This window comes from Bartonella sp. LJL80 (genome assembly GCF_054871565.1).
This window is the reverse complement of sequence record NZ_JBTXLM010000004.1, coordinates 288,358-346,028: the sequence shown is the minus strand read 5'-3', so window position 1 is coordinate 346,028 and position 57,671 is coordinate 288,358. Positions and strand designations below refer to the sequence as shown.

Sequence of the window (57,671 nt, the reverse complement as noted above, 5' to 3'; positions counted from 1 at the left end):
GACATGTAGCGCATGAACAGGCACCGCCGCATTCAGCCAAGATGCCCGGCACTTCGTTTTGAACAGCTGTTTCCATTAGCGTCGCCCCTTCAACACCATCCACAGCAAATTGCTTTTTATCTGGTTGCGTTATAAACAATATTCGCACAGGCACCACCTACATATAACCTCATGTTTTTATTCATTTTTATAGCAAAATATATTTATCTGCAACAGCGGCGTTAACTTTAACCTGAAACTTTTCAAACTTTGGACAAGAACATATTCCTTTCTAAATCCTTAAAGGATAGGATAGGTAACCTTTATTGGAAGGCCCCTTATCCTTTCAATGTGTATCGAGTAAAGAGGCAGATATGGCACGCAGGACCAAGGCACAAAAGATCGAAGTCGAAGTCGAAGAAGCGTTAGAGCAAGCGCTGGACTTCAATTTTGATGACGCCGCTATCGATGATATTGCGATAGATGACACCGAAAGCCTTATTGATCTGGACGACCTTGCAGAACAAATCGCGTTGGCAACAGAAGAATTGGCTGCTGAAAACGCTCCATTTGCTGCTGGTAGAGGTGCAGCAGGGCCTGCCGTTGATGAATCGGTAGCCGAACAGCTCTTTGGACAAAAACCCGCGCGTGATACATCTGGTGGCACGGTACGGGATACAATGGTCGTGTCTCAACCTCGGCCTGCAAATGACGACGTAACTATAGCGACTGCCCGCCGTAGTCTTGCTCGCAAGCCGTCTTCACGTATTTACTGGAGCACTACAGCTTTAAGCGCTATGTGGGCCGCTGGCGGCGCTTTTGTTGCTAGCAATTTGGCGCCGGCCGGACTTGGTTCACTTGGCGCGTTTGCCGTCACGCCTGTTGGTATGGCGGTGGCTGCTGGAACGGCTGTACCTATTTTGATGTTCTGGGGTTTTGCTCAGCTGGCAAAACGTTCAAATGAGTTGCAGAATGTCGCAGCTGCGATGACCGATGCAGCATTGCGGTTAAGTCAACCACAGAAAACAACTGAAGATCAGGTTATCTCCTTGGGCCAGACAGTGCGCCAGGAAGTTGCTGCAATGAGCGAGGGAATCGAACGTACCTTATCGCGTGCAGTGGAACTTGAGGCGCTCATTCAAGGTGAAGTACATAACCTTGAACGCGCTTATGCCGAAAATGAAACACGAATCCACACGTTGATAAGTGAATTGAGTAACGAGCGCGAAGCTATTCTCAGTCATGCTGATCGTGTTCAATCAACGATCCGTGGCACACAGAGTCAGCTCAACGATGAATTTGGGTCTATTACATCAAATATCGCGACAAATGTAGAAAGTGTTGCGCTCACGCTTTCACAGACACTGCAGAAACAAGGCGAAGATCTCGTTGCCAGACTTTCACACGCGGGTGAAGGTGTGAGCGGTGAGCTTGCCGCTAAGTTTAGTCAGACGGCTCAACAGATACAAAAGCAAAATGCCGAGCTTTTTGACAATCTCGAAGAACGGTTCAACGTTGCAGCGCAACGATTTGATAGTAATGGAAAAAAGCTTGCAGATACTTTTAGCGATGGTGCTGCAGAAGCCGAGTTGCGCGCTGAAGAAATCGCAAACCGCATGAAGGCAGCGGCTGAGCTTGCTCTATCGAACTTCGATGAAAAATTCAAAGTATTAGACGAAGCTGTGGTAGATCGTAGCAATCGTTCTCTAAATGATTTTGACGAGAAGATCTCCAGCCTAGGAGAGCGTGCAGAAACTCTATCTTCGCGCTTCGACAATACAACTGTCGCAGCAATTGAAGCGTTTGAAAAGCGTTTAGCTGAGGTTGACACCTCGTTGGGCGAACGCAGCAGTTCGATCATCCATTCCTTTATCGCTCGCGCACAGACTTTGGAAGAAAACACGGAAAAACTCGGTAACATCCTTGAAGCACGTGCAAGCCAAATCAATGAAACGTTGAAAGAGCGCACAATCGATATTGCAAATACTTTTACCGAAGGCCGCAACAATATTCTGACTGCCATAAGTGACAGTAAGCAGTCGCTTGCGGACGAAGTTAACAGCGTTAACACGTCTATTGCCGATGTGCTTCGAAGCCGTTCAGATGATTTCAAATCGCAGCTGGCAGAAGGTCGCGAGTTGATATCCTCCATGCTGGAAGGTGAAACGGATAAACTTGCGGATACAGTCAAGGGGCAAATGGACGTATTGTCCAAACATGTCACAGATATTGAAGAAGTCTTGGTGGCAAACGTTCGTACGTTCGATCAACATGCGCGTGATCACGTAAATAGCATAGACGAACGAACTGTAGCGCTTCAATCGGCAATCTCGAAAAGTTTTGAGACCGCAAAAGACGTTTTGGATACCCAAGCGAGGAATATTGATGTTCGCGCCGATGCATTACGTGATTCTTTAACAGTAAACAGTTCAGCATTGAATGAAGTGTTGGCCGATCAGGCACGAGTTCTTGAACAACGTATAGACCATATCCGCGAAGTTATCGCTGAAGGTGATCTACATTTTGGTGATGCGCTTGGTAAGCAGGTTTCTTTGGTGGAAAATGCTGTCAACAGTAATGGTGAAGTCCTGAAAGCGACTTTCGCCGGACACCTTGAAACATTGGAAAGCCACACCGAACTTTTAAAGGCGGCGCTGAGCCAATCGAATGGTTCACTCATTGACTCTATTGACACCCGTATTGGTTCGCTCAACGAGAACTTGACCAATCAGAGCCGTCAGATTTCCGAGCGAGCAACAATGCTCGAGGAAAACCTATCGCGTACACTTAGCGATGTAAGCCAATCTCTGGAAAAACAGACGACGGTGTTGGCGCAAAGATCCAACGAACTCAAAACCGTTGTCACTGAAAACAATGACCAGATAAAACAGTCATTTTCTGAGCAAACCGCGATTTTGGATGAGCGTACACAGACCATGCAGAAAGCCTTGGATGTAGGTGTTCAAAACGTTAGACAAGCGCTCGAAACATCCGCCGTTACGCTGGCCGGTAATCTGCGTGAAAACCTTGTTGCGGCTTCGACATCTTTCAGTGAAGAGGCGCAAAAGGCTGGAAATATCATTGACACAGCACGTAATCAGATGGTCAACAGCCTCTCAATTGAAGCTGAAAAAGCGGCCGTGACTGTTACGGATGCCAGTGAAAAGCTGGTGAGTATCCTGTCCGCAGAAACAACCAAAGCATCTTCAATCCTTGAAAATACGAACAGCAAACTCGTTGACGACTTATCGAAAGCGACAGACAAGGCATCCGATATTGTGGCTACTGCCGGTAACCTTATCGTATCGACCCTTTCCGCCCAAGCAGAAAAGGCCAACAGCGTCTTTTCAGAAACCAATGGCGAGCTATTAACATCGTTGACGGATGTGACCAACAAAGCGTCAGAGATAGTTTCCAATTCGGGTGAAAAAATCGTCTCCAATATCTCAGCTGAGACTGAGCGAGCTGCCCAGCTGCTTTCTCAATCTGGTGAAGGGGTAATCTCGTCGTTTAATGAAGAAGCTACAAAACTTCGCACAACGCTATCAACTATCGGCAATAACGTTGTTTCCTCGCTTAGCGAACACACTGGCAAAGTACAGACGGCAATCGCCACAGTCGGTGAGGAACTTGTGTCTTCCTTTGCTGATGTAGCTGTAAAAGCTGAAAGTGTGCTCTCAGCGTCCGGTAAACGCGTTGCCTCCACTCTTACTGCAGAAACGGCCCAAGCCGGTGAAACGTTAACTGCCGTGGGCGATAAATTGTTATCTTCATTAAACCAACAGGTCGATGAAGCTGCTGGCCGCTTCGCGCAGGCTGGCCTTGGCTTGACCACTTCACTAAATGAAGAGATGATGCGCGCTGAAACAATCATTCAGCAGCACGCAGACCGGTTTAATGAAACCTTGACAACATCCGCTTCGTCAATTGAACAGTCTCTCGCTGATCGTTCCTTGTTCTTGAATGAAACTGTACAACAGTTGCAAAATAGCTTGGGTAATCAGCTTAATACGATTGGCGAGACACTTAACTCGGCTACCAACAACGCAGCCTCTCAGATAACCGGACAAGTTGATCACTTGACGAATATGACAGAGAGTTTGGCACAAGCGGCTCAACAGACAAGTTCGTCGCTTGGCACTCTTGCAAGCCATTTCGGCGAGCAGCTCAACGTTGCAGCACAAGAGTCCGAGCAACGTATTTATGCGCAAAATGAAGCACTCATGAACGCGTTTGCTCAACGGAGTGCTGAAACATTACAGGCAGTATCTTCCGTGAAGGAAGATTTGATTGGCAATGTATCTGCTTTGCTAGGTCAAATGGATCAATCCGTGCAGAGCATTGGCGAAAATGCACACAACCTGATTTCATCCATTCAGAATATTGATGGGCAGTTCAATGAAACAGCCAATCACTTCTATCAGAATAGCACACAGATTGCCGAACATCTTAACAATTCAAGTCATATGCTAAACGGCAATGTTGAAATGTTGCAGGGACTGTCGCAGCATACATTTGAGCAAATTAGCCAAATGACTCAGAACTTCGAACAGCATGCCGGTGTATTAAATCAGGCTGTGCAAATGCTTGATCAGTCGCAAAACACGCTGAATGCGACACTCGCAGACAAGCAAAATGCACTCTCGCAATTAAGCGAAGCTTTGGCGCTTAAATCAGACGAAATCAATCAGGTGATTGCTCATTATGAGAGCGTGATAGGTGCAGCGTTGCAGCGTACTGATAAAGGAGCTCGTGACTCGGCTGCACAGATGCAACACAGCCTTACCGAAATTGTGAATGATGCTGCAGCTCGCTTCTCTGGAGCAACGGAGGATATCCGCCGTTCTGCAGAGGCAATTAAGTCAGAACTGGCAAAAACCAGTAATGATATTCACACGAGCATGCGTATGCTGCCAAGCCAAACCAAAGAATCGACTGATTCAATGCGCCATGCTGTAGCTGACCAGATAAAGGCTCTTCAGGAATTGTCCGGCGCAATGCAGCAAAATGCAAAAAATATTGGAATATCACGACCAAATCGTGGAAATGATGCGCCAGTATTAAACGATGTAAAAATGCGTCCGGATAATGCATACAATAAAGCGAATGTAGCTGCAAAAACGTTTACACAACCTTACGCATCAGCATCAACAACGAGAGATGGTTGGGTATCAAACCTTCTAGCCAGAGCTTCTCGTGGTGACGAGGCAAATGTTGCAACAATGTCTAAGGTGAAACAAACACGTACGCCCGATCATGTTGTTGAATCATTAAATTCGCTTTCAGTCGATATCGTGCGCGCCATTGACCATAACGCGGCTGTGGAGCTTTGGGATCATTATCGTCGCGGTCAGCGTAATATCTATACGCAACGCCTCTACACACTGAATGGTCAACAAACATTCGAAAAAATTAGGCAGAAATATGCGGTTGATAGCGAATTCCGCCGCTCGGTCAATCAGTATATCGCTGATTTTGAGAAATTGTTACGAGACGTATCACGTGACACCGGAAACAATGCGACAGTGCGCAACTATCTGACTTCTGACACCGGAAAGGTTTACACGATGCTTGCTCATGCCAGCGGTCGTATCCAGTAAGTCAGAGGATGATGAACAACAAAAAAGGGAAATCCGATGGATTTCCCTTTTTTGTTTGAAAATCTAGCGAATGAACAAGCAGTTCAATATCTGTCAAATACTGGAGATCGTCCAATTCACAATGTCCATCGTCATCGTTTCAAATGCGGTATTCAATGCTCTAGCATATTGATCGTTGCCTGTACCTGTTACCGATGACTGCGCTGTAAACACTCTCGTTGCCTTGATACTTCCATTTCGATCATCCATGATTTTTACGCCAATCTCCACCGTAGCGATGCGGCGTGCACCAGACACTTTGACATCAAAGGCTCGGATATCAGTCAAAATCTGATAGTTAACGGCTAGTCCATCCCCCGGTCTTCCAACGCCACCAAAACGGTTGCTATTGTCGAAGGCTTGAACCAAACGGGCTTGAATTAGATCAGGAAGTCGATCACTCCATTGCGCCTGTCTGAGGTAAGCGATAGATTCCCCTTCACGGATGACGATGTCCTGCCCATCCAGCGCCTTGACTGCACTAGGTTTTGCAATCAATAATTGTATTTTTTTATGCTTGGCATTGATATCCGTTGCAACTGTATTGACGGAGAGATCGAACGTGTCGCGCGGGGCCGAACCACATGCCGACAACACTGTAGTCGCCAGTAAGGATGCTGCAGCAATCGCAGACGCTCTTCTATATTTCCGCGGCATGAATATCATCGACGTGTTCTCCCGTCATATTGTGGTACGGTTCCAGTACCGCCAAAAATAATTCGTTGTGGGTCGCGTTCCAGATCTGAAATCGCCTGTTCAATACGGTCAACAGAACGACGACTGTCATTCACCAATGCTTCAACATTCCGTAAGCCTTGACCCGAGAATCTCTCCAGATTGTTAGCTATAGGGCCGATGTGATTATTAAGTGTATCAGCCGCGTCCTGAATAGAAAGAAGGGTTTTTTGAGCTTGGACAACCACGCTATTGCGGTTATCCGGAGAAAGCATTGTGTCAAGCTTCGCCATTATCGCATCGGCTTTTTCTGAGGCAGTATTCAACCTCGCCATCATCTGACGTGTATCATCCATAATCTTCTGTACGTTATCGGTGTTGTTGCTGAGTGTATGGGAAAAATCGCGCGTATTTTTCACAGTTTCTGTTAATGGTTCACGAACATCCTTTATAAAGCCTTCCAGTTCACCCAAAGCAGAATTAGCGCGGGCAAAAATATCTTGAGCTGTAGCAAGCAGGTTATTAAACGTTGAAGGATCAGCATCAATACGCGCCACCGTATCTTCCCGCTTAGCTTCCTCAAGGAGATTCGGTTCATTCAAACTGCCACCTTTAAGTTCAATAAAGGCTAGACCGGTTAGCCCCTGAAATCCCAGGGTAGCTACTGTCGAACGGGTTATAGGCGTCGTACCATTGATCTCGGTTTTGGCTATAACCATGTTGGGATTCGTATCGTCAAGGATCAAACGGCGAACGGTCCCTACTCGAATACCATTGAAGAACACCTGACTGCTTTCTCCAAGGCCGGTTACAGAGCCGGGGATACGCACATCAAGAGGCTCTAAATGCCGCGTTTCTCCCATCCGCGAAATGAAAAAAACAATCATAAAGGCGGCAATAAGCGTGATGACGGTAAATATACCAACCGTAACATAGTTTGCCCTAGTTTCCATCTTATCCTGCCGTTTCTTTCGTTATAACTGTTCTACGGCGATGTTCCGTCGGATTAATTTGACGGGCACGCTTACCGCGAAAATAAGATTGCACCCAAGGATCGTCAACCTGCAACATATCCTCAATAGTCCCTTCAACCATAACCTTTTTATGCCCAAGTACGGCTATACGGTCACACACCGCGTACAGGCTGTCTAGATCATGTGTTACCATATAAACGGTAAGCCCCATAGTATCGCGCAAATCCGCAATTAATTCATCAAAATCAGCGGCGCCAATCGGATCCAAACCAGATGTCGGCTCATCCAGGAACACTATATGTGGATCAAGTGCTAAAGCGCGCGCCAAAGCCGCACGTTTAATCATACCGCCTGAGAGTTCGGAAGGGAACTTTTCCGCGGTATCAGCCTCAAGTCCGACGAGAGAAATCTTCAAACGCGCAAGCTCGTCCATCAATTTTGGGGATAGATCAAGATATTCACGCATAGGAACTTGGATATTCTCCAGCACATTCAGCGCTGAAAATAAGGCACCATGCTGAAACAACACGCCCATGCGCATATCAATTTCGACTTTTTGTCGATCACTTATGTGATCTATGTCCTGCCCCAAAATTTCGATCTTCCCAGATACTTTTTGGTTAAGACCTAAAATTGTTCGCATCAACACTGATTTACCTGCCCCCGAAGGACCGATAAAACCAAGTATCTCTCCACGATGGATATCGAGATCAAGACCATCAAGAACCTTTTTATTCCCGAATTGGACTGTGACATCCCGTACCGAAATAATTTTATCGGTATTCAGATCAAGTGTTGACGGAGTTTGTTTGTTTTTTTGCACCGCGTTCCCACTCAAAAATTAATTGCAGCATAAAAGATTGCGAAAAACCCATCTATCACAATCACAACAAAAATAGATTTAACGACAGAAGATGTAACTCGCTGTCCTAAGGATTCTGCACTACCGCCGACTTTCAAACCCTCGACAGACGCAATAATACCGATAATCAACGCCATGAACGGCGCTTTGATTAAACCCGCAAAATAAGTGGTTGTCCAGACGGCGTCATTAAGCCGCGTCATAAATGCTTCGTATGAAATGTTTGAATAGACGTTGGCAACAACACAAGCTCCGAGCAATGCAGACAAATCTGCCACAACCGTCAACAAAGGAAGGATGATAGCCAATGCTACAAGGCGAGGAAATACAAGCACCCCAATCGGATTGAGTCCCATAACCTTGAGTGCATCCGTTTCCTCCCGCATCTTCATAGAGCCAATTTCTGCAGTAATAGCGCTCCCTGAACGACCTGCAATCATTATGGCCGTGAGAAGTACACCCAATTCCCGAAAAACTAGAATACCGACAAGGTCCACGACGAAAATTTCAGCACCAAACAATCGCAACTGAAAGGCACCCTGCTGTGCAATGATAGCGCCAACGATGAATGACATAAGAATGATAATTGGCACCGCACCAACGCCCATTCGATCAATTTGTGTCACGACAGCGGGCAAACTAATGCCCGATCCCCTTCCACGCTTCATCTGCGAACCACGAATAGTCGCCCCGAGTATATGCATAGCGAGAAGAAAGTCGTTCCCGCCATTCACGACCTTTTCGCCGAAAAAAGAAAAAAAACGGATGTATACGGGAGGCTTGGCAACGCTGAGACTATCATCTCTATCTTCAAAACTGTGCCCCACTGTCACCAAAAGGGAGTGCCACGCTTCACGCGCGCCTTGCAGTTCCACATCCACACCTTTTTCTTTGAGCTTGACATACAAGCGCTCTAGTACCCATGCACCAGCCGTATCAAGGCCGGTCATACCGGATGCGTCTAGAACCGCCCGCTTGCAATCTGTAACCTCCAACATGCGCACTCGATCATCAACAAGATGAACCGTATGCGTATTCCAGTTTCCGTGGCAAGAAACTGACAGAACGGAACCTTCAACCGAATATTCGACTGCGGCCGCATTCTGTTGTCGTGCTTGATTAGCCGGATCACTCATAAATTGCGTCCAATACCCTATTCATATAGCGAATCTCTGTTGTGCATCCTCGCTCACAAAGATTAATACGTCATTAACCATCAAAGTCACACCCTCACTAATTCGTGTAGAATGCATTCTCCGCAAGCCTGTACACTGTGCCTTGCTATTGGCATAGATTCGCGAATACAAATAGCTATGTAAATCGCTGGACTAAATATGCGCCAGTTTCTGTACTGGCCCTGTTTGGTTGTCGATATTAAAGCGACAATGGAGGCAAATTTATGGATTTGGGACTTAAAGGACGTACTGCAATTGTATGCGCCTCCAGCAAAGGCCTTGGGAAGGCTTGCGCATTAGCTTTGGCTAAAGAAGGATGTGATGTGGTCATTAACGGCCGCAATAGCAAAACACTCCATGCCACCGCCACTGAAATCGCGACTGCGACAGGCGTGAGGGTAACAACGGTGGCAGCCGATGTGTCAACAGCGGAAGGTCAGGAGGCACTTTTGAATGCTTGTCCTACGCCTGACATACTTGTCAACAATAACGCAGGACCACCGTTTCGAGATTTCAGGCAACTCGATCGCGAAGCCATACTTGCCGGTGTTGCGCAAAACATGGTAACGCCAATTGAATTAATTCAATCGGTTCTTGATGGGATGGTGTCACGTAGGTTCGGGCGTATCGTCAATATAACATCGACATCGGTCTATGCGCCAATTGTCGGGCTTGATCTATCGTCAGGCACCCGTGCAGGTCTCACTTCATTCCTCGCAGGTATCGCCAGAACTGTCGTTTGTCATAATGTGACAATTAACAATATTCTACCGGGTCCTTTTGCGACAGATCGCCTGCTGCAAGGCTTCGCAGCGTCGGCAACTAAAAGTGATGACAAGATAGAAGACCTCGTAAACGAACGGAAAAAACAGAACCCTGCTAACCGCTTTGGCGATCCAGAGGAGTTCGGGCACGCTTGTGCATTTCTCTGTTCAGAAAAGTCTGGTTTCATCACCGGACAGAATCTCATAATTGATGGCGGCGCTTACGCCAGCGCATTCTAAAATCGGATAACTGCTATGACAAATAAAAACATTAATGCGCAACGTGCTGAATTAGAAGAAGCCGCATTATTCTATCATCGTTATCCCAAACCGGGAAAATTAGAAATTCAGCCGACGACACCGCTTGGTAACCAGCGTGATTTGGCCCTCGCCTACTCGCCGGGCGTTGCAGCACCTTGCATGGCTATACACGATGACCCCGAACTCGCTGCACAATACACTTCGCGTGCCAATCTTGTCGCGGTCATCTCAAATGGCACCGCGGTCCTAGGACTTGGAAACATAGGCCCACTTGCTTCAAAGCCGGTAATGGAAGGAAAAGCCGTTCTATTCAAGAAGTTTGCCAATATTGACGTCTTCGATATTGAAATTGACGCCAACGACATCCCGCGCATGGTTGATACAGTCTCAGCATTGGAGCCGACCTTCGGCGGCATCAATCTTGAAGATATAAAGGCGCCAGAATGCTTCGAAGTCGAAGAACAATTGCGCGCAAAAATGAATATCCCAGTTTTTCATGATGACCAGCACGGCACCGCGATCATCGTCGCCGCTGCAGTGATAAATGGGCTAGACCTTGCCAATAAAAAGATCGAAGACGCAAAGATAGTAACTTCAGGGGCGGGAGCTGCGGCATTAGCGTGCATAAACTTGCTCGTCCGCCTCGGAGCAAAGGTGGAAAATATTTGGCTCAGTGACCTTGAAGGCGTCGTTTATGAAGGCCGGCAAGCGCTTATGGACCGCTGGAAAAGCATCTATGCACAAAAAACGGAAGCCAGAAAATTAAACGAAATAATAATAGATGCCGACGTGTTTTTAGGTGTCTCGGCCGGTGGTGTCTTGAAACCCGAAATGCTGGAAAAGATGGCACCTAAACCATTGATTATGGCCTTGGCAAACCCAACGCCTGAAATTATGCCGGAAGAGGCAAGGGCTGTTAGGCCTGATGCACTCATTTGTACTGGACGATCTGATTATCCGAATCAGGTGAACAATGTTCTGTGTTTCCCCTATATTTTTCGCGGTGCCCTTGATGTTGGTGCGACTGCCATCAACGAGGAGATGAAAGCCGCCGCTGTCTATGCGATCGCCGCGTTGGCGCGCGAAGAATCTTCCGACGTTGTTGCACGCGCATATTCTGGAGAAACGACGGGTTTTGGTCCTGATTACCTGATCCCCTCGCCTTTTGATCCACGTCTCATATTACGCATCGCTCCCGCGGTCGCCAAAGCGGCAATGGAGACCGGCGTCGCAATGCGTCCTATTAAAGATATGGCGGCATATCTCGATGAATTAAATCGGTTCGTATTCCGCTCTGGGTTGATAATGAAGCCGGTCTTTGCTGCTGCGAAATCTGCCGAATGCAAACGCGTCATCTATGCTGACGGTGAAGACGAGCGGGTGCTAAGGGCTGCACAAGTTGTACTGGAAGAGCAAACAGCTATGCCGATTTTGATTGGGCGGCCAAATGTCGTAGAGGCACGCTTGAAGCGCTTTGGCTTACGCATCAGGCCAGGTACGGATTTTGAATTAATCAATCCAGAAGACGATCCGCGCTATCGTGACTATGTTGATTTGTTTTTGCATTACACTGGTCGTCGCGGGGTAACTCCTGAAGTTGCAAAAACAATCGTCAGAACATCGACAACGGCCATTGCTGCTCTTGCTGTTATGCGAGACGAAGCTGACGCGATGATTTGTGGCTTGGGCGGTCGTTTTGAACGCAATTTGCAACTTGTCGAGCAGATCATTGGAATTGACGAAAATGTCAGCCACTTTTCTGCCCTCAGCTTGTTAATATCACAGCGAGGAACGCTCTTTCTCACGGACACATATGTTAACGCTGATCCAACGTCAGAGGAACTGGCCGAAATTGCGGCACTCGCAGCTGACGAGGTACGCGGCTTTGGTATAGAGCCAAAAGTGGCATTGCTATCCCATTCAAATTTTGGGTCCAAAGATAGCGCCAGTGCGCGAAAGATGAGACGAGCCAGCGAAATCTTAGCCGCGCGTTATCCGGATCTCGAATCAGATGGAGAAATGCACGGTGACGCAGCACTGTCGCAAACGCTCCGCGACCGTGTTTTTCCAGGATCAAGATTAAAAGGCGAAGCAAATCTCCTTGTTTTCCCAAATCTAGACGCAGCAAACATCACTTTAAACGTCGTGAAAAACCTAACAGATGCACTTCACGTTGGCCCGATATTGTTAGGCCCATCAAGACCTGCGCATATCCTTACCCCATCGGTTACATCGCGTGGAGTGGTCAATATGACCGCTCTGGCGGTTTTAGAAGCAAATAGAAAACGCAGTCAGGTCACACAAAAGGTTGAAAAGCCCGCGAATTACTTCCGCAGCTTTCCCCGTCAAATTCCGACCTGATACGATGCATATGTGATATTGCGTCAAACACTGGACATAAATGAGCCTGATTGATATTGCATTTGGTCATGAAAAACCGATGCAAATTCGGGATTAAGTCTTTTTTTTGCGCAAGAAAGACGCTAGATAGAGTCTGATAAAGGCCGATTGTCATGGCCGTAAACAAAAAAGGAATTGCACATTGTCCTCCACTTTTGACAAAGTTGCCGACATCATCGCTGAAACAAGCGAAATTGATCGCGATACGATAACACCGGAAAGCCACACGATTGATGATCTTGGCATCGATAGTTTGGATTTTCTCGATATCGTCTTTGCGATAGACAAAGCTTTCGGAATAAAAATTCCATTGGAACAGTGGACGCAGGAAGTCAACGAAGGCAAAGTTGCGACAGAAGAATATTTCGTCCTGAAAAACCTTTGCGCAAAAATCGACGAACTTGTCGCCGCAAAACAGGCCGGATAATCGCTTAAGATCATGCAGAAGAAAGATGTAGTAGTCACAGGTATTGGGTTGATCAGTTCTTTAGGCGAAGGCGCCGAGAGACATTGGGAGCTGCTCAATTCACCTTCGGTTACACCTAATCTGGATCAGACAAGTTTCCATCCTTATACTGTACACGCGATAGGCGACGTAGATTGGAATACGCAAATTCCAAAACGCAGTGACCAGCGTCAGATGGAAACTTGGCAGCGACTTGGCACATACGCTGCGGGGCTCGCGCTGGATGATGCAGGCATCAAAGGCGAAGCCTCCCTACTGTCGACGATGGATATGATTGTGGCTGCTGGCGGCGGTGAGCGTGATGTCACGGTGGATGCGCAAATCCTTGCCAAAGGACGTGAGGTATCAGACCGCGGTATAATGCTCAATCAGATGCTTTCCACTGAATTGCGTCCGACACTCTTTCTTGCGCAACTGTCAAACCTATTGGCTGGAAATATATCAATCGTTCACAAGGTAACAGGTTCCTCGCGTACTTTTATGGGTGAGGAAGGCAGTGGGTTGGCTGCGATTGAGATTGCAATCGCGCGGATTTCTTCTGGGCAGAGCACTCACACCCTGGTCGGTGGATCCTATAATGCACAACATTACGATATGTTGCTTGGACAAGAATTGGGTGGTTTACTCAAACGTGATGGGTGGTCGCCTTTATGGCAGCGAGAAAATTGCCAAGGCGGTGGACTAATCACGGGTTCTGGCGGTGTGTTTCTTGTATTGGAGAGCTTAGATCACGCGAGAGCCCGCGGCGCGCATATTTATGCGAAAATCAGTGACATCAAAACCAATCAATCCAATCGGCAAAAGAAACCGTTAACAACGACTTTAGCGTCCATGTTGGAGCTTGTAAAAGCAGATTCCAATTTTGCTGTATCCGGTGCATCAGGTGTTCTTGGGGTAACTCAGACTGAAAAAGATGTGTTAGATAAAGCTGGCTTCGTTTATCGTGGCATCTCAAGTGTTTTTGGACACTTGCGTGAAGCTCAGTTTCCGCTGTCACTCGCGCTTTCAGCTATCGCGGTCAACAAAAGGGCCGGATTTCCGGCGCTCAGTGAGGCCGAAAAACCTTTCGAAGGAGAACTTCGAAGCGTCGTAGTTTCCACCGTTGGCACAAATCGGGCCGAGGGTTTGGCACGACTGACTGTAGCCTAAGGATTTTTCAATGAGCGAATATAAAGATCATCTTGGGCGGCCGATTGTAGCGATCACCGGAGCTGGTGTTGTAACATCGCTTGGACAGGGTAAAGCTGAAAATTGGGCCAAACTGACAAATGGTGTCAGTGGCATCCATACGATTACACGATTTCCGATTGATGGACTGAATACGCAAATTGCTGGTACCGTCGATTTCTTGGAAGAGAGTAAAATCGGTGCATCGGCACTTTCTGAAAAACTTGCAGTTCTTGCAGGTGAAGAAGCGATAAATCAGGCTGGACTTGATTGCGGAAACTTTAACGGCCCGTTGTTTCTCGCTGCTCCTCCTGTGGAACTTGATTGGAGAGCCCGTTTTGCGCTCGACCAAGAAGCAGCTTCAAACCTAGAGCCTTCTTATGCGGAACTACTGGCTGTTTGTAGCGAGAAACTTCATAATGTGTTCTTCGAGACCACGCAGTTTGGACATATCGCGGAACGGTTACAAGATATTTTTGGTACGACAGGATTGCCAGTCACCCTATCAACAGCCTGTGCGTCGGGAGCAACAGCAATTCAGCTTGGTGTCGAAGCAATAAGGCGCGGAGAAACCGACCGCGCTCTGACGATAGGAACAGATGGTTCTGTCTCTGCAGAGGCTCTTATTCGCTTTTCTTTGTTATCAGCTCTTTCTACTCAAAATAAACACCCTGAGAAAGCTTCGAAGCCATTTAGTCGCGATCGCGATGGATTTGTCATGGCAGAAGGTTCTGGCGCTCTGGTCATGGAATCGCTTGAAAGCGCAATTAAACGCGGGGCTACCGTCCTCGGTATTTTGGCGGGTTGCGGTGAAACGGCCGATGATTTTCATAGAACACGTTCCAAGCCAGACGCTTCGCCCGCGATAGGGTCTGTACATGCCGCTCTAAGTGACGCAGGATTGGATGTTGATGGTATCGACTATATCAATGCTCACGGGACGTCGACGCCTGAAAATGAAAAGATGGAGTATTTAGCTCTATCCACGGTATTCGGGGATTTATTAGAACGCATACCCGTGTCGTCGAACAAATCAATGATTGGCCATACTTTAACTGCTGCTGGCGCGATTGAAGCTGTCTTTTCGTTGATGACCATCCAGTCAGGCATTTTGCCACCAACAATCAATTATGATGACCCTGATCCGGCTATTCTGCTTGATGTGGTTCCAAATCACAGTCGGCAAGCAGCAGTTGGGTCGGTACTTTCCAATTCGTTTGGTTTTGGCGGACAGAATAGCAGTCTTGTTATTAAGGCTTTTAGAGGGTAACTCCTAATATTGACATATTAGCCGGCTGGCTTTTACCGAAAAGGGGAATGATGATGCGCGCATTGCAATTGCTTGACGACCGGCGTCTGGAAATTACAGATATAGCCTCTCCTCCTCCTCCCGGATCGGGTGAAGTTACGGTTGGTATTCAAGCTGTGGCTCTCAACCATATTGATGTATGGGGATGGCGCGGAATGGCTTTCGCCAAAAGGAAAATGCCTTTGGTCATTGGCGCTGAAGCATCAGGCGTCGTAAAAGCGGTTGGCAATGGCGTTGGAAACTTAGAAGTCGGCCAGATTGTTTCGATCTATGGCGCACAAACCTGTGGCCTCTGTAAAGCTTGTCGTGAAGGCCGCGACAACCTATGCACGCATGTGAGCGGTGTTCATGGTTTTCATTTAGACGGTTTTGCATGTGAAGCGGTTAATCTTCCGGCACGCTTGCTTGTTCCTGCTCCACCTGAGTGTGATGCAATTGCGGCAGCGGTAGCGCCTGTGACGTTTGGGACCGTAGAACATATGCTGTTTGATAATGCCCAACTTCAGCCCGGGGAGACTATCCTTGTGCAGGCAGGCGGTTCGGGTATTGGTTCGGCGGCTATTCAGCTTGCAAAACGTATGGGGTGCACCGTTATAACAACTGTCGGATCTGATGATAAAATCGAGAAAGCAAAAGCACTTGGCGCAGATCATGTGATTAATTATCGGGAAGACCGTTTTGAAGGTGTTGTCCGTAAACTGACAAAAAAAAGGGGGGTCGATGTTGTTTTTGAACACGTCGGTGCCGACACGTGGGCTGGTTCCATGCTTTGCATGAAAAGAGGTGCGCGCTTGGTAACGTGTGGCTCAACGTCAGGTGTTTCCACCTCCATGAATTTAATGCAGCTTTTTCAGCAGCAATTAAAAATCTTTGGCTCTTTCGGCTGCCGTATGGAAAATATGGCGAATGCAATGCAGAAAATGGCGCAAGGTATTGTTCACCCGGTTATCGATACAATTGTAGGTTTCGATGAGATTGATACTGCGCTCAAGCGTATGGAAAGCCGCGATGTATTCGGCAAAATTATTTTGAAAATAGATTGACGCATGTTTAAACTGCGTTTAAAACTGTTCTTATATCGCATTCGCAATAAGCTTAAGGACTGGTGGGATTGGTCTTGGGCGCATTTCGTTGCGGGGCTGCTTGCTATGATGCGTTATTTGCCAGCGAAGGCCGGCATAGCGTTTTTTTGTTGGTTTGCCCGTACCATTGGCCCTTTCCTGCCCCGACACCAAATAGCATTAGACAATCTGACGAAAGCCTATCCCGAAATGGATGAGCGAGATATCCGAAAGATTGCCTTGGAAATGTGGGAGAATATGGGGCGATTATTCGCAGAATATGTTTTTCTCGATAAGATTTTTGATTTTGATCCTGATGCGAAAGAACCAGGTTTGGTAGAGGTTGATGGAATCGACATATTCTTAAAACTGCGTGATGAAAAGAAGCCGCATATATTCTTCACAGCCCACACCGGTAACTTCGAGCTTCTTCCAATTTGTGCCGCTGCATACGATTTGAATGTAACAGCGCTTTTTCGTCCGCCAAATAATCCTTACATCGCAAAACGAGTGTTGAAGGCGCGGCGAACCAATATGGGCCATTTGGTTCCTTCAAAAGCCGGTGCCGCATGGGCTCTTGCTGGTAAATTGGCAGAAGGCGATAATGTTGGAATGCTGGTCGATCAAAAATTCCGCCGTGGTATTCCAGGAACTTTTTTTGGGCGTCCTGTAAAAACCAACCCATTGTTGGTAAAGCTCGCACGACAATATGATTGTGATGTTTATCCTGCTCGCTGCATACGCCTACCGGGCGGCCGCTATAAACTTGAATTATATGATCGGATGGACTTGCCGAGAGATAGTGAAGGCCACATTGATGTTGCGGCAACAGCTCAAAAGCTAAACGACACAGTTGAGACCTGGATAAGAGAATACCCAGGTCAATGGATGTGGTTCCATAAAAGGTGGGGTGACTAGGAAGGATTAGTCTTCTACTGCAATCATGACATCCGATGATTTGATGACAGCAGCGGCATCCTTACCAACAACCAATTGTAGATCATCGACAGATTCGTTTGTGATAGAGGCGGTAACAATCGAACCTCCGACATCAAGTCGAACATGGGCAGTTGTCGCGCCTTTTTTTATCTCGACAATCTTGCCTTTAAGAACATTACGGGCACTAATTCTCATGTTTTTGTTCCTTTTTTAGTTCAGTTCTTTATTTATACCCGTCTGGGTTTTTCAACTGATAATTCCACATATCAGCACACATGCTACGTAAATCCTTTTTGGCTTGCCAATGCAATTTTTTAAGTGCCGTACTCGGATCAGCGTAAAATTCGGCAATATCGCCGTCTCGTCTTGGTGCGACTTCATAAGTAATCTTACGGTTCGAGATATGTTCAAAAGTTTTGATGACATCCATCACACTGTACCCCTTGCCACAGCCCAGATTGATCGCTTCACAACCGGCCTGATCCAGCGAGTTCAAAGCGCGCAAATGGCCTTCTGCAAGATCCTCAACATGTATGTAGTCCCGAACACCGGTCCCATCCTTTGTATCGTAATCATTACCCCAAATCATTAGTTTTTTGCGTCGTCCAGACGCAACTTGGGCTATAATCGGCATGAGGTTATTTGGCGTGCCTTTGGGATCTTCACCAATTAAACCGCTTTCATGCGCACCTACCGGATTGAAGTAGCGTAAAATCGAAAACGCCCAGCTATTATCCGCAGCATAAAAATCACGGAGAATATTTTCAACTATAAGCTTGGTACGACCATATACGCTTGCTGGCACAAGGGGATGTTTTTCATCATAAGGAAGATATTTGGGGTCGCCGTAAACCGTCGCTGTTGAAGAAAAAACAAGTTTTTTTACGCCTGTTGCTTTCATCGCCTGCAACAAACGCAAGCTCCCGACAACGTTACAATCATAATAGAGATCTGGTTTAATCTGCGACTCACCCACCGCTTTCAAACCGGCAAAATGAATAACGGCGCTACATTTGTGACGCTCAATAACAGTTTCTACAAAGCCTCTATCGCGAATGTCTCCAGATTCATTAAATGGCGCGCGACCGCTAATTCTTTCTATGCGACGCAATACCTCCGGATGACTATTATCAAAATTATCGATAATAACGACGTCATAGCCGGCCTTCATTAGAGCAACGCAGCAATGTGATCCGATATACCCCGCTCCGCCCGTTACCAGAATGCTCATAAATGTAATCCCATACGTCATAAAGAAGTCTGGCATTTATGTAGGAATTCTTTATTTCTGACAAGTCAATGATTATTGAGTGAGGAATTCGTATGAAGCCTGGACGGGATATAACACAACTGATCGAAGTCATGGCAGCGCTCCGTGATCCTGAAACGGGGTGCTCCTGGGATATCGTGCAGACTTTCGAAACGATTGTACCCTATACCATCGAAGAAGTTTATGAAGTTGTGGATGCTATCCAGCGTGGTGATAGAGTGGACCTATGCGAAGAGCTGGGTGACTTACTTCTACAAGTCGTCTACTACGCTCGAATGGCTGAGGAAGAAGGAAGTTTCGATTTCGGTGACGTCGTATTGGCGATTACTGAAAAAATGATCCGTCGTCACCCTCATGTCTTTGGTAGTGAACAGCAGAAAAAAGTCGGATTGGTTCCCGGAGAATGGAACCGCATAAAGCAGCAGGAAAAGCGTGATCGGCTCGTAAGACGAATGCATGCTGGGCTCGCTGATGACACACAATCAGGCCATCTGGCAACGGTTAGGACGGCTCAACCCACCGAAAAAGAGGCTTTTAGCCTTCAATCGCGCGCTGCAGAAGTTGGCTTTGACTGGAAAACCCCAGAGCCTATATTCGAAAAGCTTGAAGAAGAAATCAGTGAGCTAAAAGAAGCTGTTTTAACTGGAAACAAAACGCATGTGGAAGAAGAACTTGGTGACGTGTATTTTACGCTTATCAATCTAGCACGCAGACTTGAAATCGAACCAAAAGATGCATTGGCTAGGACGAATAAGAAATTCCGCAATCGTTTTACCTACATAGAAGAAAAACTCGGATCCCGTGGCGAAAAGATTGAAGAAAGCAGCCCCGAAAAATTGGAAGATCTATGGAATGAAGCTAAATCTGAAACTTGAGAATTATGATCAAAGCTAAGCATTCATTTGGTTGCGTAAATTTTCCGAAGCCGGTTTGATTTCTACAGATTCACCACACCCGCATGCGGACGTTTGGTTAGGATTGTTAAAAACAAAACCAGTTCGAAGCGCCCCCACTTCAAAATCCATTTGCGTGCCAAGAAGGAAAAGAACGGCTTCCCTAGCGACAAATACGCGAGCACCGTTGGCTTCAACAACATCAGCGCCCGCAACTGTTTCTTTGGCTAGTTCAACGGTATATTCCATGCCCGCACAGCCGCCTTTTTTTATCCCGACAACTATTCCGCACGCGTTGTTGTTAGACATAATGTCCCTGATGCGCTGCTGTGCGGCTTCCGTCAACGTAATGACTGAAAAACGAGCCATAAGCTTTTTCTCTCTTTAATTATCCGATTCATCTGTATTTGGTATTGCAAACTACTACGTTCAAGTGATGCCAGTGCAACGAACCTATAGACGATAAAACTTAAGCTAGAGCATACAAGCTGAACATTCCAGCAAAATCCGATACAAAAACAAACCATCATGTTATATTGGTCAGTATGATTATCGATTTTATAGCCATTGAACATAAGCTAAAAGGATACGAGCGAGCGATGCGTTTCTTCTCATTTTTTTTCACTTTGTTTTTGAGTGCATCAACATTGATACCTGACGTGCATGCCCAAGATATCGAAAATGGTTACAGAATTTTTCGTCGCTGTGTCGCTTGCCATTATGCAGACAAGAATGCAAACAAGGTTGGTCCTACCTTATTGGGCGTCATAGGCCGTACCGCGGGTACAGCAGAAGGATATCGCTATTCACCCGCTATGGTCGATGCGGGAAAAAATGGTCTTATCTGGAGCAAAGAAAGCCTTACCGCATATCTTCACGACCCCCGCGGAATGATAAAAGGTACACGCATGGCAGCTGTAAAGATAAAAAATGATCAGGAGATCGATGACCTCTTAGCGTACTTAAAATCAGTAACGGACAAACCATAGCGTTATCTGTAAATGCTAAAGGATCTAATTTTGTGCTTAAAACCGAAAATAGCGATCAAAATTACAATTTTCACTTGAACCTTTGTTCACAAGCCTATAGGGCTTTTGTCGGTTCGGAGCGTAGCGCAGCCCGGTAGCGCACTTGACTGGGGGTCAAGGGGTCGTGGGTTCGAATCCCGCCGCTCCGACCAATTTTTTCCATCCCGTTCAATGCACGATACAGAACGAAGTCTTCAGCGTTTATCGCACGCTTTAACTTATAACGTTCATTTGAGGAAAAATAGAGATGCACGGGAAATATCGAAAGCCCTACCAAAATTTATGCCGAGTTTTCTAGGGATCCTGCGGCAGAAATATCTATTTCGTTATCTTAACGTAACCCGTGCAATTTAAGATACTTATCGACCGAGAGTCGTTTTCGGCCGAACCCTCATAAGAAATCGAGTTCGACCGTTAGGTTATTTAACGCGGCAGAACCGTATTACCCATAAGAAATCTATCAATTGCGTGTGCAGCTTGACGCCCCTCACGGATGGCCCAGACAACCAAAGACTGTCCGCGTCTCACGTCACCAGCTGAAAAAAGTTTTTCAACGCTTGTCTTGTAATCAACATCATTGGCTGCCACAGAACGGGCACCGCGCCTATCTGTTTTTATCTGCAATTTCTCGCCCAATTCGGAACAGATCCCAGTTTCAAACGGCCCGGCAAATCCGATGGCGATAAATGCAAGATCAGCACGTATAAAGAATTCGCTTCCCGGTATAGGCTTACGCTGTGCATCCACCTGACAGCATTTTACATGGGTGAGATGGCCCTCTTCCCCGATAAATTCTAATGTCGCAACTTGGAATTCGCGCTCTGCGCCTTCAGCCTGACTCGTCGATGTTCGCATCTTTGTCGCCCAATAAGGCCAAACGCTTAACTTGTCTTCTTTTTCTGGAGGTTGTGGCCGAATATCAAGCTGTGTAACCTTAACTGCTCCCTGTCGAAACGCAGTTCCAACACAATCGGATGCAGTGTCGCCCCCGCCGACGACAACGATGTGCTTTCCGTCAGCGACAATTGCCGGCGACGCCCAACCGACAGATTCTATGTTCTCACGCCCTACGCGCTTATTCTGCTGAACCAGATAATGCATGGCATCATGTACACCATGAAAACTTGCCCCTGGTATTTCTGCAATACGGGGGGTTTCCGAACCGCCGCAATAAAGAACTGCGTCATATTCACCAAGAAGATCATCGACCGCTTTATCTACTCCAACATTCACACCACAGAAGAATGTAACGCCCTCACCTTCAAGCTGCTCAATCCGACGATCTATTAAATGCTTTTCCATCTTGAAATCGGGAATGCCGTAGCGCAATAGCCCACCTGGTCTGCTTTCACGTTCATAAACATCAACCATATGCCCCACGCGCGCAAGTTGCTGCGAAGCGGCGAGGCCGGCAGGGCCAGATCCAACAACCGCAATCTTCTTACCTGTTTTGGAGGACACTGTTTGTGGTGCAAAATAGCCTAAGGTAAAGGCTTTGTCTGCTAGCGTTTGTTCCACCGTTTTGATTGTAACCGGCATATCCTCGAGGTTAAGCGTACAAGCTTCCTCACACGGAGCGGGACAGACGCGACCCGTGAATTCCGGAAAGTTATTTGTTGAAAGCAGGTTTTGTATGGCCTCTTCCCAGTTCCCGTTATAAACGAGATCGTTCCAATCAGGGATTTGGTTGTTGACGGGACATCCAGTCGAACCATGGCAAAAGGGAATGCCACAATCCATACAACGCGCAGCTTGTTTTTGTACTTCACTGTCCGTCATAGGAATAGCAAATTCACGGAAGTGCCGAATCCTATCTGATGCAGGTTGGTATTTTTGCGATTGACGGTCTATTTCAAGAAATCCGGTTACTTTACCCATTGTCGTTTCCGTATCTAAATGATTGCGTTGAAACTGAACCTGCGGACTTACTCCGCGGCTGTCCCCATCCGCATCTGTTCCATTTCTTCTAAAGCACGACGGTATTCGACCGGCATAACCTTTACGAATTTCGGACGATAGCTTTCCCAATTATCCAAAATTTCTCTGGCGCGCGTCGATCCGGTGTAATGATGATGATTAGCAATCATCTGAGCTAAACGCTCCTCATCGTGATGCGTCATATTTGCAGACACATCCACACGGCCTTTATGCATCAAGTCGCCCCCATGATGGTGCAACTTTTCCAACATATCATCCTCTTCAGGCACGGGCTCCAACTCTACCATTGCCATATTGCAACGTTGCGCAAAATCACCAGCCTCATCTAAGACGTAAGCGACACCGCCAGACATGCCCGCGGCAAAGTTACGACCCGTTTGACCGATCACTACAACGACACCACCAGTCATATATTCACAGCCATGGTCACCTACACCTTCGACAACTGCAGCAACACCCGAATTACGCACTGCGAAACGTTCGCCAGCCACCCCCCGGAAATAGCATTCACCTTCAATTCCACCGTAGAGAACTGTGTTGCCAACAATGATAGAATCTTCTGCGATGATATTCGTGTTTTCAGGCGGCCTGACGATAATACGTCCACCTGAAAGCCCTTTGCCGACATAGTCGTTTCCATCACCGACAAGCTCAAACGTTATACCCTTTGCAAGGAATGCACCAAAAGATTGTCCTGCAGTTCCGATAAAACGGATATTCAAGGTATTTTCCGGCAGTCCGCGGTGACGATAGCGTCGCACCAACTCTCCAGAGAGCATGGCACCGACCGATCTATCAACATTACGTACCAATGTTTCGAATTCCACCACCTGCTTATTTTCAAGCGCGGGCTTGGCCATCTCGATCAGTTTGCGATCAAGAATGTCATGAATAGGATGGTGCTGCTGTTCTGTGTGATAAATCTGCTTCTTATCAGCATCAGGCTTATAAAATATCCGGCTGAAATCCAATCCCTTGGCTTTCCAATGATCTATAGCCGGTTGCTTATCGAGAAGATCAGATTGTCCTACAATATCATCCAACTTGCTAAAGCCCATTTCGGCCAAAATCGCGCGCACTTCTTCTGCAAGGTAGAAGAAGAAATTGATAACGTGTTCTGGTGTACCCTTGAAGCGCTTCCTTAGAACAGGATCCTGTGTTGCAACACCGACCGGGCATGTATTAAGATGGCATTTACGCATCATCACGCAACCAGACGCAATTAACGGCGCTGTTGCAAATCCAAACTCGTCGGCGCCAAGCAAAGCACCGACAATCACATCGCGACCGGTACGCAGTCCGCCGTCAACCTGAAGTGTTATACGCGATCGCAAACCATTAAGAACAAGTGTTTGCTGTGTTTCGGCCAACCCCATTTCCCATGGTGACCCTGCGTTCTTGAGAGATGTGAGCGGTGATGCACCAGTGCCGCCATCGTAACCAGATACAGTGATATGGTCTGCGCGTGCTTTGGCAACGCCGGCTGCAACTGTTCCGACTCCTACTTCCGAAACCAGCTTAACGGAAATATCCGCATATTCATTGACATTTTTCAGATCGTAGATCAGCTGTGCAAGATCTTCAATCGAATAGATGTCATGATGTGGAGGTGGCGAAATAAGGCCTACACCCGGGGTAGAGTGTCTTGTTTTTGCTATGGTTGCATCGACTTTATGCCCGGGAAGCTGCCCACCCTCACCCGGTTTTGCACCCTGTGCCACCTTGATCTGAATAACATCAGAATTTACAAGATACTCCGCGGTCACACCAAAGCGACCAGATGCGACCTGCTTAATCGCCGAACGCTCAGGATTTGGCGTACCATCGGGAAGCGGATAGAAACGATCAGGCTCCTCTCCACCTTCACCTGTATTGGATTTACCACCGATTTTATTCATTGCCTTCGCCAACGTCGTGTGGGCTTCGCGTGAAATGGAGCCAAATGACATAGCACCTGTTGCAAAACGCTTTACAATATCGGCGGCTGGTTCAACTGAATCGATTGATATTGGTTTCGCACCACGATCTTTAGCGGTCATGATTTTAAACAAACCACGGATCGTTTTTGCCCGAGCCGATTCACCATTAATACGGCGTGAATAGGAGGTAAATAATTCCGGGTTTGATGTGCGGACGGAATGCTGAAGATCTGCTATCGCATCCGGTGACCACATGTGAGCCTCACCACGGATTCGATAGGCGTATTCTCCACCAACTTCCAATGCTTGTTTCAGCACTGGGTCGTCGCTGAACGCTGAGGTGTGTCTCTGTACTGTTTCGTTAGAAACTTCCAGAAGATCAACGCCTTCAATGGTTGTAGCAGTCCCGGTGAAGAAACGGTCAACGAATGATTGTTTCAGACCGACTGCATCAAAAATTTGTGCGCCGCAATAAGATTGATACGTTGATATGCCCATTTTGGACATAACCTTCAACATACCTTTGCCGATAGATTTGATATAGCGATAGACAACCTCGTGCTCAGCAACTTCGTGCGGAAATTCGCCACGCTTATACATATCAATCAATGTATCGAATGCCAGATAAGGATTGATAGCTTCAGCACCGTAACCGGCAAGGCAGCAGAAGTGGTGGATCTCGCGCGGCTCACCAGTTTCAACCACCAAACCAACCGACGTCCGTAAACCTTTCCTGATAAGGTGATGATGAACGGCTGCCGTTGCAAGCAGCGCGGGAATGGGAATGCGGTCTGGGCCAACCTGCCTATCCGACAGGATGATAATATTGTAACCGCCGTGGACCGCGGCTTCTGCGCGCTCACATAAACGCTGTACCGCCCCCTCCATACCTTCCGCTCCTTCCTGAACGGAATAGGTAATATCAATGGTTTTCGTGTCAAAACGATCTTCTGTTTGACCGATCGCACGAATCTTTTCCAGATCTCCGTTGGTCAAGATTGGCTGCCGAACCTCCAACCGTTTGCGGCGTGAAGTACCAACCAAATCGAATATGTTCGGACGCGGACCAATAAAAGACACCAGGCTCATCACCAGTTCTTCGCGGATAGGATCAATTGGCGGATTTGTAACTTGAGCAAAATTCTGTTTGAAGTAGGTATAAAGCAGCTTTGATTTGTCCGACATGGCCGAAATAGGTGTATCGGCCCCCATTGACCCAATAGGTTCTTGACCTGTTGTCGCCATTGGGGAAAGCAAAAGCTTTGTATCTTCTTGTGTGTAACCAAAGGCTTGCTGCCGATCAAGCAAGGAAACATCCTTACGAAGAGATCGTGGTTCAACCGGGGATAAATCTTCCAAAATCAATTGCGTATTTTTTAGCCATTGTTGATAGGGATGCTTAGTAGCAATCTGAGTTTTTATTTCCTCATCAGAAATAATTCGCCCTTCTTCCATATCGATAAGAAGCATGCGACCTGGCTGTAGCCGCCATTTGCGAACAACACGCTTTTCGTCAACAGGCAATACACCTGCTTCTGATGCCATAATGACATAGTCATCATCAGTCACTATGTAACGGGCCGGTCGCAGTCCATTTCTATCTAGAGTCGCGCCGATTTGTCTGCCATCAGTAAAAGCAACTGCGGCGGGACCATCCCAAGGCTCCATCAAAGCAGCGTGATACTCATAGAATGAGCGTCTTTCATCACTCATCAGCCCATTTCCAGACCAAGCCTCAGGGATGAGCATCATCATGGCGTGCGGGAGAGAATACCCCCCTTGATAGAGGAATTCCAGCGCATTATCAAAGCACGCAGTATCAGACTGCCCTTCGTATGAAATTGGCCAAAGTTTTGAAATATCATTTCCGAATAACTCTGAATCAACGGAAGCTTGGCGCGCTGCCATCCAGTTAACATTTCCGCGCAATGTATTGATTTCACCGTTATGTGCGACCATGCGATAGGGGTGAGCAAGCTTCCACGAGGGAAAAGTGTTCGTTGAAAAACGCTGATGGACCAGCGCCACAGCACTTTCAAAACGCTCATCTTGCAAGTCTTTATAATAAGCACCAACCTGGAACGCTAGGAACATTCCCTTATAAATGACTGTACGTGCCGACATTGAAACAATGTAAAAGCCGTTATCTCTTCCGCCAGTTTCGTGAAAAATGCGGTTGGAAATGACTTTTCTCAAAACGAAAAGTCGACGTTCGAAATCGTCATCTGATTTTATAGCCGGATCACGACCGATGAAGACTTGACGATGCACAGGCTCGGTCGCTGCTATAGCTGGCGCTTTCGATAATGAAGAATTATCAACAGGCACATCACGAAACGCGATAAAACGCTGCCCTTCTAGCGCAATAACTTCTTTAACGATCTGCTCGATATGAGCGCGCATAGTGTCGTCACGCGGCATAAAAATGTGACCAACAGCGTATTGACCCACCTTCGGAAGCTGAACCCCCTCCTCGGACATAACCTCACGATAAAAACGATCTGGTATCTGGACTAATATGCCAGCACCGTCGCCCATCAACGGATCTGCGCCTACCGCGCCGCGATGGGTCAAGTTTTCGAGCATGAAAAGCCCGTCTTCGACAACCTTATGAGACTTTTGATTTTTCATATGAGCGATGAAGCCCACACCGCATGCATCATGTTCGTTCTGTGGAGAATACAAGCCTTGCGCGAATGGATGTCCAAACGGCGTAAATACCTCATCCCGCTTATGCGATATAAGGAGGGCGTCTTCGTTCGCAACTTGACCTTGCGTGACATTTTTATTCGTCATTTCAATACCCTTCCACAATCCGAGAACGCAGATTTAAAATCTATCGAATTATCAGAATCCACCCGTGAGTTCCAAGGCAGCCCGACCTTCATAACTTTTCTATGTCAGAAAGATTCTAAACTTTCAAGGAAGCTGGAAGAAATTTGAAATTATATTACAAAAAAAAGAATTTTATATTATCATTATTTCTTACAATCATAAATATTTTTGCATTTCATAAAAATGCTCCACTATAGCGCTTTTTGCTAACAGGCCTTTCCAACATCAGATGATGTTTATTGCCCTAGGGATAAAGGCAAATTCGACCGCTGCCTTCACCATGGTCCAGCCTTCTTCAACGAAGGACACATGTAGTAGAGCCATACCCTGTTTCATCTAAAAATATCATTCACAGAAAAAAACAGGCGTAAATCCTGTTACGCCTGTTTTTTAGCAATCTCTCAAAATGATAGGCAGTAAGTTTATTCGGCTGCTTCCATTTCTATATCAGTCTTGCGAACACGTTTATTGGTGTTCGTCGCATTTGAGGCCTGAACAGTAATTTTCCTCGGTTTTAAGTCTTCAGGGATATCGCGCTTTAACTCAATATGGAGTAAGCCATTTTTGAGCTGCGCACCAATGACCTCTACATGATCAGCAAGTTGAAACCGCCGTTCAAACGCGCGCGCCGCAATACCACGGTAAAGAAAATCAGTTATTTCACTATCGTCTTCCGCTGTTTTTTCGCCCTTGATGGTTAGTTGATTGCGATGAGCTTCCACATCGATTTCATCTTCAGAAAACCCCGCTACCGCCATAGAAATACGATAAGAATTCTCACTTAAGCGCTCGATATTATAAGGTGGATAAGACTGAGCACTTTCAGGCTGTGACATTGAGTCGAACATATTAAACAGACGATCGAAACCGACGGTTGAACGATATAGAGGTGTAAAATCCACTTGACGCATAATATTGCCCTCCTTCAGAGCGACGTATAAATTGGTCTATAACAACCTCCAAATTGGCAGGTTTTAAAGTGACCAGCAGCCCCATCATGGCGACTGCTCTCAATATTTGGTTGCTGGATTTGTGACTTTCAAGATCTATTCTATTAGATACGATAGAGATAATATGTTTGCGGGTATTTTTCATGAACCAAGAATTAACGATTGTTTTCACGCTGCTGCTTGTTGCGATCATTATGTTTGCAGCAAACAAACCCCGCATGGACGCTGTTGCGCTTATCATGATTTGCGCTTTACCGTTAAGCGGAATATTGACTGTTGAAGAGGCATTATCCGGGTTCGCGGATCCCGCGGTCATTCTGATAGCGCTTCTGTTTGTAGTCGGTGAAACCCTTGCGCGGACAGGTATCGTGCAACAAATCGGTGACTGGCTTGTCGAGAAGTCGGGTTCAAGTGAAAACAGATTGCTGTTTTTCCTGATGATATCTGTCGCCGGGATCGGCGCATTCATGAGTTCAACGGGCGTAGTGGCAATATTTATCCCCGTAGTGCTACGGATCGCCAGACAAGCAAATATTTCATCAGCTCGACTAATGATGCCGCTGGCTTACGCCGCACTGCTCAGCGGGATGTTAACATTGGTAGCAACACCCCCAAATCTCATTGTTCAAAGTGAACTGGCAAAACATGGCTTAAACGGATTTGCTTTCTTTTCGTTCAGTCCATTTGGCATCCCACTTCTCGTTATTGCGTTTTTCTATATGTTTTACGCGCGTCGGTTTTGGGGAAAAAGCATTTCGTCGGCCACATCGACTAAGCGCCCTCACATTGCAGACTGGATAGATGAGTATCATCTACACCGTCGTGAAGCCCGTATAAAAATTCTGAAAACATCACCTCTTATCAAAAAAACCTTGCAACAATTGAACTTACGACAAGCAAGCGGCGTCAATATCTTGGCAATTGAACGCACATCTGGTTTGGCAAAAAAACTGATCACTCCGCGCCCCGACACACTGCTTCTGCGTGATGACATACTGCTTATGGACATAGCCAACCTCCCTTCTGACGAAACAGTCGCGAGCCTTTGTCGTGAATACAAATTACAAAGGATGAAGTTAAGCGGTCGATACATGTCTGACAGCACCCAGCAGATTGGCATGGCTCAAGTCATGATCCCTGCGGGCTCGAGCCTGATTGACAAAACAATCTCAGATATCGGCTTCCGCAAGATCTATGAACTTACAATCATCGGACTAAAAAGAGGGAGCGAAGCCGCTAGTGGAAGCCTTACAAATATTGCGTTTAAGCCGGGAGATATCCTTCTCGTCATTGGGCCGTGGCGCAATATCAAAAGACTAGGAGCAAATCAACGCGACTTGTTTATTCTAGATCTACCGCAGGAGATTGATAATGCCACCGAAGCTTCTGCGCGAGCACCCTATGCTCTTATAGGTTTGCTTTTAATGGTTTTCTTCATGGTAAGCGGATTAGTACCAAATGTTATAGCAGCCTTGATTACTTGTTTATTCATGGGACTGACAAAATGCATTAATCTAGACACGGCCTATCGTTCTATCCATTGGCAAAGTCTTATCCTTATCGTCGGCATGTTGCCGTTCTCTCTAGCATTGCAAAAAACCGGTGGCGTAGCTATGATATCTGACTTCGTCCTGTCATTTGCAGGCGGAGCGAGCCCGCGCTTCCTGCTAGCCGCACTATTTACAGTCACTGCATTGCTAGGACTTTTTATATCAAACACGGCAACAGCTGTTCTCATGGCACCGGTTGCCATTAGCTTGGCTCAACAGATGCATGCCTCACCGTATCCCTTCGCGATGACTGTAGCTCTAGCATCCTCAGCAGCTTTTATGACGCCGGTATCCTCCCCTGTAAACACATTAATTTTGGGACCAGGAAATTATAAGTTTTTCGATTTTGTTAAAACGGGAGTTCCTTTCACGTTAATTACCATGCTTTTTACAATTTTACTGGTCCCGCTCTTATTGCCCTTTTAACCAAAGAAAAGACAGCTTTTGCGCTGTACCTCCCATCACTTCTGATAGTACAAACATATGCAAGCCTTTCTTAAATCTTCGAAGTTAGATAGTTTCAGATACTATTCACAATCATAGTGAGAGACCGTAAGTGCAGCACGCCAGATATCATACCAAGCAGAACTCTGCTTCCATCAATACATCTATAGGCTACATGGATGGTGGTAAAAAAAAGCGTATCCGATATGCAGTCACGGCAAACACCCAAACGCAATGTTTCGGCACAATCGTTATATTACAAGGCTTCAACGAATGCATTGAGAACTACACTGGAACGTTTATAGAACTCGGAAAACGTGGGTTTTACTCGGCGACATTTGATTGGTCGGGCCAAGGTCAATCGTCAGCGCAAAAACGTAAACGTGGCCGGCATTTCGGTTTCAATGTCAATTCTGATATTGCCGATCTGGAATTTTTTCTGCAAAATATCATCTATCCCGACTGTCCACCACCCTATTATCTACTCACATACGATATGGGTGCACTGATTGCTCTTTCTGCATTGGAGGTTGTGAACAATCAGTTCCATCGGTTGCTCTGCGTATCGCCATTGATTGCCCCCTTTGGAATAAAAACAGATAGCTTGCACCATATGGTCGGCCAAATACTGACGGATATAGGTCTTGGCAAAATGCGATTGAAAGCAGCCGCCAAAATGCAGATGCTGAGTGATCAAACTCCAGATCAGACTGATAACCAAACCAACATTCCCGTTGGTTCAAACACTCTTTTACCAACATACCATTGGCTGTGCGATACGTTGAATACAGCACGTTTTGTAAAAGCAAAAATGCAGGATGACGCGTTGCGTGTACCAACTCTTTTCATATTGGCAAATCAAGATGTCATTTCCAATGACCGGGAAGCGCGCAAACTTTGTGATTCTACACGCCTTGCTGATAGCCTGACAATTATGGGCGCTGGTCACGATATCATCCGCAGTGAAAACCGTTACCTTTCGCAGTTTTGGGCTGCATTTGATGCATTCATTCCGGGAAGCTTGCCGATAAAAGCCGGAACAATGCTCGAACCAACGACGTTCGATATGCATTCACTCAGATGAAATGATCTACCAATCGGTAAGCTTCACGCACCGTTCAATTTCTGTATGGCCTTCTCGTATAATTGCGGGTTTGCAGCCGCTATTATATTGCCTGCCTTCTCAGCGCGCCCACCATCCCATTGCGTAATGACACCTCCCGATTGCTCAACGATGGGGATCAACGCCATTATATCATAGGGTTTTAACCCGGTTTCGACAACAAGGTCGACAAATCCGGACGCAAGCATAGCAAACGCATAGCAATCCGTTCCAAATCGCCGCAACTTTACTTCTTCACTAAGGGCATTGAATCTGGTTGCGTCTTCTCCTTTAAAAAGTTCCGGCGCCGTTGAGAACAGAATAGCATCACTCAATGAACAGCAGTTGCTTGTCTTAAGCTGCCGGCTTTTGTCATCATAAGCGGTATAGAGGAACGCACCTTTGCCGCTTGCGTAATAGAGCTCTTGCGTGAATGGCTGGGCCATCATGCCGGCAACTGCTTTTTCTGCTCTTTTCAACCCAACCAGACACCCCCAAACCGGCAAGCCGGAGATAAACGCGCGCGTTCCATCAATTGGATCAATTACCCAGACATCATCATTATTACCAATATGCGCTGGAAACTCTTCACCCTGAATACCGTCATCAGGGCGTTCGCGCTGGATAATTTCCCTCAAAGCAAGTTCAGTCTCTCGATCGGCAATCGTCACCGGATCAAAGCCGTTTTGTTCTTTGTTATCCACCGACAAAATTTGCCGAAAGTAAGGAAGTGATGCGATTCGCGATGCGTTTGACAGCTTTCTAAAAAATTCCAAGTCTGGAAGGTTGCTCATTTGGAGGTCAATACCCGTTAATTTGCGAATAAATTTTAATTTTCATGACTATTCTTTAGACATAAATTATTTGGTGCCCGTTAAACAGTCAATTACATTTGACACATAGCATGATATTTTTGTATTTATATGACAACAGGCAATCCTGTTAATGCCCTTTTTAGGGCGTTTCCTCCCTAGACTTTCGCCGCGCCCTTGAGTGCGGCTTTTTTTATTCAGCAGCCATTCGTTGCATATGTAATTCGCTTTCGGGAAAAGACATCAAGTCTGCAGCAAATTCCAGAAGATCTGCGCGTAACGTTGCAAACCTATTCGTTGGCTCAAGTGAAATCTCATTCAGATAAAGGCTGCGATTTATTTCTATTTGTAGACTATGAATATTCTCATGCGGGCACCCGTAATGCGACGTGATGAAACCTCCGGAATATGGGCGGTTAAGGCTGACACTATAGCCTTTACGACGAAGGCGGTCAGCTGCAAAAGTGGAAAACGATTGTGGACATGAGCGCCCATGATGATCCCCAAGTATGAAGTCAGGCTGTTCGATGCCGCCGAAAAATTTGAGTTTTCCCGGCATAGAATGACAATCAATCAAAACAGCAAAACCAAATTTCTGGCGCATTCGAGCCAGTGAACGCTCCAAATTCTGGTGATAAGGGATGTAGAAATTCTCAATACGATGCAGAGCCTCGGCAAGCTCTATCTTTCCAGCGTAAATGTTCATATTCGTCGCGACTATCTTTGGAATAGTGCCTAAGCCAGCAGAAACACGTATCGTAGGTTCAGGCACAAAAGCCGGCAGCGGCTCATCAAACATTTCAGCATCAAGTTCATATATATCCCTATTCACATCCACAAAAGCACGCGGGAAATTTGCAGCCATGAAACCGCCACCGAGTCTGACCACATCATTAAAGATAAGGTCGACAAAACTATCCTCTGACATTCTGATACTGAACGGATCGAGCGCTGATAGTTCAAGAAATGCTTTCGGATAAACACGGCCTGAATGGGGAGAATTGAACAAATACGGCACCCGCAAATCCGCCGGTTCTCTATATTCAAATGCGGGGCATCCGTCCAAACTCATATCGATTATCCAAAATTGAAACACATTTTGAAGGACTGTTACGGCAACTGGCAATTAACCATTAAGTCAATCAATTCGTTCATAGTCGCTTTATCGCTTTTTTTACAAACACGCTATATTGTAAGAAGAAGATAAGGCCATATTTTGAATAGACAACAACTGGACATTGCCATGAAACGAATTTTGCTCGCAGAAGATGATAACGATATGCGCCGCTTTTTGGCAAAAGCGCTGGAACGCGCTGGTTACGAGGTTACCGACTTCGACAACGGTGCTAGTGCTTACGAACGCCTGCAGGAAGAACCGTTTTCATTGCTTTTGACAGACATAGTAATGCCCGAGATGGACGGCATTGAACTTGCACGACGTGCAACCGAAATCGATCCTGATCTACGGGTTATGTTTATCACGGGTTTCGCCGCTGTTGCTTTGAATTCGGATAGCAACACTCCACGTGATGCTAAAGTGTTGTCTAAACCTTTTCACCTCCGTGAGCTCGTTACCGAAGTCGAAAAGATGCTCATTGCCGCCTGAGGTGGCCTTATCTAAAATATTTACGTTTTCGCTCCCATATTATCATTTTTTTGCCGTTCAGGCATTGACCTTCAGCATTTGATATGGTGTATGCAGCGGCATCGGATGGGCGTGTAGCTCAGCGGGAGAGCACTACATTGACATTGTAGGGGTCACAGGTTCAATCCCTGTCACGCCCACCATCCTTTAAAAAAACAGATATCTTCCCCTCGTTTCATTTTTCATCTGCGCTATTTTTTCATCTATAACGCAAGAGACACTATTTTCCGTTCACCTTTCATACTAAGAAGACACGCTAAATCACACAAACATTGTGTCGTCACGGCAAGACATCAAAGGAGAATCGGTTGCCAAATATTGATGAAGCCAAACAAACCAGCTTTGACCTAAGTGGAAATAGCATTCTCGGGTTTTCATCATACGATGGACGCGGAGCCGCGATCGGCGAGATTCACGCCCGCCCCTATCCTCTTATTGAAGGGCCGATGCTGCTGATCCAGCTTGCTTTCATTACTGATCCTGCCAGCGGTCAAGATCAAAATACCCTATCGGAATTTTCAAGACGCCTCGGAATATCACCACCTGAAGCAGCTGCGCGACATCATGCGATGCAATGGGGGAAAGGAAGCCTGCGTTGGGAGAAACATACTGAATTCTCAACCTATCTGTGGGAAGCACCGCTAAACGTTAAAACGCATTTACCGGAAGGAAACTCACCCTTTGGTCTAGGCTTCCCCACACCGGGCAAGGCTATTTCTGGCGTGAAACTTGAAATATTGCCGTGGAATTCAAATTCAGAGCGGCGCATTGAGGATTTCGATCCAGGGAGTCTCTGTTATTCGTTGGTCGAGGGAGGTATGGCAGCAATCATCACCGACTTTCGTCAAGATGGTGATAATCTCACTCCCATGCTGATTCTCGACAAGGGGCTTTCCCCTGCACGACTCGGTGCTTTATCGCAGCGCCTTATAGAAATAGAGACTTATCGAACCCTTGCTATGCTTGGCTTGCCGTTGGCGCAAAAATTATCCTCTCAGACAAGAAGTATGGAAGAAAAGCTTGCAACACTCACCGCCGATATGCGCGCCAATGAAAAACGCGACAATCGGCATCTGTTGGATGAATTGACAAGTTTGGCTATTGGTTTGGAAGCAGATGCAGCCGCAAGCCTTTACCGGTTTGGCGCCAGTCGGGCGTATGATGGCATTGTAACCGAACGGCTCCATACGTTAAACGAAGCGCCAGTAACCGGATACGACACGTGGATAGGGTTTCTACAGCGACGTATGGCACCCGCGATGAGGACCTGCCGCTCGGTAGAAGATCGGCAAGCCAATTTATCACGTAAATTGACACGCGCGACCAATCTTTTACGCACGTGGATAGATGTTGAATTGGAAGAACAAAATCGGGATCTTCTATCGTCCATGGATCAACGCGCGAAAACACAATTACGACTCCAACAAACAGTCGAGGGACTATCAGTCGCTGCAGTGTCATATTATGTCGTCGGATTGATCGGCTATCTTAGTAAGGGCACCCATTTCTTTGGCTGGACCACGCCACCCGAATACATTACCGCTTTAGCCGTACCTGTAGCACTACTCATTGTATGGTGGCTTGTTAGACGCATTCGACGTTCCCATAGTGGTGCAACACATAATGACCAACAGCAACATTGAGCGCATTCATTTAACAAAGTGATATGCAGGATCTATACCGACATAGTTGCAATAGCAGAACAGATTAGAATAAGAGACCGGGAGTTGCGCTGCTAACAAACCATCAATGGCGCAATCAATTTGCCTCTCTGTGGTTGGATAAAGCCTAGCAGCGCATTTCTTGTGTCACACGGATATCATTCGGAGGGTGTAATGATTCCGCCTGGAACTGAGTATCCAATATCGAAATACAAAAATTTTCACCGACGCAATGTTGTAAACATCCATGACCGCGAACATTTTTACGCGTGCCTGTATCTCACTTAGCGCAATAACGTTAGTCTTTATTGATTCTCAACGCGCCCGATCAAGTACACGCTTACATTCGATCAATTCAAAAAGCGTCTCTTGCAACAATGTTTTATCATCTTTTCCATGATTTTTATTGCTCGTGCCCAACTGGGCATCTGAATCGGCTTTCATAAAGCCGAATAGTCCTTTGGACGGTGCCTTTACCACTTCTGTAGTTGTGTCTTGTAAGTCTTCAGCGCGTTTTTTCTGCGTGATAGCATCTATAGCCGCCACGTCACCGGTTCCCAAGGCTACAACGAAGGCAACACCATTTTCCTTCAAAAGACGTTGCGCACCCTTTATCGTGTAACCCTGTCCATACAAAAGTTGCTGAATACCCTTTAGGAGATCTACATCAGCCGGACGATAATAGCGGCGTCCGCCGCCGCGCTTCAAAGGTTTTATCTGGGTAAACCGCGTTTCCCAAAACCGCAACACGTGTTGAGGAAGGTCCAGTGCCTCTGCAACTTCACTGATCGTACGAAATGCGTCTGGACTTTTATCCATTTTACGACCTCAAGCAAATTATACGAATCAACCACTAAACGACTGTCGTAACAGTAGTTTTATGGAAACCATACGTCAAGCTTACATGCTATATCTACGTGTTTGTTCAAAAGTTTTGCTTGAACTGACAGCGCCAAAGGTACGCTAACTACGCCTTCTTCAATCGATGAGAATCCAAAATACGCTGTTTGAGCACGTTAGACGCTTTGAATGTCATAACCCGACGGGGTGAGATTGGTACCTCTTCACCAGTTTTGGGATTACGACCGATACGCTCACTTTTACTTCTTACGTGAAACGTTGCAAATGAGGACAACTTAACTGTATCCCCTTTAACAATTGCATCGCACACTTCATCGAGAATCATTTCAACCAGTGAAGCTGATTCCGTACGAGACAGACCAACTTGTCTGCAAACCGCATCTGCCAAATCTGCACGTGTAACTGTTTTGCCTGTCATAACAGCTGCCTCATAAAATATTGAAGTTAAAGAACTTATACGGTTTATTTAGTTCTGGTCAAGTCGCCTTGCCATTACCAGCGCACCAAGACAGCCCCCCAAGTGAAGCCACCGCCCATTGCTTCGAGCATAACGAGATCACCCTTCTTGATACGACCATCGCTCACAGCCGATGCAAGCGCTAAAGGTACGGATGCCGCCGAGGTGTTACCGTGTTGACCGACTGTAATAACGACTTTTTCTTCATCAATGCCGAGCTTTTTAGCGGATGCATCAATGATCCGTTTATTCGCTTGATGTGGCACAAACCAATCAAGGTCGGTTGCCGAGATACCCGTTGCTAAAAAGCAATCATCGATAACGTCCGTGATCATTCCCACAGCATGCTTGAATACTTCGCGTCCTTCCATGCGAAGATGTCCCGTCGTCTGCGTTGTGGAAGGTCCACCATCGACATAAAGCTTATTAACGTGTGCACCATCTGAACGTAACTTCGAAACAAGGATGCCACGGTCTTCATTTGTTCCGCTCTGCTTGGGCAAAGCCTCCAGCACGACTGCTCCAGCTCCGTCACCAAATAAAACGCAAGTCGTCCTATCTTCCCAATCGAGAATACGAGAAAATGTCTCAGCACCGATAACCAACGCTCTCTTTGCCATACCGCTGCGCAAGTAAAGATCACCTGTTGTTATGGCAAAAATAAATCCAGAACACACAGCTTGAACATCAAACGCGAAGCCATGTTCCATTCCCAAAGCATTCTGAATTTCCACTGCTGAGGCTGGAAATGTGTGATTGGGTGTGGAGGTTGCCAATATAATGCAATCAATATCTGCAATAGTTAAACCAGCATTTTCCAAAGCCGCTCTCGCAGCTGCAGTGCCAAGCGATACCGTTGTTTCGTCCTTGTCCGCGATATAACGCTGACGAATACCTGTTCTTTGCACAATCCACTCATCGGATGTTGCAACAAGCTGCTCTAAATCGCTATTCAGCACTTTCTTTTTTGGCAGTGCACTTCCAATGCCGCATATAGCAGAACGAATCATTCAGTTTAATCCTTGCCCGGAATTTACAAATTAAATTGCTGAAGCCGGTTTAATTTTTATCCAAGTCATGGGCACTGTCTTCTTCTTGATGAAGGAGTACCGGTTTTTTTTCGTGAAAATCCCGCAGATCCGCTGCAATTTTTTCTAAGAGTTTGTTATTGACCATCTCATAGCCAACCCGGATAGCCGATGCAAAACCATCCGCATCTGTTCCTCCGTGGCTTTTGATGACGACACCATTCAAGCCAAGTAAAACGCCGCCATTCACGCGGCCCGGATCCATTTTTTGCTTTAGCTTGCGAAACGCACCCACAGAAAGCAAATATCCAATGCGTGAAAATATAGAGCTTCGCATGGCATCGCCTAATATCTTTGCCATCTGACGAGCGGTACCTTCCGCAGCCTTCAATGCAATATTTCCCGAGAAGCCTTCTGTGACGACAACGTCGACCGTGCCTTTTCCTATATCGTTGCCCTCGACAAAACCTTTGTATTCAAGCCCGTCAAGCTGGACTTCTCGCAGCATCATTCCCGCCTGCTTGATTTCATCCAGTCCTTTGACTTCTTCAACACCCACATTCAAAAGGCCGATAGAAGGTCTTTCCACATGATAAAGAGCGCGAAACATTCCGGCCCCCATCACAGCGAGATCTACCAATTGATCAGCTGATGCACCAATCGTTGCCCCGATATCCAAAACGATGCTTTCGCCGCGTAGCGTTGGCCATACTCCCGCTATACCGGGCCTATCGGCCTCGGCCATCATGCGCAGACAAAAATAGGACATTGCCATGAGCGCACCGGTATTTCCCGCCGAAACACATGCGTCTGCCTCTCCATTTTTGACCGCTTCGATAGCATGCCACATCGACGACTTGCCTCGACCATTGCGCAATGCCTGACTTGGCTTTTCGTCCATGCGTGTAAATGTTTCAGTCGCTATGAAAGTCGATTTTTCTGCTAAATCAGGATATTTTTTGAGAACAGGTTCCACAACTTCCTTAACGCCGTAAAACAGCAGGTGGATATCGGGAAAACGTTTCTGTGCGATTGCAGCACCGGCAATCGTAACTTCTGGGCCATAATCGCCACCCATTGCGTCCACAGAAATTCTGATCACTCTTATATGTCCTAATTACATTCAGATTGGCAGTGCCGAGGTTCAATGGAATGGCACCCCACGCCTTCCCATCGCTGTCATGACGCTGAAAATAGCGTTTTTACAATATCATACAACAACTAATTTACTTTTTTACCGGTCACAATTATTTCAGCTGTTTCAAGATAGCAAATGGAGAAGGCTTCTTTTCAACCTGTTTTTCGTCATCAGACAGCTGCACTTCCGCACCTGATTTACGTGGATAGGGATCAATAGCGAGCTCAAAAAACTCCTCCATGATCATCCCCACATCAATCGAATCCCCATGGAAAACTTCAGGAGCGTCCGGACCTTCGGCATCTAAAAAAATTTCCCCCGTCTCATCGCGAGTTTCAGGCTTAAGCAAACGAGAATCATCTGGAACGAAGACTGCTTCAATATTTTCATCGATCTTCTGCGGCACTGGTTCCAATGTAACAATACACGCTTGAGATATATCGGCCTTCAGATTGCCCTTCACGCGAATTCCACGTTTTTTCCAAGGCAGAATTTGGAATTCCCCAAAAAAAACTGAAACGTCTAGCAAACCATGATTCTTCGCAAGCTTTGATCGTTCTTTTTCGTCAGCATCGATTTCAACGCGTATGCCTTTCACAGGCAGAGATTTGACATTGACGGGGTAATTGATAGCAAATGTCATCGTTGCATGATTATTGTCGTTCATAATTCGTCCTCAAGATCGATATACAATGACCTCAGCTGATTGGTGCCATGGTCCAGCCATTATTTCAGGTTAGGCGGCTTGTTAAGATGCCAAAACAATTGGTAGTGCTTTATTCTATCAAATAATAGCATGCCACATCCGATGCAATCTATTGCAAACAGTTGCAAGGTAGTTTAGGCAAAAAGAACTGGAACAGGAGGTAAGCCTCCGCCATGCATAAAATGGAGATGTCATTGTTTCATATGATCCGCGTTGTAACCCGGGCCAGGCATGGGTTAATGGTCGGTCTGTTGGCAGCCACAGCCATAGCTGTTACTGGCTGTAAATCAACCGATGTGCTCAATACAAGCCAAACCTATAATGAGGGCTATGTGCTGGATCAAGCAGCGCTCGATTCCGTACCTGTTGGGTCCAGCCGGGATCAGGTCTTACTTGCCTTAGGCTCCCCATCTTTGACAGCCATGTATGACAATGAAGTGTTTTATTATATTTCGCAGACACGCTACCGTGGTGCGCAGTTTATGAAACCGAAAATCATTGACCGCAAGATTCTTGCTATCTACTTCAATAAAAATGGGCAGATTGACAAGATCGCTAATTACGGGCTCCAAGATGGAAAAATCTTTGATAGTGTTTCACAGACAACACCTACCGGTGGACGTGATCAGTCATTCTTGTCTCAGTTGATCAAAGGCTCTTCAGGTGTTCCGAACTTACCAACAAACAGTAGGTAAAATTGGCTGAATGAGACTTCAAAAATCCTTTAGTGCGATATTTTTCGTCTGAAAGTAACAGATATAAAAAAGCCCTTCTCGGAAGGGCTTTTTTATTTTCAAAATGCATATTTGTCGAACACTAAGGTCGCAGTTCTTTTGCTATCCTGTCGAGAACCGCATTTACCAGCTTTGGCTCATCCGCATCAAAGAATGCCTTGGCTACATCAACATATTCGCTAACGATAACGGCTACAGGCACATCAAGCCGGTTTTTAATTTCCCATAATCCCGCACGTAAAATCGCACGGAGGGTCGAATCAATGCGTGACAAAGGCCAATCCTCAGGCAACCGTTGCCGGATCATTGGGTCAAGTATTTTTTGTTCCTCAACCACACCTGCAATAATCGCACGAAACCACTGCGGATCTGCATCAAGATATTGATCACCGTCGATATCTTGTCCCAAGCGATAAGCTTCATATTCTGCCGCGGTTTCCATGACGCCGGTGCCCGCAACATCCATCTGATAAAGCGCTTGTACCGCTGCTAAACGTGCAGCACCGCGCTTGTTTGCTGGCCGTATCGTAGAGCGATTTGTACCACTAGTATTATTCAACGGTTTACTCCGAATTCATGTTTTAAAGCAACCATTCGCAGAGCTGCAGCTGCCGCGAAGCCACCTTTATTTTTCTGATCGTCTTTAGCACGAGCCCATGCTTGTTTCTCATTCTCAACGGTTAGAATCCCGTTGCCAATAGCCAACCGTTTACGAACGCTCAATTCGGTCAGGGCTCGGCATGAATCGTTTGAAACTATCTCGAAATGGTACGTTTCTCCCCGAATAACACACCCCAACGCGACGTAGCCGTCATAGTTTTTCTCGCCTTTTTCAGCAAACGCAATGGCGGCCGGAACTTCTAACGCACCCGGAACGGTTATGACGTCAAAGGTTGCCTCTGCCTTTGCCAAAACCCCTTTTGCCCCTCCTAAGAGAGCATCGGAAATATCGTTGTAGAAACGTGCTTCAACAATGAGAAGATGTGGTTTTTTGACTATTTTTTTTGTCATGATGTGGTCCTGCAGATGAACGATCGGTCATCATCAATAGGCCGAGTTGTCACGGTACCAAGCGATGAATGAATTTGTTCTGGTCTAAATGAGTTTTCGATAAAGCGAAAGCCGCTTTTCTAGCGAAGGTCAAAATACATGATTTTTCTGACCAATGCTATTAAACGCGATCGTCAAACGATTGATTGAAGCAGTCAGCAACTAATCGGAAAATCGGCCAACCGTGCGGCATAGCGCGCAAGCTGATCTATCTCTACGTTGACGAAATCTCCGATTTTAGCGTCTGCCCACGTTGTAACGTCCAATGTGTGCCTTATGATCAACACATCAAAAATATTGCCATTGACAGAGTTGACCGTCAAAGAAGTGCCATTTAACGCCACAGAGCCCTTTTGCGCAATAAACCGCGCCAAATCTTCCGGCACTTCCAATTGATAGCGCATGGCATCACCTTCTGCAGTCATCGTAATGATCTGCGCCAAACCATCGACGTGTCCCGATACCAAATGCCCCCCCATCTCGTCACCAAGCTTAAGCGAACGTTCCAAATTGATATGGGTGCCGATTTTCCATTGTGTCAAATTTGTCAACCGCATTGCCTCTTCCCATGCCTCAACAACAAACCAGTCACGATTGCTATCGGTATTTGGCAGTTCAACAACCGTAAGACAAATACCGCCACAAGCTATGGATGCACCGATATCAATCGTTGACGTATCGTAATTTGTAGCTATCTTCAGGCGTATACCTTCATTTAATGTGGCAACTGATTCAATAACACCTACATCTGTGACTATACCGGTGAACATTTTCCGTCACGTCTCCATTCTGAATACTGATCACTTCCAAACGTCGCAGCAGACGTCTGTTTGAACTTTGAAAGATAATGCTTCATATTTGGTGCGGCAACACCGTCTGGTCCCAAGTTGATAGGGCAATTGAAAAGCGAAAGCTTATCAACGCAATCATGATTCAAAAAATCATCAGCCGTTCGCGTACCACCCTCTATTAAAACGCTTGCGACATTCCTCTCGAATAGTAGCTGCAAAATATCTTGGGGTAAAAACTGACCATGCTTCGTTCCAAGAGAGATAACATCAACACCCCGCTTCCTAAAAGCATGAGCTGCATTTTTTGGCAAATCATGATCACAGATAATCCATGTCGGCATTTCGCCAGCCGTGGTAACTATATTGCTATTCAGTGGTGTGCGAAGATTTCGATCTAGTACAATTCGGATCGGGGACCGCGGACTTAAACCGGGCAGCCGGCAGGTTAAAAGCGGGTCATCTACCAGAACAGTTGACACGCCTACCAAAATTGCATCATGACAAGCGCGTAAACCAAAGCTAATAGAATGCGAGATTGCATTACTTATCGCGACGTTGCCTTTTTTTTCTATTCCTATAGCGTTATCGGCGGAAATCGCCAATTTCAGTGTAACTTCAGGCCTTTTCTGAAGTTTTTTTGTCATGTAAGCGCTTAAACTTTCATAAGCCGACTGCGCCAATACACCCGTCGTCACATCAATGCCAGCCGCCTGAAGGATCGCGACACCCCTGCCCGCCACCCTATCATCAGGATCAAGCAAAGCGATAACTACACGCTTTATCCCGGCTTTAACTAAAGCATTGGCGCAGGGAGGTGTCTTACCGAAATGGGAACAAGGCTCAAGCGTGACGTAGGCAGTGGCGCCTTGCGCTTGCGATCCTGCCATAACCAATGCTTGTGGTTCAGCATGAGGTCGGCCACCTATAGCCGTCACCCCGTGGCCGATTATGGTTTTCCGATCTTGCGCAACAAGAACAGTTCCAACGGACGGATTTTCATTCGTTAGACCAATATGACGATAGGCAAGCCTTATGGCTGCCGCCATAAATCGCTGATCGACAACTGCATCAGGCATCTGTTTCGGTTTCTTTTGTCATCTCAATATCGGAGATTTCATCAATGACATCATGAAAGTCGCTAGCATTGCGAAAGTTTCTGTATACGGAAGCAAACCGGATGTAAGCAATATCATCGATGCCTTTCAAAGCCTCCATAACGAGGTGCCCGATTTCTTCAGAAGGGATTTCCGGTTCGCCAGAACTTTCAAGCTGACGAACGATTCCCGATATTGCACGCTCAATACGATCTGGGTCAACATTGCGCTTCCGCAATGCAACATCAACAGACCGCATAAGCTTGTCGCGGTCGAAGGGAACCCTCCGACCACTTTTCTTAGCTACCATCAACTCACGGAGTTGCACACGTTCGAACGTCGTGAATCGTCCTCCGCAAACAGAGCATATGCGGCGGCGACGTATAACAGAACCATCCTCAGCAGGACGGGAATCCTTTACCTGAGTATCTTCTGATTGACAGTAAGGACACCGCATTTTCCACTCCGTTCCAGAAACTAACCTAAATATGAATAAAGCGGAAAGCGTTCAGTCAAAACTTTGACCTTACGTTGGACTTCTGCTTCTACGGCCGCGTTGCCTTCATCCGAATTGGCAACTTTCAAACCATCAAGAACTTCGGAAATAAGCTCACCAATTTCTCGGAACTCTTCCTCACCGAAACCGCGTGTCGTTGCAGCTGGCGTACCAAGACGAACACCTGACGTCACAAAAGGTTTTTCTGGATCGAATGGAATACCGTTCTTGTTACAGGTGATGTTAGCTCGGCCCAAGGCTGCCTCGGCACGTTTGCCCGTCGCATTCTTGGGCCGTAAGTCAACCAGCATAAGATGGTTGTCAGTACCGCCGGAAACAATATCGAGCCCGTTCTTCTTGAGACTAGCCGACAAGGCTTTAGCGTTTGCGACAACGTGCGTTGCATAGGTTTTGAAGGACGGCTGAAGTGCTTCACCAAATGCGACCGCTTTCGCTGCAATGACGTGCATTAGCGGACCGCCCTGCAAGCCAGGAAATACAGCAGAATTGATTTTTTTCGCCAAAGCCTCGTCATTGGTAAGGATCATGCCGCCGCGTGGGCCGCGTAGAGATTTATGGGTTGTAGTTGTGACAACATGGGCATGAGGAACAGGTGATGGGTGAACGCCACCTGCAACCAACCCAGCAATATGAGCCATATCAACCATTAGATATGCGCCAACTTCATCCGCAATTTCGCGAAAGCGCTTCCAATCCCAGAAACGAGAATATGCCGTTCCACCCGCTAGTATAAGTTTCGGCTTATGTTCCTTCGCCAATCGTGCGACTTCTTCCATGTCCAGCAATTGGTCTTCCTTACGAACACCATATGAAACAACATTAAACCACTTTCCCGACATATTGACCGGAGAACCATGTGTGAGGTGACCACCCGAATTCAGGTCAAGTCCCATAAATGTGTCACCGGGCTGGAGCAGCGCGAAGAACACAGCCTGGTTCATTTGACTACCGGAATTGGGTTGTACGTTAGCAAATGCTGCACCAAAAAGTTTTTTTGCACGCTCAATCGCTAATTCTTCAACGATATCGGCATATTCACAGCCGCCGTAATAACGCTTTCCCGGATATCCTTCAGCATATTTATTGGTGAAAACCGATCCCTGTGCCTCGAGAACCGCACGTGATACAATATTTTCAGAAGCTATAAGCTCGATTTCATGACGTTGCCGCCCGAGCTCACCGCGAATTGCATCGAAAACTTCTGCATCCACAGTTTGAAGATCATCATTGAAAAAGCGCTTTTGCGCGGCATTCATTTGTTCGCTCATGAGACAGATCCTATAACAGAAAAAACATGCTAGTGCCGAATAACATACCATGGCATTCAGGCCAAACAATTTGCAATCTTTTTACCGCCCAATACAAAAAAATATGACCGAGGCTATAAAGCTGTCCTTCATAAACAATAGTATTTTTTGACCGATAACGCCTGATCATCGCGTCTTTATATCAAAACTACCGCAGCAGTGCATTGTGTTGAAGTTGATTTTAGTTTTGAAGGACTACGCTACGGCATGGTAGCTGCTGATTTTCCTTGTAATCTCAAGCAAATTCCGCATAGTTTTACACTCATCAAAGCTGCATTAATACCGAGTCAAATCAAACAGGACTTATCAAATGACAACGAAGGTTTTCATCGACGGTGAACACGGAACCACCGGTCTACAGATTCAAAAACGTTTGGCTGAGCGACAGGATTTGCAGGTATTATCCATTCCGCACACCGAACGGCACGATGTAGCTGCAAGGATTGATCGGTTGAAATCGGCAGATATCGTTATTCTTTGCCTGCCAGACACCGCAGCGGTGGAAGCAGTCAAGCTTCTGGATGGCAATCATACAACGCGAATTATCGACAGTTCGACCGCCCATCGTATATCGCATGAATGGGTCTATGGCTTTGCCGAGATGACTGCGGAGCAAGAAAAACGTATTCGAGCAGCGCGTTTCGTGTCTAACCCAGGATGTTATCCTACCGGAGCTATAGGGATCTTACGACCACTTCGTGAAGCGTTTTTGGTCGATCCTGATATTGCGATAAGTATCAATGCAGTTTCTGGCTACACCGGCGGCGGGAAACAACTTATAGCACAGATGGAAGATGCAAACCGCGATGATGCAATTGCATCGAATTATTTTGTTTATGGTTTAAACCTCAAACATAAACATGTGCCGGAAATAAAAACGCACGGCCAGCTAACAGGCACACCGCTCTTCATACCAAGCGTAGGGCGGTTTGCTCAAGGTATGGTTGTTAACATTCCTTTACATGCCTCCCAATTCAGAAAATCTGTTAAAACGGATAATTTGCGGGATATCTTGGCTGAGCATTATAAGCACAAAAGATTCGTTTCAGTTGCCAGCAAAGAAGAAACCGAAAGCACAGTCCGTTTAGACCCGGAAATGCTCGCCAATACCGATGACATGAAAATTTTTGTTTTTGGCGATGATAACAATGGCATCTTTAATATAAGCGCAGTGCTCGACAATCTTGGCAAAGGCGCATCTGGAGCAGCGGTTCAAAACCTTGATTTGATGATGGAAAAGGTGTGAATTCTCTTAAGCCCCTCTTTCGATCAGAAGGGACGGAGACCGTGAATGGCTTAGTCCCTTTAATCAAAGGCGACATGTCAAAACATTGAATTAAGACACACTTTTCTAACGCGTCAGATGTCTGATTCACAGCTCACACATCCGAAAAACGAGGGACCCAATATGCCCCCGTTTTTCCTTTCATGCAAAAAGCGATTGACCTAAGATACAAGTGGATAAGCTCCTTTGGTTGCCCGCCAATGAGCAACGGCAAAACAGAGGACAATAAGCGCGAATCCTTGATGAATAAGTCCCCAGCTGATCGGTACTTCTGTCAATAACGTGACAATACCGAATATCGCCTGTGCCACTATAAGCAATAGCAACAGCATTGCGCGACGAGCATGCGTCGTTCCGGGTGCCAATTTCTCTACACGCAATGCATGGAAAAGCGCAGCTATAAGAAGCAGATAGGCAAAACCCCTGTGAATAAATTGCACTGTCAGTCTGTTTTCGAACAAATTCCGCCATACAGGATTATCAATCAACAATCCATCCGGTATGATCTGGCCGTCCATCAATGGCCACGTATTATAAACCTTGCCGGCATGCAATCCGGCAACGAGGGCACCGAGATAAATTTGAAATAGAACCAGGAATACGAGCCAACCGGCAAAACGCTGTATGCTACGATTTGCTGGCTTTTCAGAATAATCTGAAAGCCCGCGCGAAACATAAGTTACAAAAATGACAACAAGACAAGCTGTAACCAAATGAATCGCCAAGCGATATTGGCTAACGCTTGTTAGATCGCTTCCACCTAGTCCAGAAGCAACCATCCACCAACCGATTCCCCCCTGAATAGCAATAAGGACAGGTACGGCAATAAGCTGAGGAAGAATACTTTTTTCGATTCTCTTCGTTGCCCAAAACCAGATCAGCCCAAAGAGAGCAATAATTCCGACGAGCCGAGCAAGAACGCGATGGCCCCACTCCCACCAGAAAATCCCTTTAAATTCAGAAAGCGTCATACCTTGATTGACAAGTTTATATTGTGCGATCTGCTGATACTTTTCAAATTCCTCTTGCCATTGTGCGTCACCAATAGGCGGAATAACACCGTGTATCGGCTTCCACTCCGTGATTGACAGCCCTGAGCCGGTCATTCTCGTTGCGCCACCAACCAGAACAATCGCAAGACATAATAGCAGTATAATATAAAGCCACTTTTGTATCATACTACGATTGCGTGCTTGTTGTGGCGTTAATTCAGGGGTTTCAATGGCAATTGTGGTCATGTCAGGAAGCTTTCATTCAATCAGATGCCGGATATATCCGCCAATATTCTTGCTGTATTGGTGCAGCAACAGCGAAAAGAACACAAGGGCTCTAACCGCGACAAGCCGTCGCGTCGACAGGTATTTTATTGATCAATAGCCAAGTTGATAAAGTGTTTCGCTGCCGTACCGTCGAAAAAATCGAGCCAATCCTGACAAATTTCCGAGCTTTTGGAAGTGATGATAACACAGTCCACGCTTGAACGAATATCATCTCCGCCCAAATGCGGCCGACTGGCCATAGCAAACAAAACGATAGAATAGCTATGTCTTAATTCATCAAGCAGCGCCGGGATATCGGACGAGAAATCGCTCGCACGTATGGGAGCAGCTAAGCCCTGCGGAAGGATATCTATACCCGTATCATGATCTGTGTAGATAACTTCATTCAGTTTGGAATCGCCGGTCAGAACATCGGTAAAGCCCCTATGCGGTCCGATGAGCGTTCCAATCTGATTGGCAGAAACATCAACGAGTAGGACTGATTTCGTATCACTCTTCAATCCTATTGCTATCCTAGCAGATGCTTTTGCTGCATCTGGTCCTGCCACTGCGACCAAATGGACTGCACGATGACGCAAGAATGCCATTGTGTCGCTGAAGCCTAATTCAAGCAGCTCCTTTGGCACGGGAGACACATTAGGCTCCTTACCATCACTCTGTTTGACTTCAATCTGCTTATCAAACCGTCTCACCAAATAGCTCAAAAAACTTATCACCACCCAGAAGAACAAAAGCCCAAAAATTGCAGACCATATCAGTATCGAATGATATCTTTCGAACACCGAAAGTCGTTCCACTTCAACCGGAGTATTGTTTAGCAAGGCACCAAGTTCCGTTGGCGAGGTTTGACCAATATCTTCCATGACAAAGCGCAAAGATAATTTTTTCAGCTGAACGTCCAATGCCGATAGAAGCGTATCGGCTTTGGTTAGATCAAAGTTATCAACTTGCTGAAGTTGATCGCGCAAACGCTGCTCAACACTTAGTGCCATGTCAGCATCTCTATAAAGTTGCTGGATCACTAATTCGATGGTTTTGTCACGCTCTTGTAGAAGGACAGTTCGTTCAGCATCCATCGCTTTTATCTGCGGATGTGAACGACCAAGTTGCGCTTCCATATAGGCTATTTGACTATTTAACCGTTCAACGTTTTGTGTAATTCTTGCCACAGATGCATCATTGGCAATGAATGCCAAATCCATTGGCGCTTCGTGCGCATCTAAAACCTGTTGTATAGCATCTATGCGAGTCTCAGACGCCGTACGATCAGCAATTGCCATAGCCAATTCCGCATAAAGCGGATCTAAAGTGTCAACAGCCCGCGTATTGGCCAGCATAGTTCCTAAACTTTGGCGGAAATCAGCGAGAGCAGAATCTATCAGAGCGTTTCTTTGGTTGATTTCGTTTTGGCTGACTGTTTTCCTATCCGTAGCACGATTATCGTCCAGACGCCGTTCAAATGCGCTTAGCCATGTGACAAGCCCAAGCCGAACGGTTTGAGCATCTTCGCCAACAAACCGCAAACCAATGCTGCTACCCTCCTGTTTTATCAATACAGAACTATGAAACTTCTTCCGCGTATCACTTGTCAATGGATAGCCCAAGGCATTCGCTACCTCATGATAAACCGGATCAGATAACAATAAAGCCACAACAGCGCGTTGTTTTTTTCCATCGATAAATTCATCGATACTATTATTAAGTTGAATGCGCGTTTGTGCCTCATAAACGGGGGATTGAAAGAGGCATACAACCCAAATGATCGAAACCCATAATGCGGTAAACAGCAAAACCAGAGCAAGATTTTGCGGTAGAAAACGACTCAATCTGCTTTGAGATTCGATCTCGTTTTTCATTTCACCCATTAAACTTCAACAACATCATTCACAGATGGCAGTGTTTGAAAAAAATAAAAATGAAGCTGATTTATCACCAATGGCCAACTCTCTGGTCCAACGGTTGCCAACAACAAACTTACCTATTTCACGCAGAAACTTTGCAATTTCTGATATCTACCCATGAAACATAGTTCTCAAATAAATCGAATGAGTAACTATCCCCTTAAGATTAATCAAAAAAAACCGCCCCAAGGGCGGTTTTTCTTTTTGCTGTTTTCAATATACGTGCATTTTAACCTGCCGTATCCAACGCCAATTCCGCAGACCCGTCCATATGGTAAATGTCGTCACGGAATTGGGTGACTCCCTCCCCCGTCGACCAAGCCGAAATGTATACGAAATGCAATGGAATAGGATCAGGTATGTTGATCGGAGTATTCTTCCGTGAAGCAATAACAGATTCCATTTGCTGACGATCCCAACCGGGGGTATTTTTCAAAATCCATTGATTCAGATCGCGGATATTCTGAATACGAATACAACCAGACGAATCAAACCGCATCAAATTGTTAAACAAAGTCTGCTGCGGTGTATCGTGCATATAAACTGCGTAAGGGTTGGCAAAATTAATCTTTGTCGACGACATAGCGTTTATTTTCCCCGGGTCCTGGCGAAACATCAGGTTGACAGCATCGTCACTATGCCAGTTAACGCTCTCAGGAGAGACTTCTTCCCCTTTATTGTTGTAAAGGTGAATGTTATTGTCCGCAAGATAAGACGGCTTACGCTGCATCAATGGAATGATATCTTTGCGGATAATAGATTTTGGAACAGTCCAAAATGGGTTCAGAATTATCTGGCTGATTTTAGAATCCAAAAGCGGAGTTTGCCGATCGATTTTACCAACAACGGCAGTATGGCGTTGTGCAACGACACCATCTTCTACAGCTTCGATCTGAGCAGCAGGAATATTCACCATCACGAAACGCGTTTCTTTGGAAACAAGTTCTGCTTTTGGCGTTAACCGGTCCAAATTAATGCGTAACTGATTCAACCGTACCTGCGCATCGACGTTCATTGATTTATAAGTAAAATCTCCCGTCACTCCATCCGCAGGTAACCCATGACGGGCTTGAAACCTTTTAACCGCAGCGTCGACATAAGAATCAAACGACTGCGACATTCCCGCACTGCTTGAAAGATCACCTGAGGCAGCCAATCTCTGCCGCAAAGGGACAACCGCGGGATGGGTTACACCTATCTGCAGTTTCCCCTGTTCTGTTGGCACTCTCGGCCAGCCGCCCCTGTTTACAATATCCTCATATTGCGTGATAGCCTGCTGCGTGAAAGCGACGGTAGCAAAACTCAAAACCGGCTGGTTGGATGCAACACTCGCGCCGCCGGATGCTCCCGCATCAAATTGATCATCCCAACGCCCACGTCCGCTCTGGGCTAGAAGTGTTTGACCAGACGAATTTGCAAAAACTGGCAGTGCAGCCATGGTAACGCTAGCGGTAAGGGCTGATTTAAGAAAAAGCCGACGTCCCATGATACGGCAAGTATCGGTCTTTGATATTTTTTCTGTCATTCTCTATCTTCCAGCGCTCAATCGATAAGACATATAACCATGATTTCTATTAAGAAAACACCATTTTAAGGCAAAATGAAGTTACACACGCGAATTTGGATTTCTTCACGTTGATACACGTCACCGTGATACACTGCCGAAGCTGCGTCAAAATGATTCTAATATTCCGTTACGACTTCATCTTTCCGGCGTTTTTTCAAGAAAATAGCCACCTGTAGTGCTAAAAAAATCAAAAACAACACACTATGCAAAAGCGCTATCAACGGTAGTGAGGTAAATTCGCTGCTATAGACGGTGAATGCGAGAGATTCAGTCAATGCAGCCATAATCCACAGAATGATTCCCCAAGGTGAGCGCATCCAAAGTCCTATTGCAGCGACAGGGTATAGCACCGAAAGCGTTGCGCTGAGTGTTTGCCATTGCCAAGGCATGCGGTCTATCCGCCAGAACTCACCCGGAAACACCCCTACGAGCCGCAACCAAAACATACACCCTGCAGCCAAACAGATTAAAGATAAGACGCGTAGATAAACACCATACCCAACCGTCAGACCATCGAATTTGGATATTTGTTTTAATTGGTTATCCATCAAACATCCAATTCCGTCGCCACCGGTTGAAAGTACGAATCAACCATTTCTTCGGTGACCGTAACAAGATTGTCCGGCTGCCAATGCGGCTGATGATCCTTATCTACCAATGCGGCACGAACACCTTCATAGAAATCATGATTATCTAGCATATGATGTGCTATGCGGTTTTCTAACTTCAAACAATCATCTAAGCCCAATGGCCTACATTGCGCTAGATGCCGCCAGATCACCTTTAGACTAGTGGGCGAGCGACCGAGCAACGTATCCAGACATGTCTGTGCAAAGCTGTTCCCGTCCTTAACTTTCTGTGCAAGCATATCCATACAATTTGCTAAAGTTTCAGCACCAAAACAATCGCTGATCAATGACCGCACGTCGACACTGGTTTCATAATCCACCTCAATAGAGTACTTTTCAAGCGCCGGACGCGGATTGCCCTGCTCAATAATAATTTGTCTCAAACCGTCCAAATTATCTTGAGATACAGCATGCGTTGCCAACCCTGCCTGCAGACAGTCCCCCCACTTACATTGTGCACCTGTCATAGCGAGATATAAGCCGAAGTTGCCACTCAAGCGTGGCAGAAACTCTCCCGCACCCACGTCGCAGAAAAATCCAATAGCGCTTTCAGGCATAGCGAAAACGGTATTTTCAGTGACTATTCGATGAGAACCATGAATAGAAATGCCTGCACCGCCACCCATACAGATACCATCAAGGATCGCTATATATGGTTTTGGAAAACGTCCAATATAGGCGTTTAAACGATATTCATCTGAAAAATAGTCATAAGCCGGCTTGCCAGATTTACCCGCTTTATAAACGGAAACGACATCACCGCCCGAGCAAAATGCCCTTCCCTCGCCCTCGATTAAGACGCACGATACATCGTCATCAGTCTCCCAACTCCGCAAAGCTGTATCCAGAGCCTTTACCATATCGTGACTTATGGCATTTAAAGCAGATGGCCGCGTCAACCTTACAATACCGGCCCGTCCCTCTTTGAAAAAAGAAATATCTTTTCCGCCTTGAAAATCCACCTGCATTTTACGTACTCCTTCTGGAACAGCTGAGCTTTTTAAAGTGTCCAAAACCACACATGGGGAGAAGACTCACAAATTTGCTCAACTCATAGATGATTTTGCAGCTAAACACAGCAATCAACGTTTTGAAAACATTCAGTGGGCAGCCTAATTTTGCCGCAACCCCAACCGCGGAAAAAGCTGCATGACGGCCCCTATAATGTAAATGTATATGCCCGTTATCGAAATGCCTATTTTTACCCAAAAAGGTGATTCAAGGCGATAAAATATAGCAACTATCCCAAAGGCACACCATGCTAGGAACACCGGAAGATTGATGAAACGCAATCGTATGACACGAACTGGGTGCAAAAAATAAACCGGAAGAAAAGAGATGACAGCGGACAACACCACGATGCCAAACGCCGTCCACTCGCCAGGTTCAACAACGAAAAGCGAAAACACCACCATATTCCAGACAACCGGGAAGCCCTTGAAAAAGTTCTCTTTTGTTTTCATGCCTGTGTCAGCATAATAAATCGCTGAAGATATGACGATGATCGCACCGGACAGGAATGACAACCCCGCCCCCATAAAGCCACTTTGATAAAGCGCGAACGCGGGAATAAGGACATAGGTGACGTAATCTATAATGTTGTCCAATAACTCGCCAGACCACGTTGGAAGAACATATTTGACCTCCAACCGTCGGGCTATCGGTCCATCGATACCATCGACCAACAGTGCCAGCCCTAACCAGCCAAACATAGCCGTCCATTGCTTTTCTGACGCTGCTACAAGTGACAGGAAAGCCAGGAATGATCCGGATGCGGTGAGAAGGTGTACCGAAAATGCCCTTGCCTGCGGCATAGTGACTTTTTTCGTACGAAAGCGGTCGGCACTATTTTTGATTTTTCCAGCAAGTTTCTGTTTCAAATCTTCAACGTCCCTTTTTCCACCCTCAATACAACATTGTATGAAGCGCACGACATATTTCGACTCTTTTCTATCACTGATGACAAAAAAGAAAACAAGTTCGTTGCAATTTATAGCTTTGGCACCAAATTGGGTCTATACAGATTCAACCAAAGTGTATGATTGGCATTTTTCAATAAATGAAGCCAATGAAAGGTTCGACAATGGCAAATCCGGCGAAAGAGCAAAAAAAAACAATTGCAGTTATTGGCGCAGGTCCCGCAGGAATGCTTGCAGCACTAACGCTCGCCAAGTCTGGGTTTGAATCTTACCTTGTGGGTCCAGAAACGAACGCAAATGATCTGCGTACAACAGCACTCATGATGCCGGCCATTACAGTTCTTGATGAACTGGGAATCTGGCAGAACTTACAAAAATACGCTGCGCCTCTGTCAACAATGCGTATCGTTGACGGAACAAATCGCTTGATCCGCAGCCCTGTTGTGAATTTTCGTTCTTCTGAAATCGGAGAATTTGCATTTGGTTACAATATGCCGAACGTCGCTCTGAATAATGCTATAACGAAAGCCGTTGAAGCGAATGCATTAATAACGATTATTCGCTCTTCGGTTCAGTCATACAAGCATCACGACGAGATAATCGATATATTATTGGAAGATGACACCAAGTTAAACGTATCCTTGGTGATAGCAGCCGATGGGCGTTCCTCACCGGCCCGTGAAGCTGCGGGAATATCGTGTCGAGAATGGAAATATCCTCAAACCGCAGTAATTTTGAGTTTTTCCCACGATCTCCCACACCAAAATGTATCGACAGAATTTCACACCGAAGATGGACCGTTCACCCAAGTCCCGCTCCCTGGAAATTTCTCAAGCCTTGTATGGGTAGCAAATCCCGTGCGTGCAAATGAGCTTTTAGGATTAGGATCGGAAGGGTTATCTGCTGCGGTTGAAAAGCGAATGCAATCGATGCTTGGACGTGTTCAGGTGGCAACTCCCGCGCAGGCGTGGCCTCTTTCTGGTATCGTGCCAAAAACATTTGCCGCAAACCGTACGATACTTGTAGGAGAAGCCGCCCATGTGTTTCCTCCGATTGGCGCACAGGGTCTTAATCTTGGTGTTCGTGATGCAACAAACGTTGCCGAGGCTGTAGCAAAAAATCCAAAAGATCCGGGAAATGAGATTGTGATAGCAAATTATAATCGCGCGAGAAAACCCGATATTTGGGCTCGTACCGGCTCCGTGCATGCACTCAACCGCGCATTGCTCTCAGACATGTTGCCTGCACAAATTGCGCATTCCACCGGATTGGAGCTTCTTAGAAACTTCTCTCCTCTCCGGAATTTCTTCATGCGAGAGGGAATGCATCCGGGAAATGGATTCACGGCTGCAACCAAAACGCTGCTGAATCCAATTCGAAAAAAGGCTATTTGACGTAAGCATGAACGGCTCAAGCATAGCCCAGGATAAAAAGATAACTGTTGATGGTGATCACCTGTTACAAGTCGGTGCACTCGTTTATCGTATTCAAAATGGTCTCATTCAGTTTCTTTTGATCACAAGCCGAGGGACAGGGCGATGGATCATACCGAAAGGCTGGCCCATGCCGGGGAGAACATTAGCCCAAGCTGCTTTACGTGAAGCATATGAAGAGGCGGGAATACGCGGTATTGCAGAGACGAACGCGCTCGGGGCGTATCAATATGTAAAACTTGACGTCGCCGATGGCGAAAATGGAAACTTCAGTGTTGATGTATTCGCTGTATTATATTCTCACCAAGAGAAAAAATGGCCTGAACGCGGTCAACGAATTTTCGAGTGGGTTAGTCCAAGTGAAGCTGCTGACAGGGTTGTTGAAACACAACTTAAAAATATTCTGCTTACTTATAAACCGCATTGATATGCGCCTATAGCATCAGCTCAAGAGTCTTACATAGTTTTCGGTTAAATTTGACGACTGCGCCTATAAACACGCGCAAAAACTGAATTTAATCATTCAAAAACGATCTGGATAGAGCGTAGCCTATTATGACGCTTTCTGATTCGGCTGTGTTCGCCGCGCATTTTTTCACAGCCGACATTGCCACGCAAAACCGCTAAATTCTGAGCCTTCCTTAGATACGTCCGCAATCAAGCGGTTTTTCAAAAATAAAGTGACAAATCTTTTCGTCCCCATAATTCACAACTTCTCACAAAGCATCGACACTATATCTAGTTGTTTTCAGTTTTAACTAAACGATCTCTTGACGCGTGATTAGTTTTGATCTTTTATGGTTTCCCAGAGCGCACATGCAGTCCATGCATGTTTCTGTTCTAACTATTTTCAGTGCGTAGCGTATGTTTGGTTTGGACAGTGGATGTCGCTTTCAAAAAGCAGATATTTCCTGTCAAATTTGTCGCGTATTGAGTTCAAAGCGTTTTTTATAAAAATGAAAAATGCTGTTAATACTATATTTAGTGTTTGCTATTTGAATATAGGCACAGGATATAGAGACCGCTCATGAAAAGAGGTCCTAAAACGTCGTAGCGGGATTTGAAATATTTGGTCACAAATATTCGCTATCCGAGCTTTGGTTAAGGATCTGAAAGATTTAAATTTCGTCGCCCATAGCTTTTAAGCGTTGGAGACATATTTGTCAGTTTTAAGGCTCAAAGCCTGCGAACAGCCGGAACACAAGATATAGATAGGTACATAAAATGAAAATCGCGCGCCATTTCACTAGAGAAGGACAGTCACCCTACGCTGCAGTAGAGTTCCGTCAAGCCACAAGTGAAATCAAAAATCCCGATGGTTCAATCGTGTTCCGTCTCGAGAATATCGACGTTCCTGCGCAATATAGCCAGGTCGCGGCCGATATTTTGGCTCAGAAGTATTTTCGTAAGGCTGGTGTACCTGCTGCCCTGAAAAAAGTAGAGGAAAACAGCGTTCCTTCTTGGCTATGGCGTTCAGTACCGGACGAGACAGCGTTAGAGAAGATCGCAGATGATCAGCGTTTTGGATCAGAAATGGACGCGCGCCAAGTTTTCGATCGTCTGGCTGGGACTTGGACCTATTGGGGATGGAAAGGTGGATACTTCGATAGTGAAGCCGATGCACTCACGTTTCGCGACGAGCTCGCTTACATGTTGGCAACACAACGCGTTGCACCCAATAGCCCTCAGTGGTTCAACACAGGTTTGCATTGGGCTTATGGAATTGACGGCCCTGGTCAGGGACATTTCTATGTCGATTGGCAAACGGGAAAGTTAACGAAGTCAAAATCTTCATATGAACATCCTCAACCCCACGCTTGTTTCATTCAATCCGTGGCGGATGATTTGGTCAATGAAGGCGGCATCATGGATCTATGGGTCCGTGAAGCACGTTTATTTAAATACGGCTCAGGCACGGGTTCAAACTTTTCTCAGTTGCGGGGCGAAGGAGAGAAGCTTTCCGGTGGAGGCAAATCATCAGGCCTTATGAGTTTTCTAAAAATTGGCGATCGCGCCGCAGGAGCCATAAAGTCAGGCGGCACAACACGCCGGGCTGCAAAGATGGTTGTGGTTGACATAGACCATCCAGATATTGAAACCTATATTGACTGGAAAGTTCACGAAGAACAGAAAGTCGCTGCTCTCGTCACCGGCTCGAAGATCGTAAAAAAGCATCTCACTGCCATTATGAAGGCTTGCATCAATTGCGAGGCCGATAATGATGAGTGTTTTGATCCGAACAAGAATCCAGCTTTG

The 57,671-nt window shown here is 46.3% G+C and carries 49 protein-coding genes and 2 tRNA genes (2 of these 51 only partly in view); 21 read left to right on the top strand and 30 right to left on the bottom strand.

Going from position 1 to position 57,671, the window contains the following annotated elements; translation table 11 throughout:
- Positions 1-148, bottom strand: partial view of a 2Fe-2S iron-sulfur cluster-binding protein gene (locus ACYSNS_RS08375; protein ID WP_461722685.1) — the 5' end (the start) only. The gene continues 173 nt to the left of window position 1, outside the view; the window shows 148 of its 321 coding nt (coding positions 1-148); it begins with the start codon at positions 146-148; its stop codon lies beyond the left edge, outside the window.
- Positions 149-353: 205 nt separating this feature from the next.
- Here ACYSNS_RS08375 and ACYSNS_RS08370 point away from each other — a divergent pair, with 205 nt between their 5' ends.
- Entirely contained in the window at positions 354-5,579 is a 5,226-nt protein-coding gene (locus tag ACYSNS_RS08370; RefSeq protein WP_461722684.1) for an apolipoprotein A-IV repeat region-like domain-containing protein, read from the top strand.
- A gap of 93 nt (positions 5,580-5,672) precedes the next feature.
- Here ACYSNS_RS08370 and ACYSNS_RS08365 read toward each other — a convergent pair whose 3' ends face one another.
- From ACYSNS_RS08365 to ACYSNS_RS08350, 4 genes are read right to left on the bottom strand one after another with little or no spacing between them, the layout of a single operon-like run.
- On the bottom strand, positions 5,673-6,284 hold the full coding sequence (locus ACYSNS_RS08365; RefSeq protein ID WP_461722683.1) for an ABC-type transport auxiliary lipoprotein family protein: 612 nt from the start codon (positions 6,282-6,284) through the stop codon (positions 5,673-5,675).
- Entirely contained in the window at positions 6,281-7,246 is a 966-nt protein-coding gene (locus ACYSNS_RS08360; protein WP_461722682.1) for an MlaD family protein, read from the bottom strand. The genes ACYSNS_RS08365 and ACYSNS_RS08360 overlap by 4 nt, the downstream gene beginning before the upstream one ends.
- Before the next feature lies 1 nt (position 7,247).
- Positions 7,248-8,090, bottom strand: coding sequence for an ABC transporter ATP-binding protein (locus tag ACYSNS_RS08355; protein WP_461722681.1), 843 nt, complete (start codon positions 8,088-8,090; stop codon positions 7,248-7,250).
- Between the two features lie 11 nt (positions 8,091-8,101).
- Entirely contained in the window at positions 8,102-9,265 is a 1,164-nt protein-coding gene (locus ACYSNS_RS08350) for an MlaE family lipid ABC transporter permease subunit (protein ID WP_461722680.1), read from the bottom strand.
- A gap of 263 nt (positions 9,266-9,528) precedes the next feature.
- On the opposite strand from ACYSNS_RS08350, the gene ACYSNS_RS08345 reads away from it, so the two are divergent.
- The 7 genes from ACYSNS_RS08345 to ACYSNS_RS08315 all read left to right on the top strand — a co-directional run bounded on the left by ACYSNS_RS08345 (position 9,529) and on the right by ACYSNS_RS08315 (position 17,650).
- Positions 9,529-10,308: an SDR family oxidoreductase gene (locus ACYSNS_RS08345; protein ID WP_461722679.1), complete on the top strand. Its 780-nt coding sequence runs from the start codon at positions 9,529-9,531 to the stop codon at positions 10,306-10,308.
- 15 nt (positions 10,309-10,323) lie between these two features.
- On the top strand, positions 10,324-12,690 hold the full coding sequence (locus ACYSNS_RS08340; protein ID WP_461722678.1) for an NADP-dependent malic enzyme: 2,367 nt from the start codon (positions 10,324-10,326) through the stop codon (positions 12,688-12,690).
- A 181-nt stretch (positions 12,691-12,871) separates the two neighbouring features.
- Positions 12,872-13,156, top strand: a complete 285-nt coding sequence (locus tag ACYSNS_RS08335; protein ID WP_461722677.1) for an acyl carrier protein — start codon at positions 12,872-12,874, stop codon at positions 13,154-13,156.
- Between the two features lie 12 nt (positions 13,157-13,168).
- A complete protein-coding gene (locus tag ACYSNS_RS08330) occupies positions 13,169-14,344 on the top strand; it encodes a beta-ketoacyl-ACP synthase (RefSeq protein WP_461722676.1) in 1,176 nt (391 codons plus the stop codon).
- A 10-nt stretch (positions 14,345-14,354) separates the two neighbouring features.
- Complete coding sequence (locus tag ACYSNS_RS08325; RefSeq protein ID WP_461722675.1) at positions 14,355-15,632, top strand: beta-ketoacyl-ACP synthase; 1,278 nt, start codon at positions 14,355-14,357, stop codon at positions 15,630-15,632.
- Positions 15,633-15,685: 53 nt separating this feature from the next.
- The gene (locus ACYSNS_RS08320; RefSeq protein WP_461722855.1) at positions 15,686-16,714 is read left to right on the top strand and encodes a zinc-binding dehydrogenase; all 1,029 of its coding nucleotides are present in this window, start codon (positions 15,686-15,688) and stop codon (positions 16,712-16,714) included.
- Between the two features lie 3 nt (positions 16,715-16,717).
- Positions 16,718-17,650, top strand: coding sequence for a lipid A biosynthesis lauroyl acyltransferase (locus ACYSNS_RS08315; protein ID WP_461722674.1), 933 nt, complete (start codon positions 16,718-16,720; stop codon positions 17,648-17,650).
- A gap of 6 nt (positions 17,651-17,656) precedes the next feature.
- Here ACYSNS_RS08315 and ACYSNS_RS08310 read toward each other — a convergent pair whose 3' ends face one another.
- Positions 17,657-17,866 carry a TOBE domain-containing protein gene (locus ACYSNS_RS08310; protein WP_461722673.1) on the bottom strand — a complete coding sequence of 70 codons (210 nt, stop codon included), beginning with the start codon at positions 17,864-17,866 and terminating at the stop codon, positions 17,657-17,659.
- Positions 17,867-17,894: 28 nt separating this feature from the next.
- Positions 17,895-18,902 (bottom strand): UDP-glucose 4-epimerase GalE, encoded by a 1,008-nt coding sequence (gene galE, locus ACYSNS_RS08305; RefSeq protein WP_461722672.1) that lies wholly within the window; start codon positions 18,900-18,902, stop codon positions 17,895-17,897.
- A gap of 92 nt (positions 18,903-18,994) precedes the next feature.
- Here galE and mazG point away from each other — a divergent pair, with 92 nt between their 5' ends.
- Positions 18,995-19,816 (top strand): nucleoside triphosphate pyrophosphohydrolase, encoded by an 822-nt coding sequence (mazG, locus tag ACYSNS_RS08300; RefSeq protein ID WP_461722671.1) that lies wholly within the window; start codon positions 18,995-18,997, stop codon positions 19,814-19,816.
- A gap of 15 nt (positions 19,817-19,831) precedes the next feature.
- On the opposite strand, the gene sufA is transcribed toward mazG, so the two are convergent.
- Positions 19,832-20,203 carry a Fe-S cluster assembly scaffold SufA gene (gene sufA, locus ACYSNS_RS08295; RefSeq protein WP_461722670.1) on the bottom strand — a complete coding sequence of 124 codons (372 nt, stop codon included), beginning with the start codon at positions 20,201-20,203 and terminating at the stop codon, positions 19,832-19,834.
- A gap of 176 nt (positions 20,204-20,379) precedes the next feature.
- Between sufA and ACYSNS_RS08290 the strand changes: the two genes are divergently transcribed.
- Positions 20,380-20,823 (top strand): c-type cytochrome, encoded by a 444-nt coding sequence (locus tag ACYSNS_RS08290; RefSeq protein ID WP_461722669.1) that lies wholly within the window; start codon positions 20,380-20,382, stop codon positions 20,821-20,823.
- Positions 20,824-20,937: 114 nt separating this feature from the next.
- Positions 20,938-21,014, top strand: a tRNA-Pro gene (locus ACYSNS_RS08285).
- A gap of 271 nt (positions 21,015-21,285) precedes the next feature.
- Here the strand turns inward: ACYSNS_RS08285 and ACYSNS_RS08280 are convergent.
- From ACYSNS_RS08280 to ACYSNS_RS08270, 3 genes are all read right to left on the bottom strand, one after another.
- A complete protein-coding gene (locus tag ACYSNS_RS08280) occupies positions 21,286-22,740 on the bottom strand; it encodes a glutamate synthase subunit beta (protein ID WP_461722668.1) in 1,455 nt (484 codons plus the stop codon).
- A 47-nt stretch (positions 22,741-22,787) separates the two neighbouring features.
- On the bottom strand, positions 22,788-27,461 hold the full coding sequence (gltB, locus tag ACYSNS_RS08275) for a glutamate synthase large subunit (RefSeq protein ID WP_461722854.1): 4,674 nt from the start codon (positions 27,459-27,461) through the stop codon (positions 22,788-22,790).
- A 515-nt stretch (positions 27,462-27,976) separates the two neighbouring features.
- The gene (locus ACYSNS_RS08270; protein WP_461722667.1) at positions 27,977-28,465 is read right to left on the bottom strand and encodes an Hsp20 family protein; all 489 of its coding nucleotides are present in this window, start codon (positions 28,463-28,465) and stop codon (positions 27,977-27,979) included.
- 182 nt (positions 28,466-28,647) lie between these two features.
- Here ACYSNS_RS08270 and ACYSNS_RS08265 point away from each other — a divergent pair, with 182 nt between their 5' ends.
- Positions 28,648-30,480 (top strand): SLC13 family permease, encoded by a 1,833-nt coding sequence (locus ACYSNS_RS08265; RefSeq protein WP_461722666.1) that lies wholly within the window; start codon positions 28,648-28,650, stop codon positions 30,478-30,480.
- A 130-nt stretch (positions 30,481-30,610) separates the two neighbouring features.
- Positions 30,611-31,582, top strand: coding sequence for an alpha/beta hydrolase (locus ACYSNS_RS08260; RefSeq protein ID WP_461722665.1), 972 nt, complete (start codon positions 30,611-30,613; stop codon positions 31,580-31,582).
- A 23-nt stretch (positions 31,583-31,605) separates the two neighbouring features.
- On the opposite strand, the gene hisN is transcribed toward ACYSNS_RS08260, so the two are convergent.
- Entirely contained in the window at positions 31,606-32,394 is a 789-nt protein-coding gene (gene hisN / locus ACYSNS_RS08255) for a histidinol-phosphatase (protein WP_461722664.1), read from the bottom strand.
- A gap of 211 nt (positions 32,395-32,605) precedes the next feature.
- Positions 32,606-33,484: an N-formylglutamate amidohydrolase gene (locus ACYSNS_RS08250; protein WP_461722663.1), complete on the bottom strand. Its 879-nt coding sequence runs from the start codon at positions 33,482-33,484 to the stop codon at positions 32,606-32,608.
- Between the two features lie 171 nt (positions 33,485-33,655).
- Between ACYSNS_RS08250 and cpdR the strand changes: the two genes are divergently transcribed.
- From cpdR to ACYSNS_RS08235, 3 genes are all read left to right on the top strand, one after another.
- Positions 33,656-34,018 (top strand): cell cycle two-component system response regulator CpdR, encoded by a 363-nt coding sequence (gene cpdR / locus ACYSNS_RS08245; RefSeq protein ID WP_461722662.1) that lies wholly within the window; start codon positions 33,656-33,658, stop codon positions 34,016-34,018.
- 107 nt (positions 34,019-34,125) lie between these two features.
- Positions 34,126-34,200, top strand: a tRNA-Val gene (locus ACYSNS_RS08240).
- Between the two features lie 174 nt (positions 34,201-34,374).
- Positions 34,375-35,700, top strand: coding sequence for a DUF3422 family protein (locus tag ACYSNS_RS08235; RefSeq protein ID WP_461722853.1), 1,326 nt, complete (start codon positions 34,375-34,377; stop codon positions 35,698-35,700).
- A 333-nt stretch (positions 35,701-36,033) separates the two neighbouring features.
- Here the strand turns inward: ACYSNS_RS08235 and ACYSNS_RS08230 are convergent, their stop codons facing one another.
- The 5 genes from ACYSNS_RS08230 to ACYSNS_RS08210 all read right to left on the bottom strand — a co-directional run bounded on the left by ACYSNS_RS08230 (position 36,034) and on the right by ACYSNS_RS08210 (position 39,869).
- Positions 36,034-36,537 (bottom strand): MerR family transcriptional regulator, encoded by a 504-nt coding sequence (locus ACYSNS_RS08230; RefSeq protein ID WP_461722661.1) that lies wholly within the window; start codon positions 36,535-36,537, stop codon positions 36,034-36,036.
- Between the two features lie 148 nt (positions 36,538-36,685).
- Entirely contained in the window at positions 36,686-36,997 is a 312-nt protein-coding gene (locus ACYSNS_RS08225; RefSeq protein WP_461722660.1) for an integration host factor subunit alpha, read from the bottom strand.
- Between the two features lie 74 nt (positions 36,998-37,071).
- The gene (locus ACYSNS_RS08220) at positions 37,072-38,046 is read right to left on the bottom strand and encodes a beta-ketoacyl-ACP synthase III (RefSeq protein ID WP_461722659.1); all 975 of its coding nucleotides are present in this window, start codon (positions 38,044-38,046) and stop codon (positions 37,072-37,074) included.
- Between the two features lie 49 nt (positions 38,047-38,095).
- Positions 38,096-39,166 carry a phosphate acyltransferase PlsX gene (gene plsX, locus ACYSNS_RS08215; protein ID WP_461722658.1) on the bottom strand — a complete coding sequence of 357 codons (1,071 nt, stop codon included), beginning with the start codon at positions 39,164-39,166 and terminating at the stop codon, positions 38,096-38,098.
- Positions 39,167-39,311: 145 nt separating this feature from the next.
- Complete coding sequence (locus tag ACYSNS_RS08210; RefSeq protein WP_461722657.1) at positions 39,312-39,869, bottom strand: DUF177 domain-containing protein; 558 nt, start codon at positions 39,867-39,869, stop codon at positions 39,312-39,314.
- 221 nt (positions 39,870-40,090) lie between these two features.
- Between ACYSNS_RS08210 and ACYSNS_RS08205 the strand changes: the two genes are divergently transcribed.
- Positions 40,091-40,603 carry an outer membrane protein assembly factor BamE gene (locus ACYSNS_RS08205; RefSeq protein ID WP_461722852.1) on the top strand — a complete coding sequence of 171 codons (513 nt, stop codon included), beginning with the start codon at positions 40,091-40,093 and terminating at the stop codon, positions 40,601-40,603.
- 121 nt (positions 40,604-40,724) lie between these two features.
- Here ACYSNS_RS08205 and nusB read toward each other — a convergent pair whose 3' ends face one another.
- From nusB to glyA, 6 genes are all read right to left on the bottom strand, one after another.
- Positions 40,725-41,201 carry a transcription antitermination factor NusB gene (gene nusB, locus ACYSNS_RS08200; RefSeq protein ID WP_461722656.1) on the bottom strand — a complete coding sequence of 159 codons (477 nt, stop codon included), beginning with the start codon at positions 41,199-41,201 and terminating at the stop codon, positions 40,725-40,727.
- Positions 41,198-41,653: a 6,7-dimethyl-8-ribityllumazine synthase gene (locus ACYSNS_RS08195; protein WP_461722655.1), complete on the bottom strand. Its 456-nt coding sequence runs from the start codon at positions 41,651-41,653 to the stop codon at positions 41,198-41,200. Before ACYSNS_RS08195 ends, nusB begins: the two co-directional genes overlap by 4 nt.
- Before the next feature lie 194 nt (positions 41,654-41,847).
- On the bottom strand, positions 41,848-42,462 hold the full coding sequence (locus ACYSNS_RS08190) for a riboflavin synthase (protein ID WP_461722654.1): 615 nt from the start codon (positions 42,460-42,462) through the stop codon (positions 41,848-41,850).
- Positions 42,447-43,559 (bottom strand): bifunctional diaminohydroxyphosphoribosylaminopyrimidine deaminase/5-amino-6-(5-phosphoribosylamino)uracil reductase RibD, encoded by a 1,113-nt coding sequence (ribD, locus tag ACYSNS_RS08185; protein ID WP_461722653.1) that lies wholly within the window; start codon positions 43,557-43,559, stop codon positions 42,447-42,449. Before ribD ends, ACYSNS_RS08190 begins: the two co-directional genes overlap by 16 nt.
- Complete coding sequence (nrdR, locus tag ACYSNS_RS08180; RefSeq protein ID WP_461722652.1) at positions 43,552-44,034, bottom strand: transcriptional regulator NrdR; 483 nt, start codon at positions 44,032-44,034, stop codon at positions 43,552-43,554. The genes ribD and nrdR overlap by 8 nt, the downstream gene beginning before the upstream one ends.
- 20 nt (positions 44,035-44,054) lie before the next feature.
- Positions 44,055-45,362: a serine hydroxymethyltransferase gene (gene glyA, locus ACYSNS_RS08175; RefSeq protein ID WP_461722651.1), complete on the bottom strand. Its 1,308-nt coding sequence runs from the start codon at positions 45,360-45,362 to the stop codon at positions 44,055-44,057.
- 349 nt (positions 45,363-45,711) lie between these two features.
- Between glyA and argC the strand changes: the two genes are divergently transcribed.
- Positions 45,712-46,647 (top strand): N-acetyl-gamma-glutamyl-phosphate reductase, encoded by a 936-nt coding sequence (gene argC, locus ACYSNS_RS08170; protein WP_461722650.1) that lies wholly within the window; start codon positions 45,712-45,714, stop codon positions 46,645-46,647.
- 200 nt (positions 46,648-46,847) lie between these two features.
- Here argC and ACYSNS_RS08165 read toward each other — a convergent pair whose 3' ends face one another.
- The 6 genes from ACYSNS_RS08165 to pcsA all read right to left on the bottom strand — a co-directional run bounded on the left by ACYSNS_RS08165 (position 46,848) and on the right by pcsA (position 53,943).
- Complete coding sequence (locus ACYSNS_RS08165) at positions 46,848-47,924, bottom strand: COX15/CtaA family protein (RefSeq protein ID WP_461722649.1); 1,077 nt, start codon at positions 47,922-47,924, stop codon at positions 46,848-46,850.
- Positions 47,925-48,049: 125 nt separating this feature from the next.
- Entirely contained in the window at positions 48,050-49,831 is a 1,782-nt protein-coding gene (locus tag ACYSNS_RS08160; RefSeq protein WP_461722648.1) for a GumC domain-containing protein, read from the bottom strand.
- A 265-nt stretch (positions 49,832-50,096) separates the two neighbouring features.
- Positions 50,097-51,380, bottom strand: a complete 1,284-nt coding sequence (locus ACYSNS_RS08155; protein WP_461722851.1) for a L,D-transpeptidase family protein — start codon at positions 51,378-51,380, stop codon at positions 50,097-50,099.
- Between the two features lie 170 nt (positions 51,381-51,550).
- Positions 51,551-51,982 (bottom strand): DUF6163 family protein, encoded by a 432-nt coding sequence (locus ACYSNS_RS08150; protein ID WP_461722647.1) that lies wholly within the window; start codon positions 51,980-51,982, stop codon positions 51,551-51,553.
- On the bottom strand, positions 51,982-53,031 hold the full coding sequence (locus tag ACYSNS_RS08145) for an enoyl-CoA hydratase/isomerase family protein (RefSeq protein ID WP_461722646.1): 1,050 nt from the start codon (positions 53,029-53,031) through the stop codon (positions 51,982-51,984). The genes ACYSNS_RS08150 and ACYSNS_RS08145 overlap by 1 nt, the downstream gene beginning before the upstream one ends.
- Before the next feature lie 144 nt (positions 53,032-53,175).
- The gene (pcsA, locus tag ACYSNS_RS08140; RefSeq protein ID WP_461722645.1) at positions 53,176-53,943 is read right to left on the bottom strand and encodes a phosphatidylcholine synthase; all 768 of its coding nucleotides are present in this window, start codon (positions 53,941-53,943) and stop codon (positions 53,176-53,178) included.
- Positions 53,944-54,122: 179 nt separating this feature from the next.
- On the opposite strand from pcsA, the gene ACYSNS_RS08135 reads away from it, so the two are divergent.
- The 3 genes from ACYSNS_RS08135 to ACYSNS_RS08125 form a co-directional block, all read left to right on the top strand.
- Positions 54,123-55,376: a UbiH/UbiF family hydroxylase gene (locus tag ACYSNS_RS08135; RefSeq protein ID WP_461722644.1), complete on the top strand. Its 1,254-nt coding sequence runs from the start codon at positions 54,123-54,125 to the stop codon at positions 55,374-55,376.
- Positions 55,377-55,383: 7 nt separating this feature from the next.
- On the top strand, positions 55,384-55,842 hold the full coding sequence (locus ACYSNS_RS08130; RefSeq protein WP_461722643.1) for an NUDIX hydrolase: 459 nt from the start codon (positions 55,384-55,386) through the stop codon (positions 55,840-55,842).
- A 797-nt stretch (positions 55,843-56,639) separates the two neighbouring features.
- Positions 56,640-57,671, top strand: partial view of a vitamin B12-dependent ribonucleotide reductase gene (locus ACYSNS_RS08125; protein WP_461722642.1) — the 5' end (the start) only. It continues 2,721 nt past the right edge of the window; only the first 1,032 of its 3,753 coding nucleotides appear in the window; the start codon lies at positions 56,640-56,642; the stop codon falls past the right edge of the window.

What these genes read in the sequence shown, in the direction of transcription:
- ACYSNS_RS08210 (WP_461722657.1), bottom strand. Translation starts at nt 39,869, where the DNA reads ATGAACGACAATAATCATGCAACGATGACATTTGCTATCAATTACCCC.
- ACYSNS_RS08130 (WP_461722643.1), top strand. Translation starts at nt 55,384, where the DNA reads ATGAACGGCTCAAGCATAGCCCAGGATAAAAAGATAACTGTTGATGGT.
- ACYSNS_RS08250 (WP_461722663.1), bottom strand. Translation starts at nt 33,484, where the DNA reads ATGAGTTTGGACGGATGCCCCGCATTTGAATATAGAGAACCGGCGGAT.
- ACYSNS_RS08190 (WP_461722654.1), bottom strand. Translation starts at nt 42,462, where the DNA reads ATGTTCACCGGTATAGTCACAGATGTAGGTGTTATTGAATCAGTTGCC.
- ACYSNS_RS08280 (WP_461722668.1), bottom strand. Translation starts at nt 22,740, where the DNA reads ATGGGTAAAGTAACCGGATTTCTTGAAATAGACCGTCAATCGCAAAAA.
- ACYSNS_RS08320 (WP_461722855.1), top strand. Translation starts at nt 15,686, where the DNA reads ATGCGCGCATTGCAATTGCTTGACGACCGGCGTCTGGAAATTACAGAT.
- ACYSNS_RS08230 (WP_461722661.1), bottom strand. Translation starts at nt 36,537, where the DNA reads ATGGATAAAAGTCCAGACGCATTTCGTACGATCAGTGAAGTTGCAGAG.
- ACYSNS_RS08325 (WP_461722675.1), top strand. Translation starts at nt 14,355, where the DNA reads ATGAGCGAATATAAAGATCATCTTGGGCGGCCGATTGTAGCGATCACC.
- mazG (WP_461722671.1), top strand. Translation starts at nt 18,995, where the DNA reads ATGAAGCCTGGACGGGATATAACACAACTGATCGAAGTCATGGCAGCG.
- ACYSNS_RS08205 (WP_461722852.1), top strand. Translation starts at nt 40,091, where the DNA reads ATGGAGATGTCATTGTTTCATATGATCCGCGTTGTAACCCGGGCCAGG.
- ACYSNS_RS08360 (WP_461722682.1), bottom strand. Translation starts at nt 7,246, where the DNA reads ATGGAAACTAGGGCAAACTATGTTACGGTTGGTATATTTACCGTCATC.
- ACYSNS_RS08290 (WP_461722669.1), top strand. Translation starts at nt 20,380, where the DNA reads ATGATTATCGATTTTATAGCCATTGAACATAAGCTAAAAGGATACGAG.
- ACYSNS_RS08310 (WP_461722673.1), bottom strand. Translation starts at nt 17,866, where the DNA reads ATGAGAATTAGTGCCCGTAATGTTCTTAAAGGCAAGATTGTCGAGATA.
- ACYSNS_RS08195 (WP_461722655.1), bottom strand. Translation starts at nt 41,653, where the DNA reads ATGACAAAAAAAATAGTCAAAAAACCACATCTTCTCATTGTTGAAGCA.
- ACYSNS_RS08220 (WP_461722659.1), bottom strand. Translation starts at nt 38,046, where the DNA reads ATGATTCGTTCTGCTATATGCGGCATTGGAAGTGCACTGCCAAAAAAG.
- ACYSNS_RS08225 (WP_461722660.1), bottom strand. Translation starts at nt 36,997, where the DNA reads ATGACAGGCAAAACAGTTACACGTGCAGATTTGGCAGATGCGGTTTGC.
- sufA (WP_461722670.1), bottom strand. Translation starts at nt 20,203, where the DNA reads ATGGCTCGTTTTTCAGTCATTACGTTGACGGAAGCCGCACAGCAGCGC.
- ACYSNS_RS08150 (WP_461722647.1), bottom strand. Translation starts at nt 51,982, where the DNA reads ATGGATAACCAATTAAAACAAATATCCAAATTCGATGGTCTGACGGTT.
- ribD (WP_461722653.1), bottom strand. Translation starts at nt 43,559, where the DNA reads ATGCCTGATGCAGTTGTCGATCAGCGATTTATGGCGGCAGCCATAAGG.
- ACYSNS_RS08340 (WP_461722678.1), top strand. Translation starts at nt 10,324, where the DNA reads ATGACAAATAAAAACATTAATGCGCAACGTGCTGAATTAGAAGAAGCC.
- ACYSNS_RS08370 (WP_461722684.1), top strand. Translation starts at nt 354, where the DNA reads ATGGCACGCAGGACCAAGGCACAAAAGATCGAAGTCGAAGTCGAAGAA.
- argC (WP_461722650.1), top strand. Translation starts at nt 45,712, where the DNA reads ATGACAACGAAGGTTTTCATCGACGGTGAACACGGAACCACCGGTCTA.
- galE (WP_461722672.1), bottom strand. Translation starts at nt 18,902, where the DNA reads ATGAGCATTCTGGTAACGGGCGGAGCGGGGTATATCGGATCACATTGC.
- nrdR (WP_461722652.1), bottom strand. Translation starts at nt 44,034, where the DNA reads ATGCGGTGTCCTTACTGTCAATCAGAAGATACTCAGGTAAAGGATTCC.
- ACYSNS_RS08350 (WP_461722680.1), bottom strand. Translation starts at nt 9,265, where the DNA reads ATGAGTGATCCGGCTAATCAAGCACGACAACAGAATGCGGCCGCAGTC.
- ACYSNS_RS08365 (WP_461722683.1), bottom strand. Translation starts at nt 6,284, where the DNA reads ATGATATTCATGCCGCGGAAATATAGAAGAGCGTCTGCGATTGCTGCA.
- hisN (WP_461722664.1), bottom strand. Translation starts at nt 32,394, where the DNA reads ATGAGCAACCTTCCAGACTTGGAATTTTTTAGAAAGCTGTCAAACGCA.
- ACYSNS_RS08160 (WP_461722648.1), bottom strand. Translation starts at nt 49,831, where the DNA reads ATGGGTGAAATGAAAAACGAGATCGAATCTCAAAGCAGATTGAGTCGT.
- ACYSNS_RS08330 (WP_461722676.1), top strand. Translation starts at nt 13,169, where the DNA reads ATGCAGAAGAAAGATGTAGTAGTCACAGGTATTGGGTTGATCAGTTCT.
- ACYSNS_RS08145 (WP_461722646.1), bottom strand. Translation starts at nt 53,031, where the DNA reads ATGCAGGTGGATTTTCAAGGCGGAAAAGATATTTCTTTTTTCAAAGAG.
- ACYSNS_RS08165 (WP_461722649.1), bottom strand. Translation starts at nt 47,924, where the DNA reads ATGACCACAATTGCCATTGAAACCCCTGAATTAACGCCACAACAAGCA.
- cpdR (WP_461722662.1), top strand. Translation starts at nt 33,656, where the DNA reads ATGAAACGAATTTTGCTCGCAGAAGATGATAACGATATGCGCCGCTTT.
- ACYSNS_RS08270 (WP_461722667.1), bottom strand. Translation starts at nt 28,465, where the DNA reads ATGCGTCAAGTGGATTTTACACCTCTATATCGTTCAACCGTCGGTTTC.
- glyA (WP_461722651.1), bottom strand. Translation starts at nt 45,362, where the DNA reads ATGAGCGAACAAATGAATGCCGCGCAAAAGCGCTTTTTCAATGATGAT.
- ACYSNS_RS08135 (WP_461722644.1), top strand. Translation starts at nt 54,123, where the DNA reads ATGAAGCCAATGAAAGGTTCGACAATGGCAAATCCGGCGAAAGAGCAA.
- ACYSNS_RS08345 (WP_461722679.1), top strand. Translation starts at nt 9,529, where the DNA reads ATGGATTTGGGACTTAAAGGACGTACTGCAATTGTATGCGCCTCCAGC.
- ACYSNS_RS08315 (WP_461722674.1), top strand. Translation starts at nt 16,718, where the DNA reads ATGTTTAAACTGCGTTTAAAACTGTTCTTATATCGCATTCGCAATAAG.
- ACYSNS_RS08265 (WP_461722666.1), top strand. Translation starts at nt 28,648, where the DNA reads ATGAACCAAGAATTAACGATTGTTTTCACGCTGCTGCTTGTTGCGATC.